The organism is Paenibacillus sp. FSL F4-0122, assembly GCF_038002845.1.
GTDB lineage: Bacteria > Bacillota > Bacilli > Paenibacillales > Paenibacillaceae > Paenibacillus_AQ > Paenibacillus_AQ odorifer.
Genome location: NZ_JBBODI010000001.1, coordinates 2,652,893 through 2,710,563, shown reverse-complemented (window position 1 = coordinate 2,710,563; position 57,671 = coordinate 2,652,893). Strand labels below are relative to the sequence as shown.

General features: G+C 45.3%; 44 protein-coding genes (2 of these 44 running past the window's edge). 11 read left to right on the top strand and 33 right to left on the bottom strand.

The genetic code is table 11. The features are described from left to right. The 14 genes from MHH49_RS11580 to MHH49_RS11515 form a co-directional block, all read right to left on the bottom strand. Window positions 1-722, bottom strand: the 5' portion of a protein-coding gene (locus MHH49_RS11580; RefSeq protein WP_076123965.1) for an FAD-dependent oxidoreductase. It extends 643 nt beyond the left edge of the window; only the first 722 of its 1,365 coding nucleotides appear in the window; its start codon is at window positions 720-722; its stop codon lies off the left edge, out of view. A gap of 335 nt (window positions 723-1,057) precedes the next feature. Continuing rightward, the gene (locus MHH49_RS11575; protein WP_076301455.1) at window positions 1,058-2,692 is read right to left on the bottom strand and encodes a formate--tetrahydrofolate ligase; all 1,635 of its coding nucleotides are present in this window, start codon (window positions 2,690-2,692) and stop codon (window positions 1,058-1,060) included. A gap of 248 nt (window positions 2,693-2,940) precedes the next feature. Continuing rightward, window positions 2,941-3,417, bottom strand: a complete 477-nt coding sequence (locus MHH49_RS11570; RefSeq protein ID WP_341138151.1) for a glutathione peroxidase — start codon at window positions 3,415-3,417, stop codon at window positions 2,941-2,943. A 141-nt stretch (window positions 3,418-3,558) separates the two neighbouring features. Beyond that, entirely contained in the window at window positions 3,559-4,425 is an 867-nt protein-coding gene (locus tag MHH49_RS11565; RefSeq protein ID WP_341138150.1) for a M15 family metallopeptidase, read from the bottom strand. A 200-nt stretch (window positions 4,426-4,625) separates the two neighbouring features. Beyond that, window positions 4,626-6,425, bottom strand: a complete 1,800-nt coding sequence (locus MHH49_RS11560) for a DEAD/DEAH box helicase (RefSeq protein WP_341138149.1) — start codon at window positions 6,423-6,425, stop codon at window positions 4,626-4,628. A gap of 390 nt (window positions 6,426-6,815) precedes the next feature. Beyond that, a complete protein-coding gene (locus tag MHH49_RS11555) occupies window positions 6,816-8,483 on the bottom strand; it encodes an ABC1 kinase family protein (protein WP_076123972.1) in 1,668 nt (555 codons plus the stop codon). Further along, window positions 8,484-8,831, bottom strand: a complete 348-nt coding sequence (locus MHH49_RS11550; protein WP_036681962.1) for a phasin family protein — start codon at window positions 8,829-8,831, stop codon at window positions 8,484-8,486. Window positions 8,832-8,929: 98 nt separating this feature from the next. Next, entirely contained in the window at window positions 8,930-9,568 is a 639-nt protein-coding gene (locus tag MHH49_RS11545; RefSeq protein ID WP_076123974.1) for a ThuA domain-containing protein, read from the bottom strand. A gap of 205 nt (window positions 9,569-9,773) precedes the next feature. Next, a complete protein-coding gene (locus MHH49_RS11540) occupies window positions 9,774-10,586 on the bottom strand; it encodes a uroporphyrinogen-III synthase (RefSeq protein ID WP_339170288.1) in 813 nt (270 codons plus the stop codon). Window positions 10,587-10,701: 115 nt separating this feature from the next. After that, entirely contained in the window at window positions 10,702-12,693 is a 1,992-nt protein-coding gene (locus tag MHH49_RS11535) for a methyl-accepting chemotaxis protein (protein WP_341138148.1), read from the bottom strand. Window positions 12,694-12,922: 229 nt separating this feature from the next. Continuing rightward, on the bottom strand, window positions 12,923-13,318 hold the full coding sequence (locus MHH49_RS11530; RefSeq protein ID WP_076123979.1) for a Fur family transcriptional regulator: 396 nt from the start codon (window positions 13,316-13,318) through the stop codon (window positions 12,923-12,925). Between the two features lie 91 nt (window positions 13,319-13,409). Further along, complete coding sequence (locus MHH49_RS11525; RefSeq protein WP_340394712.1) at window positions 13,410-14,507, bottom strand: Ger(x)C family spore germination protein; 1,098 nt, start codon at window positions 14,505-14,507, stop codon at window positions 13,410-13,412. Then, window positions 14,504-15,604 (bottom strand): GerAB/ArcD/ProY family transporter, encoded by a 1,101-nt coding sequence (locus MHH49_RS11520; protein WP_036681975.1) that lies wholly within the window; start codon window positions 15,602-15,604, stop codon window positions 14,504-14,506. The genes MHH49_RS11525 and MHH49_RS11520 overlap by 4 nt, the downstream gene beginning before the upstream one ends. Continuing rightward, the gene (locus tag MHH49_RS11515) at window positions 15,604-16,962 is read right to left on the bottom strand and encodes a spore germination protein (RefSeq protein WP_036681977.1); all 1,359 of its coding nucleotides are present in this window, start codon (window positions 16,960-16,962) and stop codon (window positions 15,604-15,606) included. The genes MHH49_RS11520 and MHH49_RS11515 overlap by 1 nt, the downstream gene beginning before the upstream one ends. A 159-nt stretch (window positions 16,963-17,121) precedes the next feature. On the opposite strand from MHH49_RS11515, the gene MHH49_RS11510 reads away from it, so the two are divergent. The 3 genes from MHH49_RS11510 (at window position 17,122) to MHH49_RS11500 (ending at window position 20,744) form a co-directional block, all read left to right on the top strand. Continuing rightward, on the top strand, window positions 17,122-18,669 hold the full coding sequence (locus MHH49_RS11510) for an FAD-dependent oxidoreductase (protein WP_341138147.1): 1,548 nt from the start codon (window positions 17,122-17,124) through the stop codon (window positions 18,667-18,669). 147 nt (window positions 18,670-18,816) lie between these two features. Further along, the gene (locus MHH49_RS11505; RefSeq protein ID WP_036681981.1) at window positions 18,817-19,536 is read left to right on the top strand and encodes a 3-ketoacyl-ACP reductase; all 720 of its coding nucleotides are present in this window, start codon (window positions 18,817-18,819) and stop codon (window positions 19,534-19,536) included. Between the two features lie 896 nt (window positions 19,537-20,432). Then, on the top strand, window positions 20,433-20,744 hold the full coding sequence (locus MHH49_RS11500) for an antibiotic biosynthesis monooxygenase (RefSeq protein ID WP_036681985.1): 312 nt from the start codon (window positions 20,433-20,435) through the stop codon (window positions 20,742-20,744). Window positions 20,745-21,354: 610 nt separating this feature from the next. On the opposite strand, the gene MHH49_RS11495 is transcribed toward MHH49_RS11500, so the two are convergent. The 7 genes from MHH49_RS11495 to cidR form a co-directional block, all read right to left on the bottom strand. Continuing rightward, a complete protein-coding gene (locus tag MHH49_RS11495; RefSeq protein WP_038573692.1) occupies window positions 21,355-23,580 on the bottom strand; it encodes an MMPL family transporter in 2,226 nt (741 codons plus the stop codon). A gap of 211 nt (window positions 23,581-23,791) precedes the next feature. Continuing rightward, the gene (locus tag MHH49_RS11490) at window positions 23,792-25,690 is read right to left on the bottom strand and encodes an ABC transporter ATP-binding protein (RefSeq protein WP_076099696.1); all 1,899 of its coding nucleotides are present in this window, start codon (window positions 25,688-25,690) and stop codon (window positions 23,792-23,794) included. Then, a complete protein-coding gene (locus tag MHH49_RS11485) occupies window positions 25,687-27,447 on the bottom strand; it encodes an ABC transporter ATP-binding protein (protein WP_036681991.1) in 1,761 nt (586 codons plus the stop codon). Before MHH49_RS11485 ends, MHH49_RS11490 begins: the two co-directional genes overlap by 4 nt. Next, the gene (locus MHH49_RS11480) at window positions 27,440-27,826 is read right to left on the bottom strand and encodes a MarR family winged helix-turn-helix transcriptional regulator (RefSeq protein WP_339826263.1); all 387 of its coding nucleotides are present in this window, start codon (window positions 27,824-27,826) and stop codon (window positions 27,440-27,442) included. Before MHH49_RS11480 ends, MHH49_RS11485 begins: the two co-directional genes overlap by 8 nt. Before the next feature lie 414 nt (window positions 27,827-28,240). Next, on the bottom strand, window positions 28,241-29,641 hold the full coding sequence (locus MHH49_RS11475) for a DNA-binding protein (RefSeq protein ID WP_076123994.1): 1,401 nt from the start codon (window positions 29,639-29,641) through the stop codon (window positions 28,241-28,243). Between the two features lie 164 nt (window positions 29,642-29,805). Continuing rightward, window positions 29,806-30,075 (bottom strand): aspartyl-phosphate phosphatase Spo0E family protein, encoded by a 270-nt coding sequence (locus MHH49_RS11470; RefSeq protein ID WP_076099698.1) that lies wholly within the window; start codon window positions 30,073-30,075, stop codon window positions 29,806-29,808. Between the two features lie 114 nt (window positions 30,076-30,189). Further along, window positions 30,190-31,119 carry a cidABC operon transcriptional activator CidR gene (cidR, locus tag MHH49_RS11465; protein WP_341138146.1) on the bottom strand — a complete coding sequence of 310 codons (930 nt, stop codon included), beginning with the start codon at window positions 31,117-31,119 and terminating at the stop codon, window positions 30,190-30,192. 111 nt (window positions 31,120-31,230) lie between these two features. On the opposite strand from cidR, the gene MHH49_RS11460 reads away from it, so the two are divergent. Next, entirely contained in the window at window positions 31,231-31,605 is a 375-nt protein-coding gene (locus tag MHH49_RS11460) for a CidA/LrgA family protein (RefSeq protein WP_036682017.1), read from the top strand. Further along, complete coding sequence (locus tag MHH49_RS11455; RefSeq protein WP_036682019.1) at window positions 31,599-32,282, top strand: CidB/LrgB family autolysis modulator; 684 nt, start codon at window positions 31,599-31,601, stop codon at window positions 32,280-32,282. The genes MHH49_RS11460 and MHH49_RS11455 overlap by 7 nt, the downstream gene beginning before the upstream one ends. Before the next feature lie 77 nt (window positions 32,283-32,359). Here MHH49_RS11455 and MHH49_RS11450 read toward each other — a convergent pair whose 3' ends face one another. After that, the gene (locus MHH49_RS11450) at window positions 32,360-33,328 is read right to left on the bottom strand and encodes a Gfo/Idh/MocA family protein (RefSeq protein WP_038573694.1); all 969 of its coding nucleotides are present in this window, start codon (window positions 33,326-33,328) and stop codon (window positions 32,360-32,362) included. 54 nt (window positions 33,329-33,382) lie between these two features. Next, the gene (locus MHH49_RS11445) at window positions 33,383-35,695 is read right to left on the bottom strand and encodes a helicase C-terminal domain-containing protein (protein ID WP_341138145.1); all 2,313 of its coding nucleotides are present in this window, start codon (window positions 35,693-35,695) and stop codon (window positions 33,383-33,385) included. A gap of 283 nt (window positions 35,696-35,978) precedes the next feature. Here MHH49_RS11445 and MHH49_RS11440 point away from each other — a divergent pair, with 283 nt between their 5' ends. Next, window positions 35,979-37,844 (top strand): LTA synthase family protein, encoded by a 1,866-nt coding sequence (locus tag MHH49_RS11440; RefSeq protein ID WP_341138144.1) that lies wholly within the window; start codon window positions 35,979-35,981, stop codon window positions 37,842-37,844. A 115-nt stretch (window positions 37,845-37,959) separates the two neighbouring features. On the opposite strand, the gene MHH49_RS11435 is transcribed toward MHH49_RS11440, so the two are convergent. Continuing rightward, the gene (locus tag MHH49_RS11435) at window positions 37,960-38,391 is read right to left on the bottom strand and encodes a MarR family winged helix-turn-helix transcriptional regulator (RefSeq protein ID WP_051491215.1); all 432 of its coding nucleotides are present in this window, start codon (window positions 38,389-38,391) and stop codon (window positions 37,960-37,962) included. A 243-nt stretch (window positions 38,392-38,634) separates the two neighbouring features. Here MHH49_RS11435 and MHH49_RS11430 point away from each other — a divergent pair, with 243 nt between their 5' ends. Then, window positions 38,635-40,332, top strand: coding sequence for a methyl-accepting chemotaxis protein (locus tag MHH49_RS11430; protein WP_341070692.1), 1,698 nt, complete (start codon window positions 38,635-38,637; stop codon window positions 40,330-40,332). Window positions 40,333-40,409: 77 nt separating this feature from the next. On the opposite strand, the gene MHH49_RS11425 is transcribed toward MHH49_RS11430, so the two are convergent. The 5 genes from MHH49_RS11425 to MHH49_RS11405 all read right to left on the bottom strand — a co-directional run bounded on the left by MHH49_RS11425 (window position 40,410) and on the right by MHH49_RS11405 (window position 50,363). After that, on the bottom strand, window positions 40,410-42,425 hold the full coding sequence (locus MHH49_RS11425; RefSeq protein ID WP_038573706.1) for a bifunctional diguanylate cyclase/phosphodiesterase: 2,016 nt from the start codon (window positions 42,423-42,425) through the stop codon (window positions 40,410-40,412). Between the two features lie 233 nt (window positions 42,426-42,658). Beyond that, window positions 42,659-44,317: a hypothetical protein gene (locus MHH49_RS11420; protein ID WP_341138143.1), complete on the bottom strand. Its 1,659-nt coding sequence runs from the start codon at window positions 44,315-44,317 to the stop codon at window positions 42,659-42,661. Continuing rightward, window positions 44,310-45,116, bottom strand: coding sequence for an ABC transporter ATP-binding protein (locus tag MHH49_RS11415; protein ID WP_036682032.1), 807 nt, complete (start codon window positions 45,114-45,116; stop codon window positions 44,310-44,312). Before MHH49_RS11415 ends, MHH49_RS11420 begins: the two co-directional genes overlap by 8 nt. Window positions 45,117-45,802: 686 nt before the next feature. Next, window positions 45,803-49,522 carry an S-layer homology domain-containing protein gene (locus tag MHH49_RS11410; RefSeq protein WP_341138142.1) on the bottom strand — a complete coding sequence of 1,240 codons (3,720 nt, stop codon included), beginning with the start codon at window positions 49,520-49,522 and terminating at the stop codon, window positions 45,803-45,805. A 73-nt stretch (window positions 49,523-49,595) separates the two neighbouring features. Continuing rightward, entirely contained in the window at window positions 49,596-50,363 is a 768-nt protein-coding gene (locus MHH49_RS11405) for a hypothetical protein (protein WP_076099702.1), read from the bottom strand. A gap of 356 nt (window positions 50,364-50,719) precedes the next feature. Between MHH49_RS11405 and MHH49_RS11400 the strand changes: the two genes are divergently transcribed. After that, window positions 50,720-52,075, top strand: coding sequence for a dicarboxylate/amino acid:cation symporter (locus MHH49_RS11400; RefSeq protein WP_036682429.1), 1,356 nt, complete (start codon window positions 50,720-50,722; stop codon window positions 52,073-52,075). An 87-nt stretch (window positions 52,076-52,162) separates the two neighbouring features. Here MHH49_RS11400 and MHH49_RS11395 read toward each other — a convergent pair whose 3' ends face one another. The 4 genes from MHH49_RS11395 to MHH49_RS11380 all read right to left on the bottom strand — a co-directional run bounded on the left by MHH49_RS11395 (window position 52,163) and on the right by MHH49_RS11380 (window position 56,043). Then, a complete protein-coding gene (locus MHH49_RS11395; RefSeq protein WP_076274844.1) occupies window positions 52,163-53,158 on the bottom strand; it encodes a Gfo/Idh/MocA family protein in 996 nt (331 codons plus the stop codon). A gap of 163 nt (window positions 53,159-53,321) precedes the next feature. Then, the gene (gene menA, locus MHH49_RS11390) at window positions 53,322-54,275 is read right to left on the bottom strand and encodes a 1,4-dihydroxy-2-naphthoate polyprenyltransferase (RefSeq protein ID WP_036682041.1); all 954 of its coding nucleotides are present in this window, start codon (window positions 54,273-54,275) and stop codon (window positions 53,322-53,324) included. 38 nt (window positions 54,276-54,313) lie between these two features. Beyond that, window positions 54,314-55,090, bottom strand: coding sequence for a DUF6081 family protein (locus tag MHH49_RS11385; RefSeq protein ID WP_249267652.1), 777 nt, complete (start codon window positions 55,088-55,090; stop codon window positions 54,314-54,316). A gap of 35 nt (window positions 55,091-55,125) precedes the next feature. Beyond that, complete coding sequence (locus MHH49_RS11380; protein ID WP_254924501.1) at window positions 55,126-56,043, bottom strand: prenyltransferase; 918 nt, start codon at window positions 56,041-56,043, stop codon at window positions 55,126-55,128. A gap of 335 nt (window positions 56,044-56,378) precedes the next feature. Between MHH49_RS11380 and MHH49_RS11375 the strand changes: the two genes are divergently transcribed. The 3 genes from MHH49_RS11375 to MHH49_RS11365 all read left to right on the top strand — a co-directional run. After that, window positions 56,379-57,002 (top strand): acetate uptake transporter, encoded by a 624-nt coding sequence (locus tag MHH49_RS11375; RefSeq protein ID WP_341138141.1) that lies wholly within the window; start codon window positions 56,379-56,381, stop codon window positions 57,000-57,002. Window positions 57,003-57,056: 54 nt separating this feature from the next. Continuing rightward, window positions 57,057-57,374, top strand: coding sequence for a hypothetical protein (locus tag MHH49_RS11370; RefSeq protein WP_051491217.1), 318 nt, complete (start codon window positions 57,057-57,059; stop codon window positions 57,372-57,374). 121 nt (window positions 57,375-57,495) lie between these two features. Beyond that, a protein-coding gene (locus MHH49_RS11365) for a DsrE/DsrF/DrsH-like family protein (RefSeq protein WP_036682046.1) crosses the window boundary here: on the top strand, window positions 57,496-57,671 show its start. The gene runs 301 nt beyond the window's last position; only the first 176 of its 477 coding nucleotides appear in the window; the start codon lies at window positions 57,496-57,498; its stop codon lies off the right edge, out of view.

Below are 57,671 nucleotides of genomic sequence, written 5' to 3'. Positions count from 1 at the left end.
ATGCAGAGAATGACCAGATCTGTCTCATGCTCACCTTTGCTTGTAATAACCTTTGTTACCTTACCGTCTTTGCCTGCAAAAGAGCTAACCTTCTCATTCAGTGCCAATTTAATCCCATGATCCTGAAAAGATTGTTCGATCGGTGCAGTAAATTCCTGGTCCAGATATTTACTCAGAATGCGATCTTCACCATCAATTAGTGTAACTTGCTTGCCATTCATTTGAAAAGCTTCCACCAGTTCTACGCCGATATATCCAGCGCCGACGACGGTGATTTTATTTGCTTGTTTAGCTTTTTCTATAATAGTGTTGGAATGATCATAGTTCTTGGAAAGTAAAATCCCCTCGAGTTCAAATCCTTCAAGCTTCGGCACAATCGGCCATGAACCTGTAGTCATAATCAGCTTATCGTAGGTATCAGCGAACTCGTGGCCTGTCTCCAGATTGCGTACACGCAATGTTTTGGACTTCGTATCCACTGCAGTTACTTCATGACGCATATTGGTCTTTACGCCAAGCTCTGCAAGCTTTTCTGGTGAAGAATAGAATAGCCCCTCTGGGTCTTTAACCACTCCACCTACATACAAGGCAATCCCACAGGATAAGAAGGAAATATTATCATTACGCTCATATACAGTAATCTCGGCATCCGGGTAAAGTTGAGCAGTATTCACAATTGCGGCGGTTCCGGCATGGGTACATCCAATGACAGCTACTTTCATTATTTCTTCCTCCTTCAAATGGACAATCGGGTTATATATTTGACTTGCATGACCGATCAATGATGGAATCTGATCAACAATGGGTTAGTTGTGATTTATTTCACTTTATAAACTGATTATATTGTGATATTTATCACATTGCAAGTCTTTTTTACCTATATCCTCATATTGTTCACAATTTTAAGTTTTTTTCCGCCACTGCTGCCGAATGCGACTCCGTTAGCTTTGCCACGTGGGAGGTACATTATGATCCGCATTTGCAGGAATCCAAAGGAAGCATAAAAAAAGGCCTCCCCTCTAATACCAACAAGGAGAAGCCTTTTATTAAAACACTTTTACACCAAACCGTGAATCTCTCCGTCCTCATCCATCCATAGTCCCTCAGCGGCTGGCTTAGCTGGCAGACCTGGCATCGTAACGATATTGCCTGTAATAACTACCGCAAAACCTGCACCAAGCGAAAGGGTAATATCTCGGACACCAATCGTAAAGCCTTCCGGTGCTCCGAGGAGTCTAGGCTGGTCGGAGAAGGAATAAGGCGTCTTCGCCAAACATACTTGAAGATCATTTAGCCCAAGCCGCTCGATAACCGCCAGACTCCGCTTAGCCGCCGGGGAAAAATTCACTTCTGCCCCGCGGTAGATCTCATGGACAATTTTGTTGATTTTGGATGAAATGTCGAGATCCTTCTCATACAGAGGAGCAAACTGGCTCGGACCACTATTGTCCAAGAGCTTGTTCAGTTCAGAAGCCAGCTCCTGTCCACCTGCACTACCTTCCGCCCATACTTTTGAGATCGCAGCTGGCACGTTTAAATTGCGGCAGGCCTCCAATACATCATTAATCTCGCCCTCACTGTCCCCTTCAAAATGATTTATGGCAACTAAAACAGGGACTCCAAATTTACCAAGATTCTCTACATGACGTTCTAAGTTCACCAATCCCGCGCGCAGCGCCGTCCGATTCTCGGTTAGAAGCTCGCCTTTAGGCACACCACCGTTATATTTTAAGGACTTAACAGTTACGACAAGAACAGCAGCAGAAGGGGTTAACCCGGCCTGTTGGCATTTGATATCCATGAATTTCTCTGCACCAAGATCCGCTCCGAAGCCTGCTTCGGTGACCACAACATCTCCCAGCTTAAGGGCATAACGAGTGCCAATAACACTGCTGCAGCCATGAGCGATATTCGCAAACGGCCCCCCGTGCACAATAACAGGCGTACCTTCCAGAGTCTGTACCAAGTTTGGCTTAACTGCTTCCTTAAGCAGCGCTGTCATCGCTTCAACGGCCCCGATTTGCTCGGCTGTTACCGGTTGTCCCTCTTGGTCATATCCAATCAGAATACGGTTTAAACGCTTCTTGAGATCAATAAGGTTATCGCATAAGCATAACACAGCCATAATCTCAGAAGCCGTTGTAATCTGAAAGCCACTTTCCCGTACCGCTCCATTTCCGTCCCCGAGCCCAGTCACAATACTGCGCAGGCTGCGGTCGTTCATATCCATGACACGTTTCCAAACGATACGCTGCGGATCCAGTCCCAGCTCATTGCCTTGGAAGATATGATTGTCAATCATTGCGGACAATAAATTATGCGCAGAAGTTACCGCATGAATGTCACCGGTAAAGTGCAAATTAATCTCATCAGCCGGAACAATCTGCGACTTCCCGCCGCCTGTTGCGCCGCCCTTCATCCCTAAGCAAGGCCCAAGCGAGGGCTCACGTAAAGCAGCCACGGTCTTCACTCCTGCTGCATTCATTGCCTGCGCCAACCCGATGGTTGTTAAGGTCTTACCCTCGCCAGCAGGGGTCGGATTCACCGCAGTGACCAGAACCAGCTTGCCATCTGGCTTGTTTTTCATATCCTCCCATAAGGAAGGTGAGAGTTTGCTTTTATATTTGCCGTATAGTTCCAGATGCTGCTCGTCGATTCCTGCTTGTGCTGCTACCTCTGTAATTAACTTCATGCTTGTATAAAACCCTCCTGCCGTTATTATCCTGCTGTACTCCGCTTTTTTATGCATGTTCGCTCAGTTGCTATATTCTCTTCAAAGGATACATCGTCTTTTTAAAGCGTCAAGTATAATTTATCACAATAAAAATTCAAGGCAATCTCCATTAATCCTTTAAAAAAAGAAAATCCCCGCGAGCATCGGTCGAAACCGAGTCGAAGGGATACTTGGAAGATCACTCTGCAACTGACCCCATAATGGATCTACAGTAGTGACTCAATATGTTGTTTCATCGTTTCCGGCGATTCTTTGGGCTCCACACGAGCCACTACATTGCCGCTGCGATCAATAAGAAATTTGGTGAAATTCCAGCTAATGTCGCTGCTGTCTCCAGCACCAGGCTGCTGCTCCTTCAAATAATTGAAAAGCGGGCTGGCATCCGGTCCATTAACATCAACTTTGGCGAATACCGGAAAGGTAACTCCATAATTAATCTGACAGAATTCCTCAGCCTCTTCACTCGTACCTGGCTCCTGGCCCGCAAACTGGTTGCAGGGGAATCCTAATACTACAAGTCCTTGATCGCTATACTGTTCGTATAGTTTCTGAAGATCTCCATACTGTGGCGTAAGTCCGCACTTACTAGCCGTATTAGCAATCAGCAGCACCTTACCTTCATACTCCGCAAACGGCACTTCTTTACCCGAAGGTGTAACGCCGGCAAAACTGTAGATCGACATCTTTATTCCCCTTCTCTCCTTTTACTTAGACTACACTACGTATCTTACCCGAACTGTAAGGGAATGCAACTTCTGAACTCTTTTTATAGCCATAGAAAAAGCAGCCCTACAAATTTCATAGGACTGCTCTCTGCGTCTGTGTTATTTCGATACCGGAATTGCGTCATAATATTCTTCCAACGTAATATCCTTCTCATTGATATAGGCAGCAATGTCCTTACCTACATAACGGATATGCCAAGGCTCGTACTTATATCCGGTAATGTCTTGCTTACCTTCAGGATATCTGATGATAAAACCATATTCCCCTACATGCTTGGCCAACCACTCGGCTTCCTTCGTCCCACCAAAACAACTCTCGGCGGCACACTTGCCATCACTTCCCGAAACATCAATAGCCAGCCCGGTCTGATGCTCGCTATAGCCAGGGACTGCACTGTAAGTACGGGCTTTTTCTTCCCCATCTCTCTCCACATAACGGTCATACAAAGTCGTCTGGGTTGCCTGTGAGCGGTAGGCAGAAACGCCTGCTAAATAAATTCCGTCTTCCTCTGCACCTGCGAACATCTTCTCCAAGGCTTTAGCGGCTTCGCTGCGCATCATACGCTTTTCGATTTTCTCTTTGAAGGTAAACCGGACATCAGGATAGACAAGATCCGTTGGTTTATAATTATCAGGCAAACCATACTGCTTATTTACCATCACTGTAATACTATCAGGCTCTGCAGATATAGGATCTGGAACACTACCTGCATTATCACCGCCTGATTCAGGCGGACTAGAGGGTTCTGATGGATCTGTTGTATCCGATGGATCAGCTACTGCCGGGTCTGTAATCCCCCCTCCATCACTTTCCCCCGTCTCCCCAGGCTCACCTTGAAGATTATCCCCCACATTTATATTTGAACCGTTACTCTCCGAAGCAGAAGGAGACGTGTACTTTCCTATTCCCCAACCGACAGCAATAACGACAATTAACAAGATTATAATTTTAAATTTTTTTGACATCTGTAAGTTCTTCCTCCTCGAAGCCGAACATTCTATTTATCTATTAGACAGGCTTTCCTTCATAAATGTTTCACTAAGAACCTATTTTTAATATAAAAATCAATATGTTCCACGCTATAAAATAAAGGTTACCATAGGTCATTAGCTTCAGCGCTAACTACCCTATGGTAACAAGTTTCATCTATAAAACTCTACTAACTTTATCTGGAAGTGCCGCGACCGCCGCTTTTAAAGCCACCGGATCCATTGCTACGGCCACCGCGTGAAGATCCGCCGCCGCTGTTGCGGCCGCCTTTGCCAGCAGCGCCACCCTTGGCACCGGCGTATCCGCCTTTGCTGCCTTTACCACCTTTGCCGCCTCTAGACGGGCCTGCACCGTAGCCGCTGCCTAAGCCGCCACGTGGAGTGCCTCCAGTGTAGGCACCGCCGTCCGCACCTCTAGCTACGTTCTCACTGTAGCCAGTGCTTGGTCCGCCCTTCCGGTTCGCACCGCGCGAACCGGCGCTAGGCATTGCCGCGTTACCGCTGGCAGACGCTTCGCCTCGGGAGGCGAAGGCGCCATAGCCGCCGCCTACTCGCACTACGCCGGCAGCCTTGCCGCCGCCCTTAGGAGCAGCAGCGTCATAGCCGCTGCCGCCACGCTTGCCCGCCGCCGCATCGGAACGACCGCGGCGACCTTCTGCAGGCGCGCCCCAGCCGCCTGCTTCTTTACCGCGGCCACGGCCGCCTTGCCGCGCTCCGCCTTCGCCGCGCGGAGCTCCGCCGCGGCCAGAGCCGCCGGTCTTCGGCCCGCGGCCCGTGCGCGCTGCTTCAGCGCCGCCGCTTTGGCGACCGCCGTGGCGTCCGCCGCCTTGCACAGGGATGAATTCGCCAACGCCGAATTCATCCTTCTCGTAACGGCGGCGATCCAGCCGCTGCGAGATGCCATGCTCGATCAAATCCAGACCCTCTTGATCACGTGGAGATACGAAAGTAATTGCAAGCCCTTTGCCTCCAGCACGGCCAGTCCGGCCGATCCGGTGAATATAGCTATCCACATCAAGCGGCATATCATAGTTAAAGATGTGAGTAATACCTTCAACATCCAGACCCCGAGCTGCTACGTCTGTCGCTACAAGCAGCTGCAGCTTCGCATCACGGAATCTTTTCATCACGCCTTCACGTTTACCTTGGGACAAATCACCGTGCAGCTCGTCACATTCATAACCGGCTGCTTGCAGCGCTTCGTTCAAATTGGATACCCGTCGTTTCGTCCGGCAGAAAATAATAGCCAAGTAAGGACGATCCCGTTCAATGAGGGATTTGAGCGCTTCTTCTTTATTACGGTCCGAGCATTCCACTACTTGCTGTTTGATATTATCCAGCGGAATCGGCGAACCACTCTTAATGATGATATCCAGTGGCTCTTTCATGTAATTAGCAGCGAGACGTTTAATCGGATCAGGCATTGTCGCGGAGAACAACATAGTCTGACGACGATAAGGCACAGCCGTAATGATGGTCTCAACATCCTCCAAGAAGCCCATGTGCAGCATTTGATCGGCTTCATCCAGAACGAGCATTTTTACGCCGCTAAGATCCAGCGTCTCCCGGCGCATATGATCCAAAAGTCTGCCCGGTGTACCGATGATAAGATGTCTGCCGCCTTCCAGCTTGCGCAGTTGCTTCTCTACATCTTGACCACCGTAAACCGCCAATATTTTGATATCCGTATGACGCGCCAGCTTGCGTGCCTCTTCTGTAATTTGCAAAGCCAGCTCACGTGTTGGAGCCATAATCAGCGCCTGAGGGTAAGCCCGCTCCGTATGGATCTTGTCCATAATTGGCAGCAAAAAGGCCAAGGTCTTCCCTGTACCTGTCTTCGCTCTAGCTATTACGTCCAAGCCCTGCACCAATGGCGGAATTGCTTCCTGTTGCACTGGCGTAGGCTTAACAATGCCTTGACTTTGAAGCAATGTACACAGTAATTCTGAAACTCCTAAATCTTTAAATCCCGGCAAATTCTCCACCTCACTATTTTCTCGGTTTAATTTGATTACATCTCTTTCTTAACTTCCGTCTTCAAAAGCCCTGTATGAGGCAGCCTGCATAGGCTGTCCTGTTCTGGGGCATATGCTTCAGATTCAGCTATATTCAAACAAAAGCGGAAGAACACCGTCACCGGCATCCTTCCGTCCCATGTATCCCTTGACCCGTTAAAAGAGTGCGGTCAAAGTTCGGTTTCTGGGCAGCAGCGATCCACCGGACGTTAAGACGGCACTCCATTTGCGTTCCATTCCACTTTATACAATAGAAGTAAAGTTAAGCTTAGAAAGTTATCTTTTATATTGTACTTGATAGAAAGGCATTTGTGTGAAACTGCTGAAGAATAATTATTCAAATCCCTTAAGCTAGAACCTTCCCGATTTAAAAATCGCATAGATCAGCCACAAGAACATCAGAAGAGCCACTACGCTGCCAACCTCCACTGTAGGGAAATTCCATAACACTGAAGGCTGTCCACGCATCGCAGTACCAATAATGAGTCCTGTCATGATGATGCTAAACGCGAGCATCACAATACTGAATGCTAAACGGTTACCTACCCGGTCCAGCTTACGCTCCAGATTCTGCATCTCAGGTGCCACAATCTCCACCTTTATCTTTCCCTTACTGATCAGCGCGGATAACTGCTTAGCCTGCCCAGGAAGCTCCAGCAGACTCTCTGTTAAGTCGGCTACGCCTCCCAGGAACTTACGCTGCAATCGACTGCCGCTAAAGCGCTGCTTCACAAGTTCCCGCCCAAAGGGTTCCGCCATCTCCAAAATACTGATGGTTGGATCTAAGTTGCTGATGACTCCCTCCAGCGTGAGCATTGTCTTCCCTAACATCGTCAAATCCGGCGGCAGCACTAGACGGTGTTTTCGCGCTATGCCGAACAGATCATTCAGGGCTTTGCCTATACTCATTTTGCTAAATGGAACATCATAATATTCATCCCGCAGCCGATCCATATCATCATGCAGCGCACTTCGATCAGCATCCTCAGGAATGACTCCAAGACGCAAAATTGCCCGGACCATTGCATCCGTATTTTTGCGCATCAGAGCGATAATAAGTGCAGACAGCTGCTCCTTCATCTCCTCATTCAGCCGACCCATCATGCCAAAATCAATCAAAGCCAGCTTGCCATCACCCATCCGTATAACATTGCCCGGATGAGGATCAGCATGGAAAAAACCATGAATGAAGATTTGTCTAAGCATCATCTCCACAAGTTGCTGAGCAATGGCTTTAAGCTTAACGCCTTTACTCAGCAACTCATCGCGACGACTCAGCGTTGTCCCTACCACATATTCCATCGTCAGCACTCGTGTTGACGTATAGTCCCAATAGATATCCGGGATGTACACTCCCTCATAATCCATCTGCTGATCGATTTTCTCTGCATTACGCCCCTCTTGGCTGTAATCCAGCTCGCCAAGCAGCGATTTCGAGAACTCCTCTACCATACGGCACAGCTGATATTGCCTCGCCCAAGCGAGCCGCTTTTCAGCAAGCGTGCTTAAATCTTTGAGAATTTCCAAATCCCTGCTCATCGTTCGCAGAATACCCGGACGTTGAACTTTAACAGCTACGACTTGTCCACTGTGAAGCACAGCCCTATGCACCTGACCGATGGATGCCGCAGCAAGTGGCGTATCCTCAAAAGAATTAAAGATTTCATCCATATGCTGATCCAGTTCCTGCTCAATGATCGCGCGCACGCGGTCGACAGGAAAAGGAGGCACATTATCTTGTAGTTTTACCAATTCCTGAATAATAGAATCAGGCAGCAGATCTGAACGGGTACTGGCGAGTTGTCCCAGCTTAATAAAGGTTGGACCCAAATCCTCCAGCACCAGCCGAATCCGCTCCCCAAGCGTAAGGCTTGTGTGTGCTTCCTGCGTTACAAGACGACGTGGAAGGGATAGTAAGTGATAGAGCCCCAGCTCTTCCACCATATAGCCAAAACCATGGCGCATAAGCGCCATGGCGATTGCCCGGTAACGTCCGGCATGTCTAATGCGTACTGCCATTTAGTCCGAACGCGTTTCCGCCGATGTTCCCTCTAGATGAGAAATCCCCTCTAGCTCGGCCAACCGGCGCTCCAATACTGCAATTCGCCCTTCCAGCTCGGCAATATCGTTTTGTACAGGCACATTCATTTCCTTCAGCACGCGTTGTACTTGCTCTTGTACAGCAGATTTGAACATGCCTCGTTCTTCCTCACCACGTTCAATTAGCCGATCGACGAGAGCCCTAGATTCCGAAGGAGCAAGCTCCCCGCGTTTCACTAGTTCTTCAACAACCTTCTCTACTTTTTCCTTACTGACAATGGTGAGGCCCACTCCTAAAGAGATCGCTTTTTTAAACAAATCACTCATGGCACTTTCCTCCCAAAGATTCCGTTTCATTACATAACGGAGTTTATGATTAAAGTATACCCCACTGTGTACGTATTTCAAAAAAAACACAACATTGCTTAGTTAGTGACCGGAATACGGGCAGCCCAAGTAGCCGCCTGTAGAATTAGTTTACGTAGTGCCGGATGACGGAAGGAAGGTTCATGATGACCAGGCATAAGGAATACTACTCGTCCTAAACCATAGCTATGGCACCATGCAGCTGGAATCCATTGCCCCTCAGATTCATATTGAAGCAGAATAGTCCGTTCTGTGAACGGGTCAAATTCAAAATGATAGGGCTCCTCATCCAATTGGAAATCTTCCACACCTTCGGTGATGTCATGCTCTAGCACTTTGAAGTTCAGGGGTTCGTAAGCTGTGTGTCCGTTAAATCGACCCCCGATTAGCTGTGCAAGCTCGTTACGTTTCGTCAGCGAAGCTCCCGTATGAAGAACAATGAGTCCGCCTCCTCCACTTACATAGCTGAGCAAACCAGCCGTTTGTTGAGGGGAGACTGTTTCGTTCCACAATTCATTGTAAGCAATACATAGGTCATAACTTGCTAAATGCTCAATGCGCATTAATTTTTTATTTTCTGAACATTGCACGGTTAATAAATCATTTAAGATCTCACTAATTTGTTGGTCCACTCCTTGAAGTGGATGAAACCGGGGATGGGTGTAATCACCAAGTAATAGACATTTTCTCTTGTCCATGGGATCCTCCTCCTTATTCGTTGTTATTATTCGTCACATGTTGCCTATATTCTAAGGAAAACTGCCGCGAATGTCCATGCAGATGGCAGGTATATTGCTCTTTGGGCTTATTTTTCCGGGTAAAAAAGCATCCCCGGCCATGATAACAGGCGGGAATGCTTCTGTGTGATAACGTCATTCGTGTAAAGCTGACGCAACTTGTGACTTAGCGATTCGCCGCCACATATTTGCCTAGCTCTACAATCATGCTTCCCATCCGTTCATGCTCAGGCATAATGATACGCTGTACGCCCTCTTCTTTAAGCGCCTCAGAGGTAATCCGCCCTACAGAAACAGCAAGCACTTTATCCTCAAAAGACTTCAGCATTTCTTCCAGCTTTCCCTGTTCCCGGGCAAATTGACAGAGGAAACGAAACTGTGGTGCACTCGTAAAAGCCACGGCATCAATTTTGCCTGATATGATTTCTAGAAGCAATCTTTCCAGTTCGCCCGGCTCAGGTGGGGTATGGCGATACGGCAGCACTTGGCGGGTAGTAGCCCCAGCCTCCTGCAGCCATGCAAGCATATGAGGAGCTGGATCGCCGTGCAGCTGAAGAACGACTTCTTTCCCCTGCAAATTCAGGGATTGAAGCCCACGAATCAATCCGATTGTACTTCCGTCGTCGTCACGAACCTCCGGCGTAAGTCCTCTTTTTTTCAAAGCATTCACTGTCTTATAACCCCGTGCGGCAATAATAGAACCAGAAAGTACTTCTAAGAAACGTTCTTCGATCCCCATTCGCTCAGCCATATCGAAGAGAGCATCAAGTCCCATCCCTGTAGTCAGGATCGCCAAGTAAGGAGGCTGATTGATCCATGCATTCAAACCTTCCTGCAATGCCTCATCATCTAGAAATACAGTCCCTTGAGCAGGTCGGCATACTGCCGTTCCCCCCATATTCTGAACCAGCTTGGCCATTTCTTCCGATTTGCGTGGACCCGCCAAGGCGACAGTGAACCCTTTTAATTGCTCTGCCATTTCCTATTATCTCTCCTCTCTCCATTGCCTAACCCAACATTATTGTTTATCAGTATACTTGCAAAGGAGTTCAAAAGGGAAGATAAAAAGCACGGTTCTCCTATCAGAAATCAATCTAATTACCAGAAGCGTTTATCTTAAAGCGGCTCGCCAGCTTCTGCAGTTCTTCTGCAAGACGGCTAAGGTCGGTAGACGAGGATGCCATCTCCTCTACAGAAGCAAGCTGCTCTTGTGCGGCAGTTGCGATAGTTTCCGTATTCACAGCCGCCTCTTCCGATATGCCGCGAATTTCCCCAATAGCCTTCTCCATATCATTAGATTCCACCAATAAAGTCTGCACAACCCCACCCATGGCTTCAATCTTCTCCGCGGCACTCTTTACTGCTCTTCGGATACGAGAGAAAGAACGTCCGGAAGTATCCACAGCCTCAATACCTTCGGATACGCGCTGTCTGGTGTCTTCCATCGTATGAGTTACCAGCAGCATTTCACTATTAATAGCGGTAATCTGTTCGGCAATCAAATGTGCGGATCTCTCTGATTCCTCTGCCAGCTTACGCACCTCGGCAGCAACCACCGCAAATCCACGCCCTTGTTCCCCGGCTCTGGCTGCCTCAATGGAAGCATTGAGGGCCAGCAGGTTGGTCTGGCGGGCAATCCCGGTGATGACACCAACAATGCCCTCAATTTGACTGGTTCTTTCATTCAGCTTGTCAATTACACTGCCCAGCTCTCCGACCGTTTCATGGATACCATTGATTTTGTCCACCACGCTGATAACCGAATCATTACCTTCTGATGCTGAGAGTGAAGTCTTGTCCATCATTGTGGATACTTGCTCCATATATGTGGAAATCTGCTCGACCTCACTAGCTGTAGCGGCAGTGCTCTCCATTCCTTTTCGTACACTAACCACCTGTCGCTCCGTCCCTGCCGCTACGTCCTGAATCGCTATGGTCACCTGCTCAATCGTTTGGGCAGTCTGATCCGCACTAGCCGTCAGTTCTTCCGCTGAGGAGGATACATTGCTTGTCATCTCCTGCACGCCAATGATCATCTCGCGCAAGCTGATCACCATTAATTGAAAATTCTCTGCCAGCAGCCCTATTTCATCTTTACGGAAAACACCCATGTCTTCCGACAGATCACCTTTGGCTATCACCGCAGTTGCTTTCCGCAGCCGGAAAAGCGGTCTCAAAATCGATTGAATATTAAAATAGATCACAACCAGCGCAAGCAGAACGGAAACTACAATAACAAGCAGAGCTGTATCGCGAATTCCACTAGTTGCTGAGTTAACCTCATCAATGCTGATCGTACCTCCGATTCTCCAACCCGTCAGTTCATTGACCATAAAGGTCATCTTTTTGGACGTATCCTTGAAGACATAATCGAAGACCCCTTGTTCTTTCTCGAACATTTTCTTTACAAAATCATCTGACGATTCCTGCCCGATAGCCTCTGTAGGATGAACTAGAAACTTCTTGCTGTTATCAACGATGAGGATATAACCTTCCTTGCCTACCTTAATTGAGGTCAGCTCCCCTAAAGTAGACAGGTTGAGATTCATTGTGATCACCCCATCACCGCCCTTAAGAACCGTTGATATCGCAATCGCGGTTTCTTTATTTACGGTTTGAAAAGCCGGAGAAATCACTGCCCCTTTTCCTTGCTTCAGAGAATTAATATAGGCGCTTTCCTGCCTTGGATCATAACCCTCTGGCAGCTTAGCATCTAAAGCATGAATAGCCTTGCCATTGCTTGTACCCACATAAATGTCCAGTACATCCGGATGCAGCGCCACATATTCCTTCAGTCTGGCTTTTACAGCAGAGGAAGTCCCCCCAGATCCCTCACTGTTGATCCCCTCAGATGAAAACTCCGCGGCAAAATAAGAAATCGCATCTATTTTGGATTGAATATTAGAGTTAATGATTTCATTTACGGCCAACACACTTTCGGTAGCATTGTTCACCAGTTGATCTTCCACTTCCTGGCTGGCAGCTTGATAGGTTCGCCAGCCTATTATAATACTGGGCAGCAGCAGTATTATTAGGTATGTAAGAATTAACTTGGTACGGATAGTCATACCCGCATTTTTTTTCATAGACGTCATCATCTCTCTCTCATCTGAGTCTTAGGCAAGGATACATTTACCAGACTTAATATATAATTTAAAATCTGTTTTAGGAACCGATTTTCCTCCTATCTTTCTTTGTTTTTCTCATTTTTTTTGAGAATTGTCATATAAATGCAACAAAAAAGGCCGCCTCAATGAAAGCGGTCTCTCCGGATATACATATTATTACCGCAGCACAGGCTCCGGCACCTCTATCCTAATTATTCTTTTTGTTCTTACAGTTTGGGCAGACGCCCCCGAATACTACATGAGCATGACCAATGGTATAACCGGTATCCTTGGCCACTGTATTCATCCATTCACGCGGAACTTGATTCATAACCTCATCCACTGCTCCACAAACCTCACAAATGATATGCTGGTGATCATCCATACGTGCGTCATATCTGCTAGCAGCTTCACCAAGCTTAAGCTCACGAATCATTTGTTTATCTGAAAGATAACGCAGAGAGTTATATACCGTACCGTATGCTAAGCTATGTCCCTGCTCTACTAGCCGATTCATTACTTCCGCAGCAGTAGGATGGTCATGTGAATTAAGGACGATATCGTAAACGGCTTGACGTTGGGAGGTCAAATTTAGACTTTTCATTACTATCATCCTCTAACTTATTTTTAGATCAAGTATAAATCTTGTGAATGGGAACGTCAATCCCATTTTTATCCACACCTTACTTTCCCAGCTACTTGATCATCCCTGAATATTTAATATTCACGTCTGCTTTAATCTCAAATTTAAGATCTGAATAGAGCCCCTTCCACACTTTCATTTCCGTATCGTTATTAAAATGCCTTGCTCCATAATGCAGCCCCCAACCAAAGGGATCTAGGCCACTGGCTTGAATTTTGGTCAGCAATGCTAAGATATCCGCTTCCAATTCCTTTTCCCCGGCTTCCTGGATCTTCTTCAACATGTGATGTGTCACCAAATCGGGGCTACTGCTCTCTTCGAGAATACCTTTTATCTTAATACGATAACGAATAGTAGCTTTCCCATGCTCTGGAGTCAGGATTTTGTAGTCTGAAGATGATCTCTCTGTGTAGTATTGATACATAATGCCTTCGGAATGGGCGGGTAAGTTGGTTCGCAGATTCGGGCGTGATAACAGATTATATAGCCGGGTTTCGTTGGGCGTAAGAACCATTTTGATTTTCTCGTTATTCAGCAGAGCAATTTTATCAATTAAAAACTCCTTATCCCCTTTAGCCTCGATAATCGGCAGGATTGGATCAATCCCCTCCTCAAAGATATTTCTCATCAGCTGAAAGGAATACACACTAGAAATAAATGGAGACTCCGTGCCTTGTCCACTCATAGCCAGAATAAGAGAATTCGATGGAATCCGCTCCGATTCGGGTCTTACCTTCAGCACTTGAAGTGCTTCCGGACGCCCTATTGCAAAATTGACAATAAGCTGGATATCTCTACGTCGCACAGCCCAGTCCATAACATGGAGAATATCTTTATGGGCAACCCCTTCCCCCAAAATAATTGATTTACAATGGGAGTAATCAAGCTCCTTTTCCACTCTGGATTTCATTCTACGGAGGGCTTCCGAAATGCTTGGAGACTCCTCCGTCAAGATCTGCATCTTCTCATCAATCTTGGTGACATCCCCCTGAGGGATAGCAAGCTTCAAGCTAATCTTAAAATTCCCTTCTTCTGTACCTTCATCAACGCCGATCGCTAGCACAAAAATCCGCAAATCAATTTCCTTGAAGTCACAACCGGGGAGAAGCAGGAGTAAGGTAATCCCAATTCCAGCAAGTACTCTTCTCATAGCTTCCCCCTCCTAACTTTGCGATAACAATAAAACAGCAGAGCGATGATGAACATCTCACCAAACCAGCGAATTTGCAGAAACCAGGCACCAAACATATTAAGTTGATATTGATCCAGCCCCATTAAGGACAGAACCATCGCACTAAACAAGCCTAGAATGCCCCACTCTTTCCAGTGCTCTGCTTTTGGGGACTGTTTTTTTACAGATGAAAGGGCACCTTTAAAAAGCTCTAAACCTCCATGCCAATGAACAATTACACTCACCAGAGATAAACTTAAATAGGTAAAATAAAAAATAAACAGCATCCGTTCAATAATAAAGGATTCCATCCGAATACTGTCGGCCGTCGAGAACCATGTATACACATGCCTATCAATAGCAACGGTTCCGAAATATCCGATGGGAACTAAGAAAGTCAAGAGCAGTACGAAAAGACCCTCCACCCCTAAAATCCAGGCATGCTTCAGCTTCAGCCCATGAAATACCCGATTAAATATGGCCAGGTTTAAGTAACCGCTAAACGAAAAGGTAGCCGCCGCAAGGCTCATTAGGTCCGGCTTATGCCAGAAGTATGTAGTGACCTGCAAAACAGAATCCCAATTGAAGTCCGGATTGGTCAACGCTTTTACGAGGCCATAAATAATTAACGGTAAGGATACGCTGAGAATGATTTCAAGCCCATACAAGAGTGATAAAGAATCGAAGCGACAGCAGATGCAGACCAAGACTAAAAAACTGATCACAACCGTATAAGGACTCGAATCGGGACTGATAAACCGCAGCGTGATATCTACAAAAGAAAGCAATGTAACTCCCCCGGCCACACACCATAAGCCAGCAAAAAGGACCAATAAGATTCTGGCTAACTTCTTAGGAAGCAAGGAGTCAAATATTTCCGGAAACCCCTTGCCGGGGAATTTAGCAATCAGTACAGTAAATATATAGACAAACAAAGTGCCCAAGATCGTTCCGATTAGGATGGACATCAAAGCACCACCAAAACGTCTGTCTATTAGTTCCCTTGGAACAAAATTAATGATGTTGATCAAGCTGTTCATCAGAAAAAGACAGTAGAAATAACGGCTTTTGGCCATCAATGCTCTCCACCCTTCTTCTTGCCGAGATTATCGAGAAAAAACAATCTGAAATAAGGTCGTCCGAAGCTGCGCTGTTTGCATAAATACATGGCGAATCCCACGACACAGACCACTACCCCAACCAATCCTAAAAAAGCTGCGGCAATAAGAAAAATATACTTCAGCACTCGTATGGACAAGCTCATCATATTCAGCGGAATTAGAAAATTGGATATCGCAACAGCAGAAACCAATATGATCATGATATTCCCTACAAGTCCTGCTGCCGTCGCTGCCTGCCCCAAGATAAGCCCTCCTACCGTCGTTGCCGTTGGACCAATTGCCTTGGGGAGCCGTAAGCTCGCTTCAGTCAGAAACTCCATCATCATGAGCATTAAAAGCACTTCCACAAAAGATGGATAAGGCACAGTCGCACGACTGCCCGCAATAAGCAAGGCAATCTGCACACGAATAATCTCTGGGTTATACGAGGTGAGTGTTACGTAGAGCGCAGGCAGCCACAACGTCATGCACACACCGATAATCCGAAGCAGCTTTAGAAAACGCCCCACGATAGGAAACTGTATTTTATCATCCATGGATGTAAAGAAGTCATTAAAAATAGAAGGCAGCACTATCGCATAACCGGTTGTATCCAGCACTATCGCTACTTTACCTTCAGACAAATTAAACACCACTCTATCCGGTCTTTCGGTGATGATGGACTTAGGGAGTATTCTTAATTTGTCACTGCTTATAAACTTCTCAAGTTCTCCTGCAGCCTGCAAAATATCAACCTTTAGCGTCCCCATCTTCTCCCTTAATTCTTTTAAAACGTTATAGTCAACACGACTGTCATCGTATAAAATAGCTATCTTTGTTTTAGAGACATCGCCGATGACCATGGTCTCCATTTTGAGATTAGTGGATTGATAACGCCGCCGAATCATGTTCAAATTAATCGCTATATCCTCTGTCAGTGCATCTGACGGCCCCTGTGAAATACTTTCGGCAGACGTTTCACTAACACCGCTGCTCTCCGTACTCATAGCATCGAAGAAATAAATCACATCTTTTATACCCAGAAGCACATAACCACTGAGCAAAAGGTCGATCGCCTTCTCTCTCGTAGTCGCCTCTTCAGTGCCCGGATAAGTCATAATGTAATCCTGATAAGCGCTAATACTCTCCATTTCATAAAACGGCGCAATCACGTGGCGGCTGAGTGTCTGCGCATCTGTAACGCTTTTGATATAGAGCAGGTTGATTTGCCCAAAAGGGGCAACGCTCGTTTTATCGATTAAATCCGCGAACCCGTTCAGCTGGTCTTTGATCCATTCCAGAGAAATATTGTCCTTATCCTGTTGAACTGACATGGAACATCATCCCTCCTATTTGTCCTTTACGTCCCGGATCCCCCCTTATTTTGGCACTGTTTCTTTGAATTCATGCACTGCACAATTGAACGGGGAGTTTCTTTTCACAGGACTGTGGTAATAAATGAGATGAGGATTGTACAGATGGAGGGATAATAGATGGACCCAAACCGTAAGATAACGCAAAGTCTTCCACAATTTCCGGAATCATTATGGAGAGATACCACGGATTTACCGACTTTTCCAAAGCTGGCTGAAGATATTTCTACAGATGTGGCAGTGGTAGGCGGTGGAATTACAGGCATTACAACAGCCTATCTCCTCAGCAAAGCAGGCTACAAAGTCACGCTCTTGGAAGCAGGGGAAATTCTAAGTGGCACTACGGGTTTTACCAGTGCAAAAATCTCAGCACAGCACGGGTTAATCTATCATCATTTGATAAAGCATTTTGGGCATGAGCAAGCCCGGCTCTATTATCGTTCAAACAGCGAGGCTATGAATTGGATCCAGAATACGGCTGAGGAACTTGAAGTATCCTGCGGCATGAAACATGAGGCGGCTTTTCTGTACGCGGATGCTGAAGATCATAAGACGCTTAAACAACTGGAGGAAGAGTATAAAGCCTATGAACAATTGGGTCTGCCCGGAGAGTGGCTAGATAACGTCTCTATCCCTCTGATGGCCAGTGGTGCCATTAAATTACCAGGGCAAGCCCGCTTTCACCCGCTGCAATATCTGAAGGGCCTGCTGAAGGTCATTCAGGATAAAGGTGGCGTAATCTATGAGCATACGATGATGGCAGATAAGGTGGAGAAGAACGATAAGCTTACGCTTTTTACTGAAAAGGACGAGTATCGGATCACCTGCCGCTACGCCGTTTCAGCTTCTCATTTCCCCTTCTACGATGGAGGAGCATTATATTTCTCGCGGCTGCATGCTGAACGTTCCTACTGTCTGGCGATCCAGCCTGAAACGGATTTTGAGGGTGGAATGTATCTAAGCGCAAGCGAACCCACCCGTTCTCTGCGTGCAGTAGAGTGGGAAGGCATGAATCTGGTCATTGTCGGGGGAGACAATCATAAGACAGGCCAAGGCATCTGTACGATAGGACATTATGAGAATTTGGAGCTATTCGCAGGAAATCTGCTCGGCATCAAAACAATCCCTTACCGCTGGGCAGCACAGGATTTAATCACCTTAGACAGAGTGCCCTACATCGGCAAGATTTCGGACAACGCAGAGATTTATATCGCCACAGGTTTTGGAAAATGGGGCATGACAAGCGGTACGCTGGCCGCACAGATCATCTCGGATCAGATTCAGCGCAAAGATAATCCGTATACCGAATTGTACGATCCGTCCCGCTTCAAAGCTGGCACCAGCCTAAAAAACTTCATCGTGCAAAATGCCAATGTGGCAAAAGAGCTCGTGGCGGGCAAAGTGGAAATCGTCCATAAAAAGACAACTGATTTGGAAGCTGACGAAGGAGCCGTTGTGTTCCATGATGGCAAACGTGTAGGAGCTTATAAGGATCCAGAAGGTAAACTTCATCTGGTGGATAGAACCTGCACCCATATGGGCTGTGAATGCGAATGGAACAACGGGGATCGCTCTTGGGATTGCCCTTGCCATGGTTCCCGCTTCTCCTACGATGGCGAGGTTTTAGAGGGCCCAGCTTCGGTACCGCTGACGAAACTCCATGAATAATACTTTTCATGAAAAAGGCGTTCGGTTTCATGAAATTCGCAACCCGTTTTCTTAGGGGCGATTGTAATTGCCCTATAGCATTCAGGTATAATAAGACTTGAATGAAGCAGCTGCTTCAAAAAAGTTTGAAGGAGAGTGACGATAGAGATGGATTTGAGAGGAAAGAGTGTTGTAATTACTGGTGCAGGCAAAGGGATCGGAAAAGCCTTGGCTATGGCACTGGCTAAGGAAGGTGCTAATTTAGGCCTGATCTCCAGAACTTCAGGTGATCTCGAAGCGTTAAAATCAGCCTTAACGGAAGTATATGATGTTAAAGTCAGCATTGCCGTGGCCGATATCGCCGTACGTGAAGAAGCTGAACGTGCTGTTGCTTCCCTGCAAAATGAGCTTGGAGCATTTGATGCATTAATCAACAATGCCGGGATTGCAAAATTCGGCACTTTAGTAGAAATGGACCCTGCAGACTGGGAGCGCCACATCCAAGTTAATCTTTACGGTACTTATTACGTAACCCGTGCTGCACTGCCTGCGATGATTGAGAAAAATGGCGGAAATATCATCAATATTTCATCCACAGCCGGAGAACGCGGCTTCGCGACAGGCTCTGCTTACTGCGCATCCAAGTTCGCTCTCATGGGCATGACCGAAGCCCTCGCACAAGAAGTGCGCAAACACAATATCCGCGTCGTAGCCTTGACTCCAAGCACCGTGAACACTGGCCTAGCTTCCAATGCTGGACTTAAAATCGGTGACGAAGACCGCATGATGCAACCTGAAGATGTTGCTGAATTGGCACTGACAGCTTTGAAGCTGCCGGATCGCGTCTTCCTAAAAACAGCAGGACTATGGACCACCAATCCGCAATAAAATTGCACTGGACGCGTAGGGAGCCGGATGATCTGGGGTGATTGCACTTTGTGCAATAGAATCGCTCTAGACGAGGGCGAAGCCTTGGGTGATTGCACTAGTGCAATAGAATCCCACTAGTCGAGGGTGAAACCTTGGGTGATTGCACTTTGTGCGGGATAACGCCTCAGGCTTGCTCTGCTCCGTTATCTAATTGCACTTTGTACAATAGAATCGCTCTAGACGAGGATGAGGTCTTGGGTGATTGCACTTTGTGCAATCAATTTAGTGGCTCCCCTCCTTTTAGGCGATTGGGGCTTGATTCTATTGTACAGAATGCGATAGACACTTTACTTGCTGTAGCCACTTTACTTGCAGTAGACACTTTGATTTTTGGCAGGTACCTGAGTTTGCACAATACTTAACGTTTAAATAGATAATAGTTGCACTTTGTACATCTATTCAGCGTAATTAGAGGATAAATCATATTTTAATTGCACTCTATACAGTTAAAAGAAGGCTATTCTCGTCGATTCACCAGATTCGCACAAATTAGTTGCAGAGAATACACTTATTCGATCGTTTCTGGTGTGACGGATAATTTAAGTGTACAAAGTGCAATTAAGCGCCCGCGTTCTTGTGTCTTTTGGGGTGGTCTTTTATTTTGTTAGTTGGTTTGTGGTTTGTGTATTGTGTTCTGTGCCTTGTACCTTGTACCTTGTACCTTGCGCCTTGTCCTTGTGTCTTGTGCCTTGTGTCATATACCATTGCTCCGTACTTTCGGGTGTAATGTGCTTTTGAGAATCACGATGTTACCTTGAGGTCTTGATGTTAATTTCCAAGGTTCTCATGTTATATTATTTCGATTCACAATGTCCTGAGAATATACTAACTTTCTGATCGGAGGTTTATCTATCATGCTGGTAGTAACTAATACTATTAAAGTAAAAGAAGGTCATGGCGAAGCTATTGCTCAACGTTTCGGAGGAAATAATGGTGTACAGGATATGCCTGGGTTTGTACGTATGGAGGTATGGCGCGGAAATGCCAAAGAAGGTATCGAGGAATTAAAAATCTGCACCGTATGGGAGAATGAGGATGCGTTCAAAGGCTGGACCTCCAGCGAGTCCTTCCGTCAGTCGCACCGTGGTGCTGGTGGTAATGACGCAATCCTGGGTGCTTCCATCGATAAATATGAGCTAATGATCAGCCGCACGCCTGGTAACTAAGTATTAGGACTAACCAATCGGAGTTGTAGCTAGATTGGACCAGCAGTGTGTACGGGATTGTTGCCCGATAAGCACAGTAACTAATTAACTATTACTGCTAGGTTAACCGATGCAACGAGCTAATTGGCTTTACCTCCTGGCTAACCAATGCAGCGCGCTAGTTAACTCTTACCGCCGGGCTAGCCAATACAGCGCGCTAATTGGCTATTACCACTAGATTAACTGATGTAGCAGACGAATTGGCTTTACCTCTTGGTTAACCAATGCAGCGCGCTAGTTAACTCTTACCGCCGGGCTAGCCAATACAGCGCGCTAATTGGCTATTACCACTAGATAAACTCATGTAGCAGACGAATTGGCTTTACCTCTTGGCTAACCAATGCAGCGGGCTAATTAACACAGTTATCGCTTCTAAATGCTAATTGCTACAGTAAAAACTTAGAGTAATTATCGTCCAGCAGACTTATTGATTAGCCTATTAGATACAGTTCAATTAGTTGGTACAAGCAGCACTATTATCCAGCGATGTCCTGGACCTAAGACTAAACAAACAGGGATGTCCGGAGCCAATATGGCTCGGGGACATCCCTGTTTGTTGTTTATAAACTCATTATTTACTTACATCTGGCTGAGGAGTCTCCACCTCTTGATGTTTACCCGGCCAGAACGACCAACGACCAAAGAGCGTCGTAATAGCTGGTACAAGGAACGGACGAACCACGAAGGTATCCAACAGAACACCAAGAGCGGTGATGATACCGAACTGCACAAGCACCTGAATCGGCAAGCTTGCCAATACAGCAAATGTACCTGCCAGAATGAGGCCGGCAGAGGTAATTACCGAGCTGGTCTCATTCACACCTTCCGCGATAGCCTGCTTAAGCGGCATGGTTTTACGCTTTTTCCAGATATTCGAGATCATGAAGATGTTGTAGTCTTCTCCAAGTGCCACCAAGAAAACAAAGGAATACAGTGGGATCGCTCCCTGAATGGCATCTGCTCCCATCACATAGTGAATGATAATCCAGCCTAAGCCAAGCGCTGAGAAGAAGGAGAGAATAACGGTGCCGACCAGATAGATGGTGGCCACTATTGAACGCAGATATATCAACAACAGTAAGGTGATCATTCCGATCACCACGGGGATAATCAGATCGGTATCCCGATCTCCAATCTCTTTAGTGTCGTGCTGTGTTGCCGTCTGTCCGCTTACCCACACATGATCCGCAGGGTTCGCAACGTCTACATCGATTAATGCCTGCTCTGCGGTATCAAGAAGGGTAGGAATATGCCCCATCGCTTCTAGTGAATAAGGATTGCTTTTAAATTCAATATCAAAACCAACAATATCTTTGTTTACTGCCCCCTGCTGCGGATCGGAAACCGTGTCCACATAGGTAAGTCCGCCAAGAATGACCTTTAGATCCTCTCCACTCGCTTTTCCTTGGGTATCAATAATCAGCTTCGCTGGAGCCAATTCTCCGGGGGAGAACTGTTTGCCAATAAGGTCGAACCCTTCGCGGGACTCCATATTTTTAGGAAAAGAGGATAGGATATCATACGTGAATTTGATGCCACTGGAGAATGAAGCCAGAATCCCCAGGCCGATAACGGTCACACCTACGATAGCCCAAGGCCGGGTTACTACCAAGCCGCCAATGCCCTTTTTACGGGAAACCTTGGGTTCAGGAACAGGTTTGCCTTTAGCCTTAGCCCGTTCTACCTCCATTTGCGGTGTGCGCGGAATGAATGGGAAGAACGAGGTCCGTCCGAAGATCGCCAACAGTGCTGGTACGAGGGTTAGACTGGCAATTCCCATGATGAAGATCGACACGCTAAATGGAATGGCAAAACGATGATAAGCTCCATACTTAGCCAGCAATAATGCGAACAGCGCGAGCACGACGGTGAAGCCGCTCATAGCAATTGCACCTGAAGATTCGGTAATGGAGCGAAGAAGGGCACGACTCTTGCTCTCCTCTACCTTCAACAACTGCCGGAACCGTGAAATCAGGAACAGACAATAGTCCGTACCAGCTCCGAATAACAAAACGGTCATAATCGAGATCGCCTGTGAATCCACTGTGATCCAGCCTTCTTGCGCCATTTTTCCAAGAATCGGGCTAGTTACGCCATAAGCGAACCCAACCGCAATAAGCGGAATAAACGCCAATATCGGCGAACGATAGATCACCAATAAGAACACCAGCACAAGCATAACCGTAGCAATTAACAAGGAAACGTCTGCGTTTTTGAACAGCCCTGTAGCATCTATGGAGATGCCCACTGGACCTGTAACACGTAAACTCAGGTCTTTTCCATCTACCTTAGCAGCAGAGGGGTCTCCGCCCGTCTCCGTGTTTATGATCTTCTTCATTTCTGTCACAGCTTCGCCGAGCTGATCACTATCTGCCGTTTTATCAAAAAGCACTGGGGTTACCAGCGTACTAAGATCCTCAGATAACGAGGCTTGTAATGCTTGTGGCGGCAGTTGTCCTAATGGTGGAACAAAATTCTGATGGGGCAATGGTTGCTGCTCCAACTTCTTGTACACAGCAGTGATATGTACTAAATCATCTTGTGAAAGCCCGCCTTCTCTATGCCATACGAGCAGCGCAGGCACTCCACTTCCACTAGGGAATTCTTGCTCTGCAATAGCTGCTGCCTGTACCGATTGTGAATCATCTGGGAGGTTAGGCGCATTATTAGCAACCTGAGAATTCACTGCAGGCCATAACAGGGTAAGTGCACCTACAAGCACTATCCATACGAGAAGAGTAATCCACTTCGTCTTTTTTCCTGCCACCCATTTTCCGTAGCCTGACATTCCCTTCATCCTCTCCTTTACCTTGCAGCCTTAAAAATGAGCCGCGGGTCATTTTTTATTCTATCATATATATGCTTTAATTTTTAATCAAACTTTTTTTATTTTTCAGAAAAATTAAAGCACCTCATCACATATAAAATACCCCTCTCTTCACATAAAAAATCAGCATCATGTGAAAAGAGGGGTTTATGATTAACTATACTTTTTTCTTCACTTCAATTTAGCCTACGTCCAAATCCCCTTCAGAGAACTGACTGTTATAGAGATCCGCATAGAATCCGCCTTGTGCCAGCAGTTCTTCGTGGTTGCCTTTCTCGATTACACTACCTTGGTTCATGACAAGGATGAGATCCGCATCACGAATCGTCGAGAGACGGTGGGCAATAACGAAGCTTGTTCTGTTTTGCATCAGCGCATTCATCGCTTTTTGAATCAGCAATTCAGTCCGTGTGTCGACACTGCTCGTTGCTTCATCAAGAATGAGGATCGATGGATCAGCAAGAATAGCGCGAGCAATAGTAATCAACTGCTTCTGTCCTTGTGAAATATTAGAAGCTTCTTCATTTAACACCGTATTGTAGCCAAGCGGAAGTGTGCGGATAAAGTGATCAGCATGCGCAGCCTTGGCCGCCCGCACCACATCAGCTTCTGATGCACCTTCACGACCGTAAGCAATGTTATCACGAATCGTACCGTTGAAGAGCCAGGTATCCTGAAGCACCATACCAAATTTACTGCGTAGGTCACTCCGTTTCATATCGGTAATGTTGACGCCATCAATGATAATTTCCCCGTCGTTAAGCTCGTAGAAGCGCATCAACAGGTTAATCAAAGTGGTTTTACCAGCACCAGTAGGACCGACAATAGCTATAGTCTGACCTGGACTAACCTCAATATTCATGTCCTCAATCAGAATAGCATCCTCTTTATATCCGAATTTCACATGACGGAACTCAACGGAGCCTTCCGGAGCACCTTCATCAAGCTTCACAAGTGTAGTATTAACTTCTTTGACTTCCTCTTCTTCATCCAGAAGTTCAAATACACGTTCTGCGGAAGCAATGGTGGATTGAATAATGTTAGCAATATTAGCCGTTTGTGCAATCGGCTGGGTGAACTGACGTGAATATTGAATGAAGGCTTGGATATCCCCGACATCAATCATTTTTTTAGTAACAAAAATACCACCCACAACACAGATAAGCACATAACCCAAGTTACCGATAAACATCATAAGCGGCATAATCATACCCGACATAAATTGGGAGCGCCAGCCAGAATCATATAGCTTATCGTTTATTTCATCAAAATCTTTAAGCGACTGCGGTTCGCGGCCGAAAGCTTTAATAATCCGGTGCCCTGTATACATTTCCTCTACATGACCATTCAACTGACCAAGCGATTTCTGCTGTCTCACAAAATAAGTCTGCGAACGTTTGGAGATCGCCATAATCACAATAAAGCTGAGTGGCAACGTAGTAATCGTGATTAAAGTCAGCCATGGGCTGATGGTAAGCATCATCACAATAACACCAATAATAGTGACGATTGAGGTAATCAGCTGCGTTAAACTTTGCTGCAACGTGGTACTGATGTTATCCACGTCATTCGTAGCACGGCTGAGAATTTCCCCGTGTGTACGGGAGTCAAAATACTTTAAAGGTAAACGCTCCAGCTTGCTGTTGATCTGCTCACGCATGTCATAAACTACCTTCTGCGCTACTCCAGCCATTACATATTGCTGAATGTAACTAAACAAAGCACTAAGCAGATACAATCCCGCGAGCAGGATCAGAATATCATTAATATATCCAAAATCAATGGAGGCACCCTCTACACCCATCAATTTGCCGTAAGCACCTTCGAACAGTTTGGTTGTAGCTTTACCCATAACCTTCGGACTGAAGATACTGAACACCGTACTGGCAATCGCCATAATTAGTACAATAATCAATTGAACCATACGTGGGCGTAAATATTTGATCAAGCGACGAAGTGTACCTTTAAAATCTTTAGCCTTTTCTGCCGGCATCCTCATTCCAGGACCGCCACCCGGTCCACCCGGACCTTTATGGCCGCGGGGAGCTGCAGGCTTATGTTCTCTGTTTTGTTCGCTCATGCTATTTCCTCCTCTGACAGCTGCGAGGATACGATCTCGCGGTACACATCACTGCTCTCGAGCAGTTCACGGTGAGTGCCCATTCCAGCAATTTCACCCTCATCAATTACAATAATCCGGTCCGCATCCATAACGGTGCTAACCCGCTGAGCTACGATCAATACGGTGGATTCCGTAGTTTCAGCTTTGAGAGCCGCGCGAAGTTTGGCATCTGTCTTGAAATCAAGAGCTGAGAAGCTATCGTCGAACAGATACACCTCAGGTTTTCTCACAAGCGCCCGAGCAATGGACAACCGCTGTTTCTGACCACCAGAGACGTTATTCCCGCCTTGGGCAATTTCCGAGTCAAACCCATCCTTCATCGCGGATACGAAATCGTAGGCTTGAGCCACCTTGGATGCATGAATGATTTCTTCATCCGTAGCATCCTCTTTACCGTAGCGGATGTTCTCATTAATCGTACCCGAGAACAATACTGCTTTTTGAGGGATGTAACCGATTTTGCTCCGCAGCTCTTCCTGTGTCATCTCACGCACATCCACTCCGTCTACGCGTACAGCACCTTCATTAACATCATAGAACCTTGGAATCAGGCTAAGCAGCGTAGATTTACCCGATCCGGTACCCCCGATAATTGCGGTAACTTCACCCGGACGAGCACTAAAGCTAATTTTCGAAAGTGCAGGCTGTTCTGCCCCTGGATAGGAAAAAGATACATTCTCAAACTCAACAAAACCACGTAAAGAATCGCGTCCGTCTTTTTTAGTAGCTTGAGCTGTTGTATGCAGTTCACTCTCAGTAGGATCTGTAAATTCAGGCTGCATATCCAGTACCTCATTGATACGCACGGCTGAAGCTGAAGCACGCGGAATTAACACGAACATCATCGATACCATAATCAGAGAGAACATAATTTGCATCGCATATTGGATAAATGCCATCAGGGACCCAACTTGCAGATCGCCGTCACCAATTCGAATTCCACCAAAATAAAGAATAGCAATCATAGAAAAGTTCATTACAATCATCATCAGCGGCATCAGGCCGGCCATGATTTTGTTGACCTTGATAGCTGTATCCGTAAGATCACGGTTAGCTTCGGTGAAACGTCTATTCTCATGATCAATCCGGTTAAAAGAACGAATAACACGAATACCTGTCAGATGCTCACGCAGCACCAGGTTTAATTTATCAAGCTTAATCTGAATGGCTTTAAACAGTGGCAGACCCTTCATCCCAATAAAGAAGATCGCCCCAACAAGTACAGGAATAACGACTACAAAAATCAATGATAATTTAGCATCTTCAGATACTGCCATGATGATACCACCAATCATCATCATCGGTGCCCCGATCATCATGCGCAACATCATAGTAAGTACGGTTTGAACTTGTGTAATATCATTTGTTGTACGTGTAATCAAAGATGCTGTACCTAACTTATCGAATTCATGCAGAGTGAAATTCTCTACATGATTAAAGACTCGAGCACGCGTGATTTTACCAAACCCAGCCGCCACTTTTGCCGATAAGTAACTGGCAATTACCGAACATAAAGCACCGCCACCTGCAACCATGAGCATGAAACTACCTATTTTCCAAATATAAGCGCGATCTCCTTGAACGATCCCTTTGTCGACGATGTCAGACATCAGAGTAGGAAGGTATAAATCACCCATGGACTGCAAAAATACAAGGATTAATACAGCACCAATAGCTACCCTAAAAGGCTTTAGTTGTTTAAATAATTTAATCAAGCTTCTCATCTCCGTTCATTTGTAGCCTATCCCAATCAGGTGGTGGATTATCCTCAACGTATTCATGTACCTTAAGCAATAGCTCAGTGAGCTGTTTAGTGTCTTTTTCGCCTAAGTGTTGTACAAGCTTATCAAGCATCACATCACGATAATGTTCCGCTTTTCGTGTGAGTTCTTTTCCACGTTCCGTCAATTTTACGCGTACAACTCTTCGGTCCGAAGGATCCGCGTGTCTTTCCACCATCTGTTTCGCTTCAAGACTGTTAATCAGCTGCGTGATGGTAGGAGGAGTGAATCCAAGTAGTCGGCTGATTTCAGACACCTTAAGACCCTCTTCATCAGAATGATTCCATTTTTCAATGCATATCATTAAAGTCATCTCACTTGGCTTGTGGCCCTCAACGCCCTTTTGCCATTGAGCTTTATGCAGGCGTTTCATCGCCGCAAAAAGCCCGTGTGCGACTGAATTTTCAGTATTTTCTGTATTTCCTCCGTTTATCCCAATTTCCTTCACCTCTATTTTAGTTAGGTCAACTAATTATTAAACACTATATTATTTAGGCTACCTAATTATATTTTCGCCGGATTGCTTTGTCAAATTATGAATACGCTATCAATTATTACGAAAAAGAAAACTCCCCAGCACGAGTGCAAGGGAGTAGTTATCGGTTTATGTATTGCTCTGTATTTTAAGGATTGAATAGATGTTTTCATCCCTTAGAACCAAGCTCCGTGCTCATAGGTTGTAATGCCTCCATTACTTCCAGAGCCCACAGGTCCAATGATAATGAAGCTAAACAATGCTAACACGCTTACCATCATCAACAGTGATTTTTTCATTTTTTCTCACCCCCTTTACTAGTTCTCTATATTTATCCTGTTGAGAAGCAGTAGCGTAATCCCTGCTCGTCTCAAATAAAGTTATACAATTAATGAAATCTTTTCCGTTGTTTTGCTTTATAGATAACTCCAAAGATTTCAGAAGATAATCTACACCTGTGCTATAACATTGCTTATTTATTTCATAGATTGCTACTTGATAGTACAAACGAAATACACGATCTACATTATTAGGCTCCTGGAACCCTTCAAACCTCAACATTTCTCGTGAGAATCGTGTAAGTACACTGTCAGCAGAGAACCCGTAACGATTAGCAGCATCCATAATAGTTATAAGTCCAGCTAAGATTTCACCTGGGTGATCTGCTAAAAAGGCCGCGTAGGAAGATAGAACATCCACATTACCCATCAACAACTCAATTGTGAAACCATTGCCCATTGCGAATAACCGAAATTGTTCTACCGCCTGACGACCTTCTTCATTCATCATTTCAAACCAGCCAAGATCTGCGTAGCCTGCAGTATACTTTTTAGCTTCTTCATATTTACCTTGCTTGGTCAGCGAAATTGCTTTAAGCAAATACCCATGACCGTAATAAACCACTAGTGGACGTTCCGTATGAAGAACTTCCTTACGTTTATCCACATTACTTCGCAGTTGCTCGCGGTAAACAGCATTAGCCAGCGTTCTTAGCTCATCAGCGAACGACTCCATTTTATTCCAACGACGAAGATCGAAACATAACTGTGTCAAAGTTAAGAGACCATCCAATTGCATATTTTCTGGTAGACGATTCCTGAAAGGTTCAAAAGTAATAACTGCATGTAACTTCTCGTCTGAATCGACGATGGATAAAATTGCTCTAAAAATACGATAATGACTTATTGCGAGCCGCTCCGAGTAACTGTCGGACTCATTCTCAGCTACAACTTTATAAAAAAATATCGATTCATCTATTTTACCTTTTTTAAACAATTTATCAGCTACCGAATAAACGATATCCAGAGACTTCGGATATTCCAGTAATCTGCTTAAAGTGTCCTCAATACAAGGCTGTTTGCCCAATTCAGCACAACGAATCAAAAAAGGCTCCACTCTACGGCGTGAGACCTTCTCATCATTGAAGCATTCATCAACATATAGAGGATATAACCAACCTTCTGGAAAACCAAAGGCTTTTATAATTGCATCTACTTGTCCCAAGGACATAGGCTTCGGCGGATTTCCATGCAGAATTGCACTGAGGCTGCCTCGATTCAGGCCACAAATTTTTGAAAATGAGGCGAGATTATGGCCGGAGCGGGACAAATTTTTCTCAATTTCTGAGCGTATAGTTGTTAACTTTCCCTCCACTCGGCACCCCCAAAGTTTGACTTGAAAAGATTCTATTAATTGACATTATAGGTGAAAGTTATGGATTGTACAACAAATAGATTGTACGACAAATAGAGGAGCCTAATACGCTCCTCTAGATCAGTAACATCTTCATAGTATTATAATTCTATGTTGTTGGTAGTTTAGCTAACAGTGATGGCGGTTTTGGAACTTCTACTATAGGATGTAATGCCGGCTTTCCGGTTGCGCAAATTTTCCATCATCTTATTTTGTGCCAGCAAAATATAGCTGTCTAATCGCTCACTGAGCTCTAAAACAGCACGGTCACTAAGACTCCGTTGCTCTGCAACCTCCAGCAATTCACATCTAAGACTCTCTATAGTTACAAGTAGCTCATCTTCTTTATAATCTTTTCTATGATTATTCTTGGAGGAATTTGGATTTTGTGTCACATCTCTCTCCTTCTCTCTATCAACATCTTCTCCTATCATAAGTCATGATACCAAAAAACATATTTTCAAAAAAAAGAAAAATTGTAGAGCTTCTAACAAAAACGGAATTACTATTTATTCAGAGTCCTCCGCATGCGCGTCAGGGAGCTCATTGGGATACTGTTCTCGCAAAAGTCCCTTTGCAAAAGCAATCCATTCGCGTGCCGCAAAAGATAAATAACGGTCTCTACGCCACGCCATAGCAAGCTGCCACGGAATTACCGGATCCGTCAAAGGCACAACAACTAACCGTGATCGATCCATATCCCGGCATATGGTCTCTGGCAGCAATGCGATTCCCATACCGGCAGCCACCATGCGGCTAATTAAGTCCCATTGGGAGCTCTCATAGATTACCTTAGGCTGAAATCCCGCCTTCACACATTCCGTAATAATCCGATCATGCAGCGTAAAATCCTCCCGGAACAGCACAAACTCCTCTTCGGCCAGTTCACTTAACGGAACAAGGTCTGCACCGGCCAGCCGATGTCCTACAGGTAAAATAAGATTCAGCTTCTCTTCAACAAAAGTGAAACAATGAAGTTTGGCTGTATTTACAGGCAGCACAACCATTCCGATATCCAGCAAGCCCGTTTCTACATCTTCCTCCACTTTTTTCGCGCCATCCTCATGCAGACGAATAGTAACCTGCGGATAACGTTTATGAAATTGACCAATCACCGAAGGAAAAAAGCTCGCCCCTACCATTGGAGGCAGACCGATGCGGATGTGGCCCTGCTCCAAATTTCGTAAGCTATCCAGCTCAGAAGACAAGCTGGCGAACGACTCCACGATATTTTGCGCTTTGGTGAACAGAATTCCCCCCGCATCTGTAAGCCGGACACTTTTCCCTTCACGATAAAACAAATCAGCCTCCAGCTCGATCTCCATATTCCGGATCATTTTACTGATCGTTGGCTGAGAAATATATAAGGATTCGGCAGCCCGAGTAAAGCTTTTCATTCGTGCTGCTTGGACGAAATATTCTAATTGTCGGATATCCATCTTCCAACCTCCGATCCATAGATAAAAGGAATGTCATTTATTCAATCTATTCATTTTACCTATGAAAACAATTGATGTAAACTTTCATTATCATGAAAGGAGCGAAGCCTTATGAAAAAGATTGTTATAGGCTTGCTGCAGGTAGCGGGACTTACCCTATTCTCATTACTAATCAATGCTGTAACCCCATTATTGCATATCCCTATTCCCGGAAGCATACTCGGAATGATTATATTGTTTCTTTTGCTTGAGTTTGGTGTCATTCATCTGAATTGGGTTGAAGTTGGTGCTTCTTGGCTACTGGCTGAGCTCCTGCTGTTCTTTATTCCATCTGCTATTGGCGTAATGAAATACGCGAATATTCTGGAAACTGATGGTTTACGAATCCTCGCGGTGGTCATTTTGGGTACGATTGTTGTAATGGCCAGTTCCGGATTACTTACCAGTAGAATTTACAAAGCAAAGGAGCGGAAAGGATCATGTTAAACGCTCTGTTATTCTTCGGTCTTACGGTTGCTGTGTATCTACTGGCGAAACGCATTTATGCTTCTAGTGGCAAAGTGTACACCTCTCCATTGATCATTACACCAGTGCTTATGATTATCTTCTTACTCATCACAGGCATTACTTATGATTCTTACAATGCGGGAGGCAAATGGCTGACGGATTTGCTGCAACCGGCAACTATGGCCTTTGCAATCCCTTTGCATAAAAACTTCAAGGTGCTCAAAAAGCACGCCGCCGAAATTGCGGCAGGCGTGCTGTCAGGGACGATAACAGCGGTGATCTCTTCTATTCTGCTCGCCAAATGGCTGCATGTCAGCGGCGATCTGGCAGCCAGTCTGGTTCCACGTTCGGTGACTACGCCGATCGCTATGAGCATCTCGCAAAGTATCGGCGGTGTACCGAGTATTACTGCAGTCTTCGTCATCATTACCGGGATACTCGGTACAATGATGGGCCCTACAGTGCTCCGCATCTTCCGCATTGACAATGAAATCGCGCGTGGTGTATCGCTGGGAACCGCTGCGCATGGTACAGGAACATCCAAGGCCTTCGAGCTTAGTTCACTGACCGGAACCATCTCCAGTATTGCGATGATTCTGTCCGCGCTGTTATCCATAGGTGTGGCGCCAGCTTTACTCGCGGTATTCCTCCACTAGGCTAACCCAGCTTGAGCCAAGGACATGTCTCTTTAGCACATCTAAGGCGACATGTCCTTTTTTTAAGAGATCTAAACCTAGAATTTAACCGGAAGTCCACTTTGTGCTGAATCGTAAGCCGCGCAGGTTACTTTAAGCGTCTTGAATCCATCCTCATAGTCACTGAGAATACGTGAACGATCACCTGTCCGTACAGCATGCAGAAAAGCTTCACTTTCCACTAAATATGGATTTCCTGTGTTTTCAAATTCGGTGCTATTGCCACTTCGCACTTCCAAGAGACGATCCGGGTTCCAATCCAGCAATCCCCGATCATTATAGAAACTAAGTCCTACACTTCCCACCGGATCAGGCAGTACACATGTATTTGAAATATTAGCTATGATTCCATTCTCAAGCTTAAGAGATACGGTACCTACATCGGCTACGCTCACACCTTCATGCTGCTCATGCATAATTCGGTTTCCGAACATGCCGTATACTTCTTTTACCTCTCCTGCCAGATAACGCACTAAATCGACGATATGAGTAGTCTGCTCGGTGAACTGTCCTCCGGATTGCTCCTGATCACGCCACCAAGCTACGCCCGGCATGCCGCCCATCCACTGGCCCATAACCATACCGATCTTATCACCACGTAGTGTTTCCTTGAGCCGTCTGACATTCTCTTGATAACGGAAATGGTAACCTACCGAGGTCAATAAATTATGTTCTTTAATATCTTGCAGCAAGCTCGCAGGAATTTCAGTAGTCATACTAAGCGGCTTCTCTATAAAAAAAGGAATATCCCTCTTGATTAATGAACGTTCAATTGCACCATGAGATTGTGGAGGCACACAGATATAAACAGCATCAAGCGTCTCTGCATCCAACATCTCTGTAATATCACCATATCCAGCAGCTCCGTATGGACGTGCCATATCTTCGCCTTTGGCTTTACTGCTTCCACAGACTGCCTGCAACTGGACATCATCCATCCCTGCCAGCAAATCAGCATGTACCTTAGAGAACCAACCCGTACCCACAATACCCACTTTTAATGTCATATTATTTCCCCCCTGCCGATTGATTATGAATACCCTTTCGTAGATTATAACCTCTTACGAGCGGATAAGATAATCTCTCCATTCTTCGGGGAGCAAATGCATATATGGACTCTGCAAAAAACGGTCATCAGCCAACACGATAATGCCCGTATCCGTCTCGCTGCGAATCAACCGGCCTCCGGCTTGCAGTACCTTGCACATTCCCGGATAGACATAGGCATAATCAAAGCCATTTTTTCCTCTGGCATTAAAATATTGACGCAGCAGATTGCGTTCAAGACCAAGCTGTGGCAGGCCAACGCCAACAACCATAACCCCATTGAGGCGATCCCCTGGCAGATCCACACCTTCTGAAAAAATTCCTCCAAGTACAGCAAATCCCAATAACGTCTCGTCATTGTCTGGACTAAATGCAGCTAAAAAACTTTCTCTAGCTTGCTCACTCATGCCCGTATCCTGCATCAATGTCCGGATTTCAGGGTAATTCTCCGTAAAGACCTGATATACGTTTTGTAAATAGAGGTACGAAGGAAAAAACACCAGATAATTGCCCTTCTTGGAGACCATTTGGCTTAGTGCTTTAGTCAACGGAACTAGGGAAGCTTCCCGGTCATGATAACGTGTGGAGACAGGTAAGACGGTTACTTCCCACTGCTCCTTCTGAAAAGGAGAAGAAACAGTTAAACTGTAATCTTCCTCCACCGCACCAATCATATCCCGGTAGTAAGATAATGGAGAAAGTGTAGCTGAGAACAGGATCTGACTGCGAAAGCTCTTGGACATCTGCCGAAGCAGATGCGAGGGATCCAAATTGAATAACTTGAGATAGACATCCCCTCTACGAACCTCAGCATAGGTAATGTAGCGTTCATCATAGGTCTTAAAGGTGCGGAGCATTCCCTGAACTGCAAAATATGTATCCAAGAGGACATTTTCCCCTTCATCTTCTCCATTCAGAGAGACAATGCTGGAGCTGGGGTGAATAAGTTCCTGTTCCGCCTCCAAAGAAAATATCTCAAGCAAAGCTGGCAGCTCCTCCGGGAACGAGTCCCACTGCCCTTGCCCCTCTTCATTGCAAATTTTGCGAAGGGAGATGAAAAAAGCATTCACCGATTTAGCGGTTTTACTCAAACTCCGGTTCATTTCTTTATATTGGCGCTGGATCTCCAGGAAAGGGGCTTTCAACAAAGAGGCGGAGAACATTTCTCGTCCCCGGTCTACCAGATTGTGTGCTTCATCTACTAGAAGTACCGTTTCTCTCTTTCTTTCCTCTGTTAGCCGTTTCAGACTGATGCGAGGATCATATATATAATTGTAATCGCAGATCACAGCATCACAGGCATAGGCCGCATCCAATGAGAACTCAAATGGGCACACTTTGTGTTTGTGAGCATACAGTGCAATGGTGTCTCTGCTCATGAGCGTCTCGTGCTCTAACAGATCCATCAACGCCTCGTTGATCCGGTCATAATAACCATCCGTATAAGGACAGGAATCCTTACCGCAAACCCCCTCTTCGCGAAAACAGGCCTTCTCTTTAGCGGTAATAGTGATGACATGCAGCTGAAGTCCCTGCGTTAGCAACAGCGAGATGGCTTCCTGCGCGGCAAAACGGGTAACCGTCTTTGCCGTTAAATAGAACAATCCCTTAGCTTGTCCTTCGCCCATCGCTTTAAGGACAGGAAACAACGTCGACATTGTTTTCCCAATACCTGTGGGTGCTTGAGCGAACAGACTGACCTTTTCCACGACGGACTTATATACGGCTCCTGCAAAATGACGTTGTCCCTTTCGATAAGAGGAGAACGGAAAGCTCAACTCCCGAAGACTCTGCTCCTTCTTAGCCTCATGATGAACCATCATCTCGGCGTACGGAGCATATCTAGCTACTGTGTCATTCACAAATGAAATCAGTTCTTCAAAAGACAACGTTCGGTACAAGCTTTTTTGCTCATCAGTGGCCCGGTGGACATAGGTAAGCTTAACCTGAATAGAAGAAAGCTCTTGCTCCAGAGCTATCATATATGCGTACATCAGCGCCTGTGCCCAGTGAACCTCATGTCCCTCATCCAGTAAATCCAGCAGTCCGGAGGTAGACTTGATTTCTTCGACCGTAAAGCTCCCATCCTCCGAGACAAGCAATCCATCACAACGCCCATCTACAACATAAAGCAGGTTTCCATAAGGAATTTCAGTTTTCAAATAAACCTCTTTGCGGTCACCTTCCTTATATTGCTTTTGGATTTTCTGATGAATTCTTGTGCCTTCGACCATAGCGCCCGTTCCATGAAAGCCAGGCTCAATGCTTCCGCTGCGAAAAACATATTCAACGAGAGTTCTAACTGATAAAGCTACTATAGAGCCCATCCGGCATCACATCCTTTAATTTTCCATATATTCTTTTTGCTCCCAATCGCCATTTTAGTCCTGAATTCGTTGTATAACCCTGCATGAGAGCAGGAGCGTCAGCTTCAACCCTATGTGTTTAACTTTACGCGCCCCGCTAAGCTTATACTTAGGTTCTCGATTTTTGACATTCTATAGCTAGCCCTGCATAATAAATTTTATTACTATGGAATTATTTTGTCTGGGGCGCTGTTTCTTCCTAGCCGGGAAATAGCGTTTTATCATGTAGAAAGAAGGCGAAGCTGTGTCATCCTTTAACTTTAAACAGTGGATCGTTAAACCTTTTGTGTTTTTCACAATAATTTTTATTCTAAAAGCTTTCTTGGCATGGGGCGTAATCTTTGACGATATATTGCCCTGGAAATCATTATTAACTGAAATCCCCTTTGCTTGGGCGCTCTTCTGTATCATTGAACGTTTTGGTTCCAAGCGCAAGCTCGGATATTACATGACCGTAAATTTATTAGTGACAGCCATTTTCTTCGCAGCCATTATGTATTTTAAATATTATGGTGTTATTGTGACTTACCATGCAGCGGAGCAGGTGAATCAAGTCACCGCCGTCAGCAACAGCGTATTCTCACTAATGGATCCATACTACCTGCTGATTTTTACAGACATCATTATTCTCGGAGTTTATTTCTTCTTTAATAAAAAAGGCCGGGTCTATAAGAAAGAGAATATCAACCGCCGCCGTGGCGGAAAACTTAAGTACAGCGTTCTGTTTGCAGTCTCACTTGCTTTATGCCTGTTCAACATCTTGCCTAATAAGGCCAGCATGAACGAAATTAAGAAAGCCCAGGAAATGGGAATTCTTAATTATGAAGCCTATACGATCTTCGCTAAAGAAGAGCCTGAGCTAGTCAATTCAAGTGACATTACACAAGATGCCATTAACAAATTGAAGGGGATTAATACTACGGCTAGTTCTCCACTTCAAGGCATCGCGAAAGATAAGAACCTTATTATTATTCAAATGGAATCTTTCCAGAATTTTTTGCTAGGACTTAAATTAGACGGTCAAGAAATTACACCGAACCTGAACAAGGTAATGAAGGACAGTCTTTACTTCCCTAATTTCTATCAAATGGTTGGCCAAGGGAATACGTCGGATGCAGAGTTCGTAGTTAACACTTCCTTCTACATCCCTCCACGTGGAGCGGCAACGATGTCTTATGTGGATAAAGTACTTCCAAGTCTGCCACGCGTGCTTAAAGAAAATGGATATCAGACTGCAACCTTCCACACCAATGTCGTAGAATTCTGGAACCGCGGCGAGCTGTATGACTCCCTCGGCTTCGATCATTATTATGACCGCAAATTTTTTGGTGAAGATGATGTCTTCTTCTTTGGAGCTTCTGATGATACGCTCTACAGTAAGACAGCCGATAAACTAAAAGAAATGGACCAACAGGAGCAGCCTTTTTACGCTCAAGTTATTTCAATGTCAGCGCATCACCCTTTTACTATTCCGGAAGAAAAATACCGCATGAAGCTGCCGGAGCGTTATGAAGGTACTTTTGTTGGTGACTATATCCGTTCCCAGAACTATGCCGATGATGCTTTTGGACATTTTGTAGAAGAGCTTAAAGCAAATGGTGTCTGGGACAATAGTGTAATCATGATTTATGGAGATCATATGGGATTGCCGATTTATTCCCTCGATCATGATGATAAAGAATTGATGACTGAAATCTATGGTCATGAATACAGTTATGCGGATATGATGAACATCCCTCTGCTTATTCATGCAGGTGCTGGCGTAGCATCGCAGACCATTGACGAAGTAGGCGGGGAAGTAGATATCATGCCAACCGCAGCCAGTCTGCTTGGGATTTCATTAGAGAATAACGTATATTTTGGTCAAGATCTACTCAGTCAGACTTATAATTTGCTGCCAGAAAGATATTATTTACCTTCTGGTTCATTCATTGCCAGCTCAGGATTGCTTATTCCTGGTAACAGCTTTGAAGACAACACTCAGTACTCTATTTATAACAATGGAACAACGCCGAGTGCCACTGAAGACGAATATAACCGTGCCTTGAGGCTTTTACAGCTTTCCCACAGCTATATCACTCAGTTGCCTGACAAACAACCTAAACAATAAATTACAGGGCGTAGGCAGCCAACGAACAAAAACAGCAGAGCAGCGGTTCTCCAATAATGGAGAACCACTGCTCTGCTGTTTTTTTATAAAGATATCCATTCCGAAGCTTAGCTGACTAACGCTCCTGGTCCTCGATCATACGGTAATACTCTGCAAAGTTGCGTAGTTCTTCGGGCTTCAGTATGGATAAATGCTCCGCCAGCAGTTCTTTGGACCGGAAATGTCCTTCTTCGAGCACCTGCTGACCTTTTTCGGTGATCGTCACTACAACCGCTCTCCGATCCTTCCCATCCGGCTCACGCTTGATATAACCCAGCACCTCCAAACGGTCCAGCATCACCGTCACTGCACTGGATTTGACCTCCATACTTTCTGCCAGCTGTACCACCCGCGACTTCTTTTCTTTCGCTATCATATTTAACAGACCCATCTGAGGCACCGTAAGTCCGAGTTCTTTGTGCAAAGACATTTGAGACATAATCTTACGCTGTACTCTCCACATGGATAGTCCAAGACGATCAATTAACGGATCTATTTGATGTGGCATATTTGTTCAACCCCAATCCGTTTTTAATAACTCAAGCGTACCACTAGAACTGGTAATGATTCAATGGTTTTGTCTACTAAACCATTGAAAGCATGCTGGAAAGCGCAAACTTCCACGAATCTCCAATTTCCGACACAGAAATACTATATTCCATGTAAGGTTATGAGCATATCAATGCGATATAATCGTAGAGGTGAGAGCTATTATCACTGAGAACATAATTTGTCAAGGTTGGTGCGAAGAATGAAATTAGCAACTAAATTAACTTGGATGATGTTCATCGTCTTACTTCTTGTAGGATCATCCATCGGGTTCTTCGGATACCGTACAGCTTATAAGCAAGTAGACGAAGCCGCAGGTATCGAATTGGTAGGATGCGCTAATATTACAACCGGCCTGATTGACCCCGCAGATATTTCCGCATTGTTGGCAGGCGATCAAAGTAAACTGGAGGCTGTAGAGGATCGAATCGGTTGGATTGTGGCACATAAGGCTATTTTTAAAGAGGCATTCATCTTATCCTTAGACGGAAAAGTACTTGCCGCAGATTCAAGCTTCCAGGCTAGAGGTTATAAAGCAGGCGATACTTTTTATTTCCCAGATGAAGTTAAGCAACATATCACTCAGTCCAAGCATTCCTCCTACTCCAAGGTTTATACATACGAAGGTACCTCCCTTAAGACAGGTTACGGCCCCATCTATCAGGATCATGATCCATCCAAACCTATAGTTGCGCTGATGGCTATTAATTTCGATGGCTCCATAATTCAAGAAAGAACCCAAGATATCATAGTTCAGCCCTTTATTATCGGAGCTTCCATTCTGGTTATAGCTATCGTGGCAGCTTATCTGTTAATCCGCCGAATGATAAGTCCGTTAACGAAGCTGTCTAAAGGGGTCAATCTTGTTGCACAAGGCGACCTTACTCATAATCCTATTTTATTCAACAGTAAGGATGAGATTGGTACATTAGCCCGTAATTTTAATGACATGACCCAAAGCCTGCGCTTGCTTATTACCGAGGTCAATGAGACCTCCATGCAGGTAGCTTCCTCGTCCGAAGAGCTCTCTGCCAGTGCACAGGAAACCAACCGGGCCGGTGAGTACAGCGTCAATGTTACAATTGAGCTTGCGGATAGCGCGAATTCACAGCTGCAGAATATGGAGGGCGAATATAAGTCTGTACAGGACCTGTCTCGCTTCATCACAGAGATTGCAGGCAATGCAGATAACGCGATGAATAATGCGGTCAGCAACGCTAATAAAGCCCGTACAGGCCGTGAAGCAATGGATTCCACCACACAGCAGATGAGAGTCGTAAGTGACAGCATTACCGACCTAGCAATCATTATTGAAACCTTGGGTGGTTATTCCAAAGAAATCGAAAATATCGTGGGTACTATTGCCAGCATCGCAGAGGAAACCAATCTCCTGTCCCTAAATGCAGCGATTGAAGCCGCAAGAGCTGGAGAAGAAGGAAGAGGGTTTGCGGTCGTTGCCCATTCCGTGCGTAAGCTTGCTGAGCGCTCAGCCCATTCCGCTGCGCAAATTGGCCAGCTGGTAAACATCATCGTGAATCAGATGGATCAAGCAGGAGAAACAATGAAACGCTCTACAGAAGAGATGGAGCACGGCAGAGAAATGATTGCCACGGCAGGCCAGTCCTTCTCGGAGATAGAAATGTCTGTCTCGGGAATGGCCTCACAAAGTCAGCAGATCTCCGGAACAGTTCGACAGCTTTCGCTAATTTCCGACCGTCTCGTTACAACCCTTCAGAATATCGTAAATGTCGCTAATCAGACAGCCAGCAGTGCAGAGACATTATCCGCTTCCTCAGAAGAACAGCTTGCCGCGATGGAAGAAGTTGAGTCTGCAGCAGCTTTCCTGTCCTCACTAGCTGAGAAGCTGCAAATTCTGATTGAACGATTTAAGGTTTCTTAATAGCAAAGGGGCTAGCGTCCAAGCAGAGAAATTCTGCTTGGACGCTAGCCCCTTGTTCTATGTATTGAGATCATCTGCTACGATACTGCTGTATTCGCTATAAACCACTGGCCCAGCTCATGCACCGGCATTGGCCGCCCATAATAATAACCCTGCATCACTCTGCAGCCTAAGGATTGCAGCAGCTCAATCTGCTCTGGTGTCTCCACACCTTCCGCCACGACCTCCATATTAAGATTGGTGGCAATCGCAATGATATTACTGATAATAGCTTTCTTGGAATGCATCTTGCTCTTACGAATAAACACTTGATCAATCTTGAGTGTGTTCACTGGAATCTCATCTAAATTACCAAGGGACGAAAAGCCTGTCCCAAAGTCATCCAGTGATACCCTTACCCCAAGTGCCCGAAGTCTGGATAGCTGCGCAACCGTCTCTTCCATGTTATTCATCGCAATGGACTCTGTAATCTCCAGTTCAAGGAAATGTGGTTCTAGGCCTGAACGTGTGAGTGCTTCTTCTACAACATCGTATAAGCCCCCACCCTCAAACATCCGCGCTGACATATTAATAGAGACTGCGACATTTGCTATCTCTTCCTTATGCCAAAGCATGTTCTGGCTGCATACATCATGCAGCATCCAATAGGTAATGGGGACAATTAGTCCCGTTTCCTCTGCGATGGGAATGAATTCCGCGGGAGAAATTATCCCATGTTCAGGGTGCCGCCAACGCAGCAGTGCTTCAAGACCCACGGTAACGTTCATATACGAATCCCATTTCGGCTGGTAAACAACCATAAACTCGGAGCGTGCCAGCGCTTTACGAAGATCCTTCTCCAGCGACATCCGTCGCAGCTGATGGCGGTTCATCTCCTGATCGAACACACTGAATTTATTCTTACCCGAATCCTTAGAGGTATAAAGAGCTGTATCGGCTGCCTTCATTAACGCTGAGCGGTCAGTTCCATGCATAGGGGTCATACTGATCCCCACGCTTGCAGTAACATATAGCTCATTACCCTGAATGCTGTAGTATTTCTTAAGCTCATATAAAATGTGCTCTGCTTCCTCTTGCGCATCCTCCACAGTACAATCTGGAAGAGCGATCAGGAATTCATCTCCGCCCAAACGAAAGACCTTGCCTTTACTTCCTACAGAGCGTCTTAATCTTATAGCGACCTCTCGCAGTAACAAGTCCCCTATATCATGTCCAAGCGTATCATTAATCGACTTAAACCGATCCAGATCCACAAAAAATACGGCGCCAGATCTACTCCCGAAAAATTCATCTTTAAAATAACGTACTAGGCCATGTCTGTTCGGAAGATCAGTTAGTGGATCATAATAAGCCATCCGTTCCAGCACATGCCGGTCCAGAAATACAGCACCACCAGAAATCGCAAGCATAAATAGCGTTACCAAGGATACTCCCATTAAAAGAATAACATCAGTCTCCATAAAAAAAGTTGTATTGCCTAGCAGACCGTTATATTCAAAATGAGTCGCCCTTACACTCGTATAATGCAATCCAGTCACCGAAAATCCGATAAAGAGAGCAGAGTATAACTTCCAGCGGTTAAAACCCACATAGTCTTTAAACTTGTGAAATAGAAATAATCCGATAAAAGACGAGAGCATAACGAGGATTACAGCACATGTCTGAGTCCATATCTCATAATGAATCTCCGCTGCGATCTTCATGGAGGACATCCCGATATAATGCATAGCAGAGATCCCGCTGCCCAGAAGAACACCACTAACTATTAAACAACTTTTTCTTAAACGTGGCACAAACGTAATCCGGAATGCCGAATAGCAGCACAATACACCAACCAATAACGATAATACAGCCCTGCCTGGATAATAATTCACGCTAAAAGGAAAACGGCTCGCCATAATCCCTACATAATGTATCGACCATATGCCACTGCCGAGTACACATGCCCCCGATATTAACCATAAGCGACGAACTTTCCCAAACGAGCGAGGGACTTGCGAGATCAGATTCAGCGCGGAATAAGCTGCAGTCGCCGCTAGCGCAAATGATAGTAAAACAATCCAAACGTTATAGTGGATTCCCATTTTATCCATTAGTTAACCTCTTCACCGGTTTTGAATACCGTAATCGCTGCAGCGTATTTCTCAAGTAAAAAATCAGTACACGAATATCAGATAAATGGAAGAGTGCGTAAAGATTATAGGTTATCCCTGAAAAGCAACTTTAGATGTATTCTACCTTGTATTCAGCCGATTGTCTAAGAAAATACTGGAATTTATACCCTTTTTTTATGTCGGCAAAAAATGTCCATATTTGACGCATTCACTCACCCCGGAAAGTTGGATATGTGACCTGTGGTTGATGGGGTTTTGGGGAAGGTCTTTCGCCATAACCATTGATTCAAAACTACCAGAACTAACAGATAGATGTAAATTCCTCCGGTAAATAAAGTGAAGACATAGTGAATACCCGCCATCCCCGTCAGCAAAAACATAAGCATGAAGGCGACCCCAGTGTAATCCTTTTGTTTGGCTGCCTCATAACGCTCTGAAAAAGGTAAGCTCCGCGGATAAACACGAAAGCAGATGACTGAGAAAATCAGCATGGCGAATAATACCACTACTAAATCAGGTACAATGTGCACACCGAACAACAGAATGAACAATACCGCATCTACAGCAAATAAAGGTAAGACTAGCCGCAGCAGCGCCGCCTTAAGCATCCCACGGTAAATAGGTGTGCTATCGGGTAAAGGAATCAGCCTATAAATCCAAGCTCCTTTATAACTTGTAGAGTAGCGTAGCATCTGTATTACAGTCTGCATTAACATCGTGCAGAAATAGATTAACAAGTACACTTTTGAACCTTTAAGGGAACCATCATAACTATTCTGCAATATACCAAATATAAAAATAAACGGGAATGCGATAGAAAAGCCAAGTGCAGGATAGACCTTCAGCTTAAAATCGCGCTCATTCTTCATCATGGACCAAGTAAACCGAAAGAAAATTCCCTCTGCCGGTTCCTTACATACTCTGCGAGAGAGCCACTCTGCGAGCTGGCCCTTGTCTTTTCCACCGGAGCCTTGCTCTGCCAGCTTTTGCAAATTCCGCTCAAACTGTGGCATCAGCTTAATATAAGCTACGATCAGTACAAGTGGGGTTATCAAAGCCAGCAATGAGAGAATGAAGTAATAGGGTTCTCTCGCTCCACCAAGCAACAGTTCAAACGGAGCCGCGAACCAAACCGGAAAAATAAAGTACTGCCACCAAGCAGGATGATAAGCAGCACCAAGCTCAGTGAGGTTGAACAACCTGGAGATGAATTGATAGCCCACCATTATTCCGATCGTTAGAAGGATTTGCGTATAATTTATAATATCCTTGAGCTTCTCCCCATCAAAAAACCGCATGATCATCAGGTAGAGCAGTGCAGTTATTACGAGGATAAAACAGTCTAACAAGACAATTGTCACCGCATACATCAGAAAAAAAGCGATCCCCTGCTTAAATAGGCTAAATACCAAAGATGGACCAGTGATCGACAATGTAACTGTCCCTAAGTAGAGAAGAACGTGTATACTTTTGGCCATATTTAAGGTGGTTCGGTTGACGGGTTTGGAAAAAAGAATATTTTTATCACGTAAATCAAGCATTACTGAAGAAAAATCAGAGATCAGGGTTGTGGAGACAAAAAACATAATAATCCCAAAGGTTAAGCTCATTTGCAGCATATAGTGATCATTGGATAGCGTTAGCGGAATTAATATTAAACCAAACAGTAAGTAAATCCACTGCAATCGCAAAGGCGAACCTTCTTTAACGTTCTCCTTTTTCTGCATACCTGCAAGCGCTGTAGGCGTTCTTCTTCCGTCCATGGTCAGTTTGATCTGCAGAATACTCCGCATGGTGTCATAATCGACTCCAAATCTTATAAATGCACCCCGCAGCTTATCCAACAGCCTCAGCACGAAGAAATCAGTCATAAGAGGATACCTCTTGCTCTTGCATGACCGCAACAAATTCACCAGCGATATCACGGTATTTATCAAATCCGGTTAATTGATTGAAAATATCTTCAAGCGTCCCTTCGCGGCCTTTCTCCTTCAGCTCCGCAAAACTTCCGTCCGCCACAATATCCCCGCCATCAATCAAAATGATCCGGCTACTGATTTTCTCAACCACATCCATGATATGTGAGGAGTAAAAAATGGTCTTCCCCCGTGCCGCCAGCGATGCAAAAATCTCCTTCACTATCATCACGCTATTAGCATCCAAACCACTCAGCGGTTCATCCAGGAATAAAATATCGGGGTCATGCAGCATGCTGGAGATAAGCAGCACCTTTTGCTTCATCCCTTTTGAGAACGAAGAAATCCGCATATCGTAAGACTTCTCCAAACCTAGCAGTGTGGTTAATTTTTTGGCCTTGTAGTCCGCCTCCGCACGACCTAGCCCATACAGCTCGCCAACAAAGGTTAGATACTCTCTTGCAGTGAGGCTATCATATAATTCGGCTACCTCCGGCACATAACCTATACGTTTCTTGTAAGAAACATCTCCATCAGCAATATCCTTACCGAAAATCTCCACTTTACCGTTATATCCTTCTACCAAACCGAGCATAATCTTCACCGTTGTACTCTTACCTGCCCCGTTAGGGCCGATATAACCAATAATTTGTCCTCTATATACCTTAAGATCAATTCCCTTTAGCACCATTCGGTCTGTATAGTTCATCCATAAACCTGAAATCGCTATGACCGGATCGTCAGCTAAACCCATATCTCAGTCCCCTTTCTAGTAACTAATCAATAATGCGAAATATTACTACTTTATGTAATTACAATAATTGTATCATTTAGTAGAATCCTCTTCCATGATTTAGTCTGCTAATCTTATGTCTAGTTAAAAAAAGAGTGGCCATTAGGCCACCCCCTAGAGATTTATAGCGAAAGGCAGCGCCACCGATGCCACGAAATGGCTGTAGGCACTCCCTTTATTTTAGTAAACCGGGCTAAGATCAGAGTCCGTTTGGTGGGGTAGCATTTTTGCGTAAGAGAGCGAGCACGCTATCGGACACAGCTGACCTTATACGTGGATTTTTACCACATTTGGAGTGCTAAAGGACCCCATAGTCGCTATCAGCATGAAAAACACCATAAACGCACCTTTTTCTAAGCGATAGCGTCGCTGGAGTCCGAAACTATGCCCCAAAGGCTGGAATGTGGAAAATAACGTCATCTGGGTCCGAAAGCCGCGCCGATAATGAATGAGCTGCTGAATCAAGCGGGCAAGAGGGCAAGCGTGCAAGCGGGCAAGAGGGCAACCAGCCAGCTAACAAACAAAAAAACAGAGCAGCGATACTCCAATAAAAGAGGAATCGCTGCTCTGCTGTCTTAGCCAAACCGAGTCGCCGCACTCATAGTTGAACGCTACTTACGTGACGTCCGCTATGTCTTAGTCGCTGATTATTTGGATAGCAAATTGTAAATAACCTGTGCTGCTTCTGCTCTTGTAGTGACTTCCTTCGGATTGAGTTTACCGTTCGCTCCGGTCACTACACCTCTCTCTACCAGCGCTTGAAGGGCTTCTTGTGCATAACCAGCGATCTGTCCAGCATCACTAAAGCCGGAAAGCGTGGCCGTTGTTTTCTCAGATGGCAGTTCACCTAGCGCTACAAGCGAGCGGTACAAGAGTGTAAATAGCTCCTGCCTAGTGATCTGAATCTCTGGCTGGAATTGATTATCACCCGAACCCGTTGCTACCCCAAGACGCTTAGCTGTAGCAAGATAATTCGTATAATACGTATTGCCTGCATCTGCAAAATTATCAGCAGCAATGGCATCCGGTGTGATGTCATAAGCCTTGAGCAACAAGACGATGAACTGCCCTCTAGTGATTGCAGCATTAGGACTGTAATGTTCAGCATCCGTACCAGATGTGATACTGCGTGCTGCCAAGAAACCTACTGCATGGCTATACCATGAGGCATCTGGAACATCTGCAAAGCTCACTTGATTATATCCAATAATATATTGGGAGAAATGTGTGGTTACGAAATCTACAGTTCCCTTAGCGGTATTGTAATTTCCACGTACATTGTCCAAACTTCCAGTGCTGTTAATGTGATACACAATAACCGCATCTGACCGTTCTCCCGCTTGCAGCACGTACGGTACGCTGACACGAACACTGCCCCCACCGAAGGTGGAAATCGTGCTTTCACCCGCTATAACCGACAAGTCATAAACCGGTCTGTCTCCGAGAACAGCCTTGCCTTCTGCCGTTAATGACACCTTCGCGATTCTAATAATGATGTCTCCGGCATCTGAAGCTGCACTAATGCTTGCCAATGATTTGGCATCAAACGTAATCGTACCCACATTCTCATAATCAATGGTAATCTCCGCCTTCGTTCCGGCGGCTAACTCATTAATTATGCTTCTTGGAAGAGTAAGTTCAGCTGTTTGAGTATCTGAAGTAGCTGCAACACTAATTTCAAGAACAGCTTTCTTCCCATCAGCTTCTGCCTTCTTAGCGAGACTCACGAATTCAGCAGCCGTTTCTTTTGTGATCGTTGCAGTAGTCACTCCTGTGGTTTTATCCGTTTTAGTTGCTGCTGTTGCTGATAGGTTCACGGTACTCCCTGCTGTTGCCGTAGCAACCAGTTGAGGGCTTGCTGATGGTGTTGGTGTAGTCGTGCTCGGTGTAGAATTGCCACCTGTTCCACCTGTTCCAGGATCTGAAATAGGCACATAGGCCGGAACAACAATGTCAGTCGCTGGACTTGCCTTATAACCTTCTTTGGCTGCGTATCTCACTTGATACGTGCCCGGTATTAATCCTGTGATTTCTTTATCTGGTGCATACACATAATTAGTTACACTCGACAGCTTATATTCTAAGGCTGTCGTGGTTCCCGTAATTCTTCCATCATTGTTCGCTGCTGAGGTAGGAGCAACTCCCTGTAACCCAGTTGGAGCTGCTTGTTCCGCAGTGAATGCTGGAACGATTACATCTGCTGCTCTACCCGCGTTAAATCCTTCTTTAGCTGCGTATCTTACCTGATAGATACCCGGCACCAGTCCAACGATCTCTACATCTGATGCGTAGACATAATCGGTAACCGTAGACAGCTTATATTCCAGCGCTTTCGTAGTTCCTATAATTTTACCGTCGTCATTGGCTGCACTGGTTGGTGCTATACCTACTAATCCTGTAGGTGCCGCTTGCTCACCATATGCCGGGACTTCAACTGTAGCGTCTTTACCTACGCTGTATCCCTCTTTTGCCGCATATCGCACATTATAGAAGCCCGGAGTAAGACCAGTGATAGCTGTACCTGTTACAGGTTTATAATCAGCTTCTCCAACGCCTTTATACTCCTGTCCTTCAGCAGAACCCGTAATTTGCCCATCATCATTAGCTTCAGAAGTAGGTGCTACGCCTACCAGTCCTGTCGGGGCTGCTTGTTGATGGGTGTAAGCAGGAACTTCCACACTTACGTCTTCGCCAGCATTATAAGGAATGATTGTGGGTCCAGCTGCGGAAGTTGGCCCTTGATAGCCCGATGTAGCGGCATATCTTACCTTATAAACACCAGGTGCAAGCCCTGTAATGGCTGATCCCGAAGCTGGGGTGTAAGCCTCGTCTCCAGCAAGCTTAAATTCCAATGCTGCACTGGTGCCTACAATTTGCCCATCCTTATTGTCGGCCGCTGTTGGTGCTACACCGGTAAGTCCTGCCGGTACAGCTTCGAGTCTGGAGAATATTTTATCCAGCGCTGTTGTAGTGTTATTGTATCTGGCTCCGATTGGGTAATTAGCCTGCACGTAATCCGGTTGGATATTCGTCCAGCTGTACATAAGTTCAACATGCCCTAGAATCGGTGAGTTTTTGCCTCCTGCCTCCTTGTTGTCCTTGTTATAAGTGAACAGATATGGAACTTGAAGTCTGTCTCCGCTCACGGTGTTTCCAAGTCCATCTACATAACTAATTACAGTTGGTTTGGCAGCTGAATTGTTTTCGGTCTTGATATTGGTCAGATAAGTACGAACCAGATCAACATAAAGCTGCGCATACGGATGATTAGTGGTTCTAATCTGAAGCTCATTATTATTATGCGGATTTGCACTGCCCTTAGTGCCGCTGTTGTTATTAGGCTCAGCAACGGTCACACCAGCATCCAACTTAGTGTCGAAGAAGTAGATCTTATTGATATTATGTTTTTTGGCATATTCGTTGATATATTTAATCACCGCTTGCGTGTTAGGGCACCACGACCCGCCTAACAAAATCGCATAGTTTCCCTCACTCGCTAAAATTTGCTTCAGCTGATGATAGGTCACATGTTCATAAACAAGCGTGCCATCCGCTTCGTTGAAGATCGTAGGTTTTCCCTCATTTTCCCCTTCATAGTTCTTATTAAATGCAGCCTTGATATAAGCCGACTCGTCGATAGTGTCATATCGGGAAGCGGCACCCAGCACCTCACTTACTGATGTTTTATACGTATTAACCTTCGCCGCATCAAGTGTTCCGTTCGTCAGGAACTCATTCCACGAATAGCTCTTATCCAGGTAGGATACGACAGGAGCACTATTTCCCTGTGCATCCTTGTGATCCTTGTTGTATACCAATAAGAATGGAGACTCGAGCTTGTTAGCAGTCACAACTTCCCCGTTTTTATTGGTATAGCTGACATTGCGTTCTGGATCATCTTTGGAAGACAGATTTAAATTCTTCAAATACTTGTTGACCAGATCAACATATTTATAGGCAAATTTATTATTGCTGTCTGCAATCTGAAGGGTGTCCCCGTCCAGCTTAGTATCAAAGTTATAAATCGTAGAGATGCCATATTCCTTGGCTGCCTCGTTGATAAAGCCGATATCGGCCTGTGTATTCTCGCTCCAAGCGCCGCCAACCAGAACAGCGTATGTGCCTTCACTCTCAAAAAGATGAACGATATCTTCATACGTTGCTGTTTTAAATACATGGTTAGCATCATTTAGATGGTCATAGACATGACTGAAATAGTCAAACTGGTTAACGCCACCTTGGGAAGAGGTTATAACCTCTGCGTTATCCGGATTAGCATAAGCTCTTCCTGCCTGTGTAGGCAGGAAGAGCAGGGAGGCTGCCAGCAGCAGCGTTACAATTTTTTTGATAGTTAATGGTCGTATCATTATGTGCACCTCGCCTTAAATAGGTTTATGGGATGAATGGGCTGAAAGGAATCCTGAATGAGCCTGCTGCTCATCAAGGACAAACCTCTTCCTCAGCGGCTGGTGCCGGTGCGGGTGCCTGAACCGTTTCCGCTGGAGCAGCTGCTGGTGCGCTGACCGTGGATGCAGGTGCAGAAGACGATGTTTTCGGTTGAGAAGACTCAACTACCGGAGCCGGGGTCGCTTTAACTACCTCTGTTGTAGAGAAGGTTATAGCTTTTTTGGAAGGTGTCTCCGTTGCTTTTGCTACAGGAGCGGCGGTTTCCTTAGGCTGTTCAGATACAACAGGAGCTGCGGTCGGCTGAACGGCTTTAGCGGTTACGTTTGCTTTTGGAGCAGTCGTAGGCGCAGCAGTTGGCGCAGGCGTTGCCGCGCTGGTTTGCGGTTTAACAGATGCAGATACCGTTGTTGCAGCTGTTGCCGTCTTAGCGGTGTCCGCAGCCGGGGATGCGGTTGCTTTAGGCTGAGCTGCGCCCGCTTCTGGAGCTGCTGAAGCAACAACCTTCGCCGCAGAATCAACAGCTGCTGGGGCCGCAGTAGCTTCTGCCGTGACTGTCTCTGCTGCTGGAGCCGAAGCTTCCGGCTGGACAGCTTCTGTTACAGGAGCTGCAGTAGCTTCTGCCTGAACAACAACTGCTGCCGCAGAAGTAGCTACTGGTAAAGCTGCTGCGGTTACTGCTGTATTACTACTCTCTTGAATGGGTGCTGCCTCTGCTGTTTTTTTGTTAGCGGATACCGCGGCATACGTCAATGCGGAGAAGACGATAGCGGCGGCAACCAAAGAGATCGAAAGCTTTTTCATATGTGTACCATCCTTTTCAAATAAAATAAGAGACCCCTTCATTACATTCTTGTACCTTAAATCCGTAACTCTCCCTTCTCTAAAGTTAAAAAAAAGAGACTCAACGGGACGCAATTTACGCGTCTTTCGTTGAATCTCCGGCTGTCCAGTCGATTCCAATTGGCTTGTGATTAAGTTCCATATTATTCATGCCATAGTGCCTTGTCAATCAATTTTTATTTTTCACATCGTTTTTATCGGAATTAATTATTTTTAACATATAATTACATTGACTTTACTATAAATTCTATATAGATTGATCTCAATAGGATTAATCACATTAAAAAACTAGGTTTAAGGGGGTATTGGTAGTGAACATAGATAACAACTTATTATCCGCCATCGAAACGAACTGGTATGGATTTGTCGCTTCCATATTTGTGTTTGCAATTTTGTTTCTACTGGCACGTAAACGAATTGGATTTGGCACCCGGGTACTCATCGGACTTGGCATCGGACTTATTGCCGGTATATTCTTTCAATACTTCGATTTAGAGACCAAAGCTATTAGCACATTCGGCAGCATTTATGTCAGCTTGATCCGCATGCTCGTCATTCCTTTAGTATTCGTACTCGTATTAAACAGTATTTCTTCCTTAACCAATCTGGAGTATCTACGCAAAATCGGGATCAAAACCTTCGCCTGGTTCCTCGGAACAACTGGCATCGCTTCTATTATCGGCCTATCGGTTGCGCTGCTGTTCAATCCCGGCCAAGGTATACAACAAGATGTACCCGCAGATTTTGCAGCCCGGGAAATCCCGACCTTCTCCCAGGTTATCCTCGATCTTGTTCCATCTAACCCTGTTAATGAAGCAGCTACGGGTAAGGTTGTGCCTCTACTCATTTTCGCCATCTTCTTAGCAGTAGCTATAATCAAGATTGGCTCCAAGAAACCCGAAGCAGTCAAACCTGTACGTGATCTTATTGAATCCCTAACACTGATACTGCATCAGGTTGTGAAATTCATTATTCGCCTGACCCCTTATGGCGTATTCGCACTGATTGCCGGAATCACCGCACGTTATGGCTGGGAGACGTTGCAGGAGCTAGGCAGTGTAATTATAACCTCGTACGTAGCAATGATTATACATTTTGTACTTATCTTTGGCGGATTGGTTCTATTAGTAGCGAAGGTGAATCCAATTCGTTTCTTCCGCAAAGTGTATCCAACCATTACTGTTGCCTTCACAACCAGAAGCAGCTATGCAACACTTCCGGTCAATCTCGAAGTTATTACGAAGCGGCTTCATGTCTCCCCACGGATCGCGAGCTTTATCGCACCGTTAGGGGCATCTGTGAACTTTAATGCGTGCGGTGGGATTTGGCCAGCTATTGTGGCTGTATTTACCGCTCAAGTATTCGGTATTGATCTGAACTGGACCGACTATATTACACTGGTATTAGTAAGTATTATTTCTTCCATTGGTGTAGCTGGCGTACCTGGACCTGCCGTAATCTCCACCACGGTAGTCTTAACTGCTCTCGGCCTGCCGCTTGAAGGAATCGCTATCGTTGCAGGTGTTGAAGCGCTCATCGATATGGGCCGTACCGCTGTAAACGCAACTGGAACAGCTGTAACAGCTCTGTTAGTAGCTAATTCCGAAGGTGAATTTGACCGCGAAGCGTTTAATAGCAATGATGACGATGATATTCTCTTGAGCACCGTTTAAAAGCTGAGACTGTAAAAACCTCCGGAAGCTGCGTATAGCAGAGCGCCCGGAGGTTTTTTTGCATAGATTCATATTGGATTCATCTTCTTATAGCATACTAATTCTTTCCCGCTTTTTAGCAGAAGCTAGACAAGTCTCGATCAATTGCATGCCCAGCACTGCATCCTCGGGTGCAAATAATTTTTTTCCTGTAAATACTGCGGCGGCAAAATCATCGACCTCCCGTGTATAGGGATTCGCCCCGGTGGCATCAACTCGTCTTACCCCTTCTCCCGTATGCACAAAAAATTCGGCATCCTCATCTCTAGCATTAAAAGGCATAGGCACTTCAATCATTCCATCGGTCCCCAGAATCTCTAACAGCTGGCGGTTATATGCCCACATCCCGCAATCAAAAATCAGGCTTAGCCCCTTCGGAAACTCTACCAGCCCTGAAGCCATCATATCTACATTGTCATGCTCCGGAGAGAACATAGCCTGTACTGTCACGGCTTCCGGCTCAGCTCCGAACAGCAGTCGTGCTGCACTTAGCGGATAACAGCCGATATCATAAAGCGAGCCGCCGCCCCAAGCGGATTTAAAGCGAATATTAGAGGTATCTGTAGCGTCATTATAAGTAAAAGTGCCTCGGATGGAGCGTAATTCGCCAATTTCACCGCTAGAGATAATCTCTTGCAATTCCGCAATCCGAGGATGATGCCGATACATGTAAGCTTCTGCCAAATGGACTCCAGCATCATTACAAGCTTTTACCATCTCAGCCGCTTCTTCACTGTTCAGCGCGATCGGTTTCTCACATAAGATATGTTTGCCAGCTTCCGCCGCACGGATTACCCATTCCCGATGGAGGTGATTTGGCAGTGGAATATACACTGCATCAATATCCTTATCCGCCAGTAATTCCTCATAGCTGCCGTAAGCTTTATCTATTCCGAACTCTGCGGCTACAGCGCTGCTTTTTTCTAAACCGCGACTGGCTACCGCTGTAATCATTCCCGTCTGCGAATCCATTATAGCCGGCATCACTGAACCTGTCGCAATCTGCGCGCAGCCCATGATTCCCCAGCGAAGTTTTTGCACCATCGTTGCTAACCTTCTTCCTTATAGATTACTTACTATACTTAAAGCCACCTTATCATAGAATGAAACGTTTCTCTAACAGAAAGAAGCCTGCAAATTGCAAAAAAACAGTGCCAAAAGGAGCTCCAACCCCGATAGACACTGCTTTTTTATAAAATATGAATGTTTATATTAGTGCATTTAACAGCACAGCCGCACCCAGCACAACTATACGCGCAAGGTTCATCAATACGAAGTTTTTGACGGCAAGAATAAAGGTACTCGCCTTCTCCTGTTTCTCTGTGAACAAGGCAATATTTCGGCGCAGCGGGATCAGCGTAAGTAGAATCAACAGAACCAGAATAGGGTTAATCCCTAAGATCAGCAGCACTACAAGATCCAGATAAGAGACATAGTAGAGATATTTAAAAAGCACAAGCGCATTGCGGCGGCCAATGTACACCGGAAGCGTATACCTTCGATTCTCCACATCCTCATCAATATCACAAATATTATTAGCGAGCATAATCCCTGCGATCCCCAAAATAGCGGGCACGGAAAACCAGAAAAGGTACAGCACTTCCACGATGTTGATATTCAAGCTGACCCAGCCGTTCTGGAGCAGCAGTGAAACCACATGCTCATCCGTATGGATATAGGCAGAGATAAAAATAATAACAAAGCCCATAAACAAACCGGAGAACAGCTCACCTAACGGCATCCGCGAGATGGGAATCGGCCCGAACGAATAAAGTATACCGATCAAGAACGACAGTCCACCCAGCAAAAAGACCAGCAAACCCGTCTGAGTGACAAGCGCAATCCCGCCCCCTGCTGCCAGCGCCAGCAAAATCACAATCGTCGCCACGACGGTGCGCTCTTTTAGCTTAAAATGAACAATCGCATTATGTGTCTCGTAGCCGTAGCCGTGGGTTTTAGAAGCTTTTTTGAAATCGTAATAGTTGTTAATCGCCGTCGTCGCCATATCGAAGCTAAGCAAAGACACGAACATCAATCCAAAACGCAGTACGTAAAAATCCTCAAACCGGTACAGGGCGTACAACGTTCCCATTAGAAACGGAATAATACTGGCTACCTTCGTCGGCAGCTCCACAAATCTTAGAAAGCTTTTAATATTCACACCATACACCCTTATCTGTCAAATGAGCCTGCGAGGCATTACTGTTCAGTTGTTGTAACCGTCACTGGGGACCATTCTGCAATAACTGTTTGTCCATGTACAGACACACTGCCTTCAGGACTCAGATCCTTCTCTGTCATAATTCCGAGCGCTACAGTGAAGTTATTGAATTTAAGCGGAATATTTTTCTCGCGGCGTACTTCCTTGCCGTTCAAATAGAATACAGCCTCATCATTGCCACGGTGATAGGTAATACGGTACGTATTGAATTCCCGTGGTTTGAAATCCGTATCTTCTTTAAAGATGCAGAAGTATTTCGTTCCAGTGCTTTCTGGTACTTGTACACCCGGGAACGGCAAAATACCATATACACTAGCGTATTTATCATTTCCCGCGAAGAAATCAAGCGCAGCGCCTGTCGTGAAATCCAGCAGGTTCAGCGATACATATCCATCATACAGATCTCCAGGTGCAGTTCCTTGTGTACGGCAACGAATTTGCAGCTCAATGCTAATCTCTCCTGCTTCCGGAATCTCCACTGGCTTGGCTGAATAATACATGTGCTTGGCATTGTCCAGAATTTGCACTTGATGATTCTCGCGAGATAACTTCGCACGTACATACAGGGTGTCATTACGAACGATAACTACAGCCTCCGGCTCACGGTAAGCCCAAAATGATCCGTCAGGCAGTGTAAATCCACCCGTCTTCCAGACCTTTCCTTCTTCTAAAATGGAGTGGAAATCCCCAAGAACCATGCGATTGCCTTTAACTTGTTGTTCTTCTGCCATCAATACCTTGTCCTTCTTTTCCATGAAAGCTCACTCCTTCTGTAGTCCATCTATTAGTATCAGATCAAGCCTTGAATTAATAAAGTTATTGCCATTACTACTCCGCAGCGTACGGAGGCTTTTTGTGAAGCACCCATCAGCGGGATATAAGCCGGCGAAGCATTATGTTGCTTGAGACTACTGTAAATGCGCAGCGGCCAGAAAGCTGTAACCAGCGCCAGCAGTGCGTAAACAGGAAGTACACCCAACAGCACACAGACTATCACCGAAGCGTAGCCAGTGAAAAGAAGTACACGTGAGAATACAAGTGCCTTTTGTTCTCCCCATACTACAACAAGCGTAAGCTTACCCGCCTGCTCATCTGCTTTCCAATGTAGAAAATGGTGATTAAACAACAATAATGTAGTTAAAAATCCGACAGGCAGCGAGAGAATTACAGGCTTCATGCTAAACTGACCGGTTTGTACGAAATAGGAGCCTAATACAGGCATAATCCCAAAAGCAATAAAAATGGCCATCTCACTATAACCTTTGCCGCGATAGCCATAACGCAGTGGCGGAGCCACATAGAAATAAGCGATTAAAACACCAACAAGTACAAACCAGAGGATATTCCAACCGCTATATATACTAAGAATCCCACCACAGATAAGGGCAATCGCCAGCATACTCCAGGTCATCCTTGCATAAAAAGACTCCGAGAGGATCCCACCTGTCAGTAGCCCGGAGTTTGTGCTGATTTCACCAGCGGAATTCTTTGCTTCTGTATCGGTTCCGTTGCGGAAGTCCCACAGATCATTCACCATATTGGAGAACAAATGCGCCGAAATCGCCCCTATTAATGTAAGAATAAATAAAACCGGATGGAATGTCCCTTCCCATACATATGCCCCAACGGTCCCCAAAACAATCGGGATGAGCATAACAGAAAAACTCCAAAACCGGGTCGCCTTGGTAAATAATGTCCATTTGTTCACTTCAAGCTTACCGCCTTTTTCATATGATTTGATAATAATTATCACTGACTATTATACATCAATTTTCGATAGATTGTGAAGATTATCACTGCATATAATGTCTATTCTTGACATAATACTTCCGTTTGTTTGGTCAAGTAACTTGATAATGGAAGATAAAAATGTAAACAATTCCTTATTTCACGCAGGACCCCTATTTTACGACAAAAAATGAGTGTTGTTTTATAGGCAAGCACATACCGATATGATATGATAGGCAAGCCTATGAACAGCGCCCCTTACGGGCTGTTTTTAAGAGCGTAAAACTATATATAATAATGGAGGCTTTTACTGTCATGTCAGCGCAATCCCCTAACACCCAATCTGTCAAAATCGTCACTGCCGACCCTAGCGCCATCGGGCTATTCGGACTGGCTATTGTCACATTGGTCGCTTCTTCACAGAAGCTTGAATTTACAACAGGACTTAGCTATGTTATTCCTTGGGCTATCTTCCTGGGAGCATTCGCGCAGCTATTCGCCGCCATTCAGGATGCTAAGCACAACAATACCTTTGGTATGACCGCCTTTGGCGCCTACGCTTTCTTTTGGTTCGGCATGGCTAGCAGCTGGCTGATCAAGCTTGGCGTATTGGGTCCAACGCTTGCGGAGGCTGTAGATCCTAAGCAGCTCGGATTTGTATTTTTGGGTTACTTGATCTTCACACTCTTTATGACGATTGGTGCCGTTGAGGCAAATAGAGTTCTGCTTATCATTTTTGTATTGATAGATTTTCTTTTTATCGGACTAACCTTTGATTCCTTTGGGATCGCTCCAGAATTCTTCCATAAGCTTGCTGCTTGTGCTGAGCTTGGTATTGGTATTGTGTCCCTTTACGGATGTGGAGCATCCGTGCTAAACGCTCATTTCGGCCGTAGCTTCTTACCAATTGGAGCTCCGCTGGGCATCTTCAAAAAATAGAAATTGTTCTGATCTGAAACTAATACTTTTGCAAGCCGAAAGGATGCTGAGACTATGCATGTCCTGTCCTCTTCTGAATTAGCGGTAACTGCTATTTTCGCCCTTATTCTCGCAGTTATTGCCTATCTGATCATTCGGAATATCCCGAAGATGGTTGGCGATATTGCGGCTTTTCGCAAAAGAACACTGGTTTGGACCCAAGTTTCACTGGTACTAACGGTGCTTCAATTAAATTTCAAGGCAGGCGATTGGCGCTTTTCTATCGTCCTTGGACTCATCGTGTTATTTACCGGAGCTATTTGGCTGTCCGCCCGTTATTACGACATCAGTCGCAATGCAGATCCAGAATCTAAAGATCCTGAAGTACATTAGTAAATCTCAAGCTCCCGAAAGGGGGCTTTTTTTTATAATTTCAGAAAGCCTCTTCGCATAGTTCTCCCCACCACAACCATACTAATGACATTCTAATAAAAGTAACGGGAGGATTATCAGGGTGAGCAAAAAAATCAATCTGCTAATGTTCAGTGGGGAATACGACAAAGCGATGGCTGGACTGATCCTAGCAAATGCCGCAAGAGATATCGATGTCGAGGTTACCATGTTCTTTTCATTCTGGGGTCTATTTTTGGTGCGTGATCCGGAGAAAATGACCCTTGAGGACAAGAGTAT

Coding starts and splice junctions, on each gene's coding strand:
- MHH49_RS11575 (WP_076301455.1), bottom strand. CDS start 2,692: ATGAAGTTAATTACAGAGGTAGCAGCACAAGCAGGAATCGACGAGCAG.
- MHH49_RS11570 (WP_341138151.1), bottom strand. CDS start 3,417: ATGTCGATCTACAGTTTTGCCGGCGTTACACCTTCGGGTAAAGAAGTG.
- MHH49_RS11565 (WP_341138150.1), bottom strand. CDS start 4,425: ATGTCAAAAAAATTTAAAATTATAATCTTGTTAATTGTCGTTATTGCT.
- MHH49_RS11555 (WP_076123972.1), bottom strand. CDS start 8,483: ATGGCAGTACGCATTAGACATGCCGGACGTTACCGGGCAATCGCCATG.
- MHH49_RS11550 (WP_036681962.1), bottom strand. CDS start 8,831: ATGAGTGATTTGTTTAAAAAAGCGATCTCTTTAGGAGTGGGCCTCACC.
- MHH49_RS11545 (WP_076123974.1), bottom strand. CDS start 9,568: ATGGACAAGAGAAAATGTCTATTACTTGGTGATTACACCCATCCCCGG.
- MHH49_RS11540 (WP_339170288.1), bottom strand. CDS start 10,586: ATGGCAGAGCAATTAAAAGGGTTCACTGTCGCCTTGGCGGGTCCACGC.
- MHH49_RS11535 (WP_341138148.1), bottom strand. CDS start 12,693: ATGAAAAAAAATGCGGGTATGACTATCCGTACCAAGTTAATTCTTACA.
- MHH49_RS11530 (WP_076123979.1), bottom strand. CDS start 13,318: ATGAAAAGTCTAAATTTGACCTCCCAACGTCAAGCCGTTTACGATATC.
- MHH49_RS11525 (WP_340394712.1), bottom strand. CDS start 14,507: ATGAGAAGAGTACTTGCTGGAATTGGGATTACCTTACTCCTGCTTCTC.
- MHH49_RS11520 (WP_036681975.1), bottom strand. CDS start 15,604: ATGGCCAAAAGCCGTTATTTCTACTGTCTTTTTCTGATGAACAGCTTG.
- MHH49_RS11515 (WP_036681977.1), bottom strand. CDS start 16,962: ATGTCAGTTCAACAGGATAAGGACAATATTTCTCTGGAATGGATCAAA.
- MHH49_RS11510 (WP_341138147.1), top strand. CDS start 17,122: ATGGACCCAAACCGTAAGATAACGCAAAGTCTTCCACAATTTCCGGAA.
- MHH49_RS11505 (WP_036681981.1), top strand. CDS start 18,817: ATGGATTTGAGAGGAAAGAGTGTTGTAATTACTGGTGCAGGCAAAGGG.
- MHH49_RS11500 (WP_036681985.1), top strand. CDS start 20,433: ATGCTGGTAGTAACTAATACTATTAAAGTAAAAGAAGGTCATGGCGAA.
- MHH49_RS11495 (WP_038573692.1), bottom strand. CDS start 23,580: ATGAAGGGAATGTCAGGCTACGGAAAATGGGTGGCAGGAAAAAAGACG.
- MHH49_RS11490 (WP_076099696.1), bottom strand. CDS start 25,690: ATGAGCGAACAAAACAGAGAACATAAGCCTGCAGCTCCCCGCGGCCAT.
- MHH49_RS11480 (WP_339826263.1), bottom strand. CDS start 27,826: ATGACTTTAATGATATGCATTGAAAAATGGAATCATTCTGATGAAGAG.
- cidR (WP_341138146.1), bottom strand. CDS start 31,119: ATGGATATCCGACAATTAGAATATTTCGTCCAAGCAGCACGAATGAAA.
- MHH49_RS11460 (WP_036682017.1), top strand. CDS start 31,231: ATGAAAAAGATTGTTATAGGCTTGCTGCAGGTAGCGGGACTTACCCTA.
- MHH49_RS11455 (WP_036682019.1), top strand. CDS start 31,599: ATGTTAAACGCTCTGTTATTCTTCGGTCTTACGGTTGCTGTGTATCTA.
- MHH49_RS11450 (WP_038573694.1), bottom strand. CDS start 33,328: ATGACATTAAAAGTGGGTATTGTGGGTACGGGTTGGTTCTCTAAGGTA.
- MHH49_RS11445 (WP_341138145.1), bottom strand. CDS start 35,695: ATGGGCTCTATAGTAGCTTTATCAGTTAGAACTCTCGTTGAATATGTT.
- MHH49_RS11435 (WP_051491215.1), bottom strand. CDS start 38,391: ATGCCACATCAAATAGATCCGTTAATTGATCGTCTTGGACTATCCATG.
- MHH49_RS11430 (WP_341070692.1), top strand. CDS start 38,635: ATGAAATTAGCAACTAAATTAACTTGGATGATGTTCATCGTCTTACTT.
- MHH49_RS11425 (WP_038573706.1), bottom strand. CDS start 42,425: ATGGATAAAATGGGAATCCACTATAACGTTTGGATTGTTTTACTATCA.
- MHH49_RS11420 (WP_341138143.1), bottom strand. CDS start 44,317: ATGACTGATTTCTTCGTGCTGAGGCTGTTGGATAAGCTGCGGGGTGCA.
- MHH49_RS11415 (WP_036682032.1), bottom strand. CDS start 45,116: ATGGGTTTAGCTGACGATCCGGTCATAGCGATTTCAGGTTTATGGATG.
- MHH49_RS11410 (WP_341138142.1), bottom strand. CDS start 49,522: ATGATACGACCATTAACTATCAAAAAAATTGTAACGCTGCTGCTGGCA.
- MHH49_RS11405 (WP_076099702.1), bottom strand. CDS start 50,363: ATGAAAAAGCTTTCGATCTCTTTGGTTGCCGCCGCTATCGTCTTCTCC.
- MHH49_RS11395 (WP_076274844.1), bottom strand. CDS start 53,158: ATGGTGCAAAAACTTCGCTGGGGAATCATGGGCTGCGCGCAGATTGCG.
- MHH49_RS11385 (WP_249267652.1), bottom strand. CDS start 55,090: ATGGAAAAGAAGGACAAGGTATTGATGGCAGAAGAACAACAAGTTAAA.
- MHH49_RS11375 (WP_341138141.1), top strand. CDS start 56,379: ATGTCAGCGCAATCCCCTAACACCCAATCTGTCAAAATCGTCACTGCC.
- MHH49_RS11370 (WP_051491217.1), top strand. CDS start 57,057: ATGCATGTCCTGTCCTCTTCTGAATTAGCGGTAACTGCTATTTTCGCC.